This window comes from Echinicola sediminis (assembly GCF_054777495.1).
Genome location: NZ_BAAHAP010000045.1, coordinates 1 through 44,990, shown reverse-complemented (window position 1 = coordinate 44,990; position 44,990 = coordinate 1). Strand labels below are relative to the sequence as shown.

General features: G+C 40.4%; 20 protein-coding genes. All 20 read right to left on the bottom strand.

Translation table 11 applies throughout. The annotated features are described in order from the left end of the window. Nucleotides 1-1,383 (bottom strand): RagB/SusD family nutrient uptake outer membrane protein (locus ACYVAA_RS12945; protein ID WP_460542319.1); only part of this gene is annotated, 1,383 nt, incomplete at its 3' end. Nucleotides 1,384-1,409: 26 nt separating this feature from the next. Continuing rightward, entirely contained in the window at nucleotides 1,410-4,412 is a 3,003-nt protein-coding gene (locus ACYVAA_RS12940) for a SusC/RagA family TonB-linked outer membrane protein (protein ID WP_460542317.1), read from the bottom strand. Between the two features lie 723 nt (nucleotides 4,413-5,135). Then, the gene (locus tag ACYVAA_RS12935; protein WP_460542315.1) at nucleotides 5,136-5,825 is read right to left on the bottom strand and encodes a fasciclin domain-containing protein; all 690 of its coding nucleotides are present in this window, start codon (nucleotides 5,823-5,825) and stop codon (nucleotides 5,136-5,138) included. Between the two features lie 22 nt (nucleotides 5,826-5,847). Further along, a complete protein-coding gene (locus ACYVAA_RS12930) occupies nucleotides 5,848-7,338 on the bottom strand; it encodes a RagB/SusD family nutrient uptake outer membrane protein (RefSeq protein WP_460542313.1) in 1,491 nt (496 codons plus the stop codon). 38 nt (nucleotides 7,339-7,376) lie between these two features. Continuing rightward, on the bottom strand, nucleotides 7,377-10,460 hold the full coding sequence (locus ACYVAA_RS12925) for a SusC/RagA family TonB-linked outer membrane protein (RefSeq protein WP_460542311.1): 3,084 nt from the start codon (nucleotides 10,458-10,460) through the stop codon (nucleotides 7,377-7,379). A gap of 898 nt (nucleotides 10,461-11,358) precedes the next feature. Then, nucleotides 11,359-13,275: a hypothetical protein gene (locus ACYVAA_RS12920; protein WP_460542309.1), complete on the bottom strand. Its 1,917-nt coding sequence runs from the start codon at nucleotides 13,273-13,275 to the stop codon at nucleotides 11,359-11,361. Between the two features lie 35 nt (nucleotides 13,276-13,310). Then, complete coding sequence (locus tag ACYVAA_RS12915) at nucleotides 13,311-15,077, bottom strand: sulfatase family protein (protein WP_460542307.1); 1,767 nt, start codon at nucleotides 15,075-15,077, stop codon at nucleotides 13,311-13,313. Nucleotides 15,078-15,256: 179 nt separating this feature from the next. Continuing rightward, nucleotides 15,257-17,521 (bottom strand): glycoside hydrolase family 3 N-terminal domain-containing protein, encoded by a 2,265-nt coding sequence (locus ACYVAA_RS12910; RefSeq protein WP_460542305.1) that lies wholly within the window; start codon nucleotides 17,519-17,521, stop codon nucleotides 15,257-15,259. A 97-nt stretch (nucleotides 17,522-17,618) separates the two neighbouring features. Continuing rightward, nucleotides 17,619-19,109 (bottom strand): sulfatase, encoded by a 1,491-nt coding sequence (locus tag ACYVAA_RS12905; RefSeq protein ID WP_460542321.1) that lies wholly within the window; start codon nucleotides 19,107-19,109, stop codon nucleotides 17,619-17,621. A 41-nt stretch (nucleotides 19,110-19,150) separates the two neighbouring features. Then, nucleotides 19,151-20,194, bottom strand: coding sequence for a GntR family transcriptional regulator (locus ACYVAA_RS12900; RefSeq protein ID WP_460542303.1), 1,044 nt, complete (start codon nucleotides 20,192-20,194; stop codon nucleotides 19,151-19,153). Nucleotides 20,195-20,552: 358 nt separating this feature from the next. Further along, entirely contained in the window at nucleotides 20,553-24,746 is a 4,194-nt protein-coding gene (locus ACYVAA_RS12895; RefSeq protein ID WP_460542301.1) for a hybrid sensor histidine kinase/response regulator transcription factor, read from the bottom strand. A 533-nt stretch (nucleotides 24,747-25,279) separates the two neighbouring features. Next, the gene (locus tag ACYVAA_RS12890; protein WP_460542298.1) at nucleotides 25,280-27,439 is read right to left on the bottom strand and encodes a beta-xylosidase; all 2,160 of its coding nucleotides are present in this window, start codon (nucleotides 27,437-27,439) and stop codon (nucleotides 25,280-25,282) included. 159 nt (nucleotides 27,440-27,598) lie between these two features. Then, on the bottom strand, nucleotides 27,599-29,629 hold the full coding sequence (locus ACYVAA_RS12885; RefSeq protein WP_460542296.1) for a hypothetical protein: 2,031 nt from the start codon (nucleotides 29,627-29,629) through the stop codon (nucleotides 27,599-27,601). Between the two features lie 772 nt (nucleotides 29,630-30,401). Next, complete coding sequence (locus ACYVAA_RS12880) at nucleotides 30,402-31,091, bottom strand: SGNH/GDSL hydrolase family protein (protein WP_460542294.1); 690 nt, start codon at nucleotides 31,089-31,091, stop codon at nucleotides 30,402-30,404. A 405-nt stretch (nucleotides 31,092-31,496) separates the two neighbouring features. Further along, on the bottom strand, nucleotides 31,497-33,497 hold the full coding sequence (locus ACYVAA_RS12875; protein WP_460542292.1) for a RagB/SusD family nutrient uptake outer membrane protein: 2,001 nt from the start codon (nucleotides 33,495-33,497) through the stop codon (nucleotides 31,497-31,499). Nucleotides 33,498-33,521: 24 nt separating this feature from the next. Beyond that, nucleotides 33,522-36,761: a SusC/RagA family TonB-linked outer membrane protein gene (locus ACYVAA_RS12870; RefSeq protein WP_460542290.1), complete on the bottom strand. Its 3,240-nt coding sequence runs from the start codon at nucleotides 36,759-36,761 to the stop codon at nucleotides 33,522-33,524. 477 nt (nucleotides 36,762-37,238) lie between these two features. Further along, nucleotides 37,239-39,191, bottom strand: coding sequence for a sulfatase family protein (locus ACYVAA_RS12865; RefSeq protein WP_460542288.1), 1,953 nt, complete (start codon nucleotides 39,189-39,191; stop codon nucleotides 37,239-37,241). 17 nt (nucleotides 39,192-39,208) lie between these two features. Next, nucleotides 39,209-41,956 (bottom strand): glycoside hydrolase family 2 protein, encoded by a 2,748-nt coding sequence (locus ACYVAA_RS12860; protein ID WP_460542286.1) that lies wholly within the window; start codon nucleotides 41,954-41,956, stop codon nucleotides 39,209-39,211. 16 nt (nucleotides 41,957-41,972) lie between these two features. Continuing rightward, the gene (locus ACYVAA_RS12855; protein WP_460542284.1) at nucleotides 41,973-43,559 is read right to left on the bottom strand and encodes a sulfatase; all 1,587 of its coding nucleotides are present in this window, start codon (nucleotides 43,557-43,559) and stop codon (nucleotides 41,973-41,975) included. Next, a partial coding sequence (locus ACYVAA_RS12850; RefSeq protein ID WP_460542282.1) for a tetratricopeptide repeat protein occupies nucleotides 43,543-44,990 on the bottom strand: 1,448 nt, incomplete at its 5' end. The genes ACYVAA_RS12855 and ACYVAA_RS12850, both read right to left, overlap by 17 nt.

The following is a 44,990-nucleotide window of genomic DNA, read 5'->3' as shown; positions in this document are numbered from 1 at the left end:
GTGTAATTCTCCTGCCAGCTCCCATTTTCTTTCATCATAAATGGCCTCTCTAAATCCTTGTTGAGAAAGTCCGCTTAGGTCCCATTCAGCTTGTGTTTGATAGGCTCGTTGTCGTATCGGATGAATATATTGGTAGGCATTGGCTGGTCCATTCAGTTCATTTTCACATTCAGCAGCCATTAAATAAACATCCGCCAAACGAAAGACCAACCTGTTATCAGAGTGGTTAAAACGGGGTGAAGACTCCAGATCTAAGTTCATGAATTTAGGCATATAAGGGAATACCAGATCAAAGCCAAGGTAGTTATCCATCACATTCAAGGGTCTTCTCAAATCGTTCAATGGAAATTTCTCTGCAAAATCCTTGGAGGCGATTTGAAGTCCGGTGCCATTAAAGGCCTGTCCATTATCCGCCAACGCTTGTGCAAAAGCATCCCTTTCAGCAGTATTGGCCGGTTCGTCCCGTAATCTTGGATTGAACATACTGGGTCTCCAATTTCCATTCCCGGCCAACTGTGGCACCCCAACTTCAAACTGTCCCACGATATCTTTGGCAAAATCCAGTGACCAAATTATTTCGTCGTTGTATTCCTGCAAAGGGTCAAATACGTCCGCATAGGTCGGCATTAACTGATGGGAGGACTCATTGATGATCTCAAGACACTTATCCAAACCTGCCTGCCAATTTTCTTGCTTCATATAAATTTTTGCCATAACCATGGCAGCGGTCCATTTGGAGGCTCTTCCTCGCTGGGCTTCTGGGATTTCGTCCCTTCTTGGCATATTATCCTGGGCAAATTGCAGATCCTCCAAAATCCCATCAATGATGATTTGCTTATCAGTCCTACCCAATTTTTTTATTTCATCGATGTTAAGACTTTCAGTATAATAAGGAGCATCTCCCCAAAGATTGGTAATGTGCCAATAGGCCAGCGAACGAAGGAATAAGGATTCGGCAATAATATCTGTTTCTACTGCATCAGGAATGGCCTCATTTCCGTCCACCTTTTCAATTATTATATTGGTATTCAGTACTATTTTATACAAGTCCCGCCATGTATCGGCAACACTCATTTTTTGGATAGATCTATCGGCCAAAGCTTCATTCATGGAGTAATTACCGATAGGTTCTACGAAATCTGCGGCACGATTGGGCTCAATAATATCTGCCCCATTATCATAAAAATGATCTAATCCCACCTGCCCATAAAGAGAATTGTTTTTTAGGATAGCGTATACCCCTGTTACCGCTTGCCTTGCGTCTGCTTCTGAACTGAAAAAGTTTTCAGGAGCAATAATGTCTCTGGGCTTTTCCTCCAGGAATCCCTTACATCCAACAGCCAAAACGGCCAATAAGCTATATATTATATTTTTGATTTTCATAATTGTCATTTTTTTGTGAACGAAGATTAGAAAGTCACATTTACCCCTAATGTCAATACCCTCGGATTAGGATATTCTCCATTGGAAAATCCCTGGGCAATATTACCAACACCGGTGGTCCCATACCGACTACTTTCCGGATCTATTAATCTAAAGCCCGATGCGAGAAAGAGGTTTGATCCTGAGAAATAAACCGACATTCTATTCACACTTTTGATTCCCATTTTCTGAACAGGCATGTTATAAACAAGCCGCACAGTTTTTAGCCTTAAATGCGAACCATCTTCCACAAATTCAGAATTACTGGAAATATTAGTTACCGCATCAGATCCTGCCCTTGGAATATCTGATGTAGGATTTTCAGGTGTCCACCGGTTTACCATCTCTGCATATTTTGGAACTTCTCCTCGGCTAAAAAAGCTGTTCCTTGTCCTTAAGTTATAGACATCATTCCCTACTGTACCTTGGAAAAAGAAAGAAAATTCAAAATTTTTGTATGATAAGGAGTTTTCCAAACCAAATACCAAATCAGGCTGCGGGCTGCCGAGAACCACATTGTCCTCTGTAGAAATGATCCCATCTCCATTTAGGTCTTCAAAACGAGGCCCTCCCACCACTTGGGATCCCAACCCGGAAGCATCAATTTCTTCTTGGCTTTTCCAAGTACCAAGGTACCTAACTCCTGTAAATACGGGGGCTGGTTCGCCGACAATAATTCGGGTATTTCCCGCGCCTAATATTTCATCGACAACTACATCAATAAACTGACTTCCTCCAAGATCTAGTACCTTGTTTTTATTAGAGCTAAGAGTAAGCATTGAACCCCAGTCAAAATCTTTATTGCTGACATTGGTCGATTTTAACAATAGCTCCCAGCCCTTATTTTCGAGTGAGCCTATATTCTGCAGTTGACTGGTAAAACCAGTTTGCTTTGGAATCACGACTTCCAATAAGAGGTCATTGGTTTGTTTTTGGTAATAGTTAAATTCCGCAAATATCCTGTTCCTAAAGAACGATGCTTCCAATGCCAGATCAAATTGCCTGGTGGTTTCCCATCTGAGGCCTGGATTAGCAGGCCTGCCTAAGGTCACACCTGGAGTTTGCACACCATTATATGTAGTACTGGCTTCCGTCATCAGGGCTAAAGTTCTGTAAGAGTCAATCCCTTGGCTACCTGACCGGCCATAACTTGCCCTCAACTTAAGGTCATTGACAAAGTTTATCTCATCCATAAACGCTTCCTCGGAAACTTTCCAAGCACCTGCTACAGAAGGATAAAACTCATATTTGTTTCCTGGGGCAAAACGCGAAGAACCATCTGTTCTGCCTACTAAGGTCAATAAATATTTGTCCTTGTAGGAATAGTTTAATCTCCCAAAGAAGGATGCAATGGAAAATTCATCGTATCCACTTCCAATGATGTTTCTAATAGGGTCAGACCCTAAGCCTAAATTATTAAAACCTGTCGCATCGCTGGTGATTCCATAGGCCTCTGCAAAAAAGCTTTCTGAGGTAAACTTTTGGAATGAAGCTCCTCCTAAGGCCGTAATACTATGATTTTCTCCAAAATCAGATTGATATTGAATGGTATTTTCATTATTCCAACCCAAACTGGATAAGGCACTGACGCTTGCGTCACCATCCTGACCGACTTCTATATAATCAGGACTTCGGCTTGAATTAAATATATTGGTTTTGGTATTATTGATCTCAGGACTAAATGTGGAACGGATCATCCATTTTTCGTTGGGTTGATATTCCAAATAAACCGTCCCGAGTAAGTTATTGGTGTAGGTTTCATTGGTATTCAACACTGCATTGGCAACCGGGTTTGAAAAAGGAGCCCCAACCACCTCGTTAAAACCATTAAAGGATCCATCTTCATTGTAGATTGGCTGAGTAGGCAGTGTTGCCAAGAGTGAACTGTAGCCAACCGTTCCGTTGTCCTGGTGGATTCTGGAATAATTCACCCTAAATCCCGCACTTAATTTATCACTTAAATCAATATCCAAGTTGGAACGGAAAATATATTTCTCGATTCCTGAATTTTTGATCAATCCATCCTGGTTAAAATAATTCAAGGAATTGTAATAATTAACTTTTCCGTTTTCAGAAGAACCTGAAATGGACACATCCCCATTATAAATAGCAGCCGGGTCAATCAATAGATTAAACCAATCGTTGTCAGGGTAAGATGATGGATCATTTGGAAAAGGCTCAGCCGCTGATCTGAACCTTGCATCCTCGTTTGTAAAGTCAATTTGCTCTGATTGAGAAAGGTAGGCTGGTCTTTCTGGGACCAATTGGGCACTGGTATAAAAACCAACATTCACCTGAGGCTTTCCCCCAGTAGCCGCGCCGTTCTTGGTTGTTACCAAAATCACCCCATTTGCCCCTCTAGATCCATATATAGCAATTGAGGAGGCATCTTTCAATATTTCAATGGATTTTATATCATTTGAATTTAGGTTGTTGAGGTTATAATCCTGTCCAACGATAATACCATCGATTACCCAAAGGGGCTCATTACTGCCTTGGATGGAATTACCACCTCGCACTCTTATAGATGTACCTGCTCCAGGCGCACCACTAGTTTGGGTGATCTGCACTCCGGATGCCCTACCCTGAAGTACTTGGTCCACGCGGGAATTAGGGGTATTTTGTAAAGCCTCAGTGTCCACTGTAGATACCGACCCCGTAAGATCGGACTTTTTGGAGGTTCCGTAACCAATGACAACTACCTCATCCAATTGCTTTACATCCACCTCCAGCTCTACGTTGATGGTCGATTGGTTAGCCACTACTATTTCTTGGGATACATAACCTACAAAAGAAACCACAATAGTGGCCCCTTCTTCCACTCTTAAACTGTATTTCCCGTCAAGGTCGGTAATGGTTCCGTTAGTAGTACCTTTCTCTAAAACGGTCACACCGGGCAAAGTGGAGCCATCTTGGGAAGATGTTACTTGTCCGGATATTTCAACTTTATCTTCGGATAATTCCCCCACTTCTGCAAATGACGTACTCATAATGGGTGCTCCGGTTAACAACACCAAAAGCACAATTTTCGTTAGGTACAAGACCTTTGGTAAATGTTTACATTTCATGTTATGGTTATTTTAATTTAACTATTAATTGAACTCTTCTTACAGGAATTCCACCCTGCTATTTTTCTGCTTCCTTTTCTTAACTACTATTAAATTTTGATATTTATTAGATACTTTGATTTGTTTCATATTATTATTTCCTCAACCAAACCATTTGCTTGGCTTCGCCTTAATTGTGATAGTTAAAGTTGGCGACTTTGGATAAAAAAATAGTTTCAAAAAGGGGTAATAAAGTCCATTTTTCAGGGTATTTAGCCCATCAAACCCAAGATATCTTCCTTATTTCAAAAGCATAATTTGATTTTAAAACAAGGTTTTTTCTCCCCTCAGGTATAACAAGAAATTATATTATAGATTAATAATTGTGATTGATTAATAGTGTAAATTGCCACATTTACCTTATTTATAAAGATAAATTTCAACAATTACAAAAAGGTTATCAATTGACATTTTGACATTAAAATTGCATAAAATGATTTCAAAAATAACAATTATAGCTTATTTACTACCTTACTCGTAAATTACCACGATCACTTAAAACCCCTCCATTATTTTTTGGGGCGTTTTTTTTAAAGTATTCAAGTGCTGAATAAAAAAAGGTAAGCCCGTCTAGAGCTTACCTTCTTTTTTAATGAAATTTAAATTTTAGAATGGTTGGTACCTGACATATCCATTTAGCTGATGCCCTACACCGTTGGTGAAAATAAAGTTATGTAAGTCAACACTACGTCCCCTTGAGGTACTGGGCATATTGGAAGGTGTACTGGTTGATCCGATCCTGGCAATACTTGAATTGATACGAATGGACTGATCCCAGAGTCTTTTGTTAATTTCCACCACTCCAGTATCACCAGGAACCAAGGTCTGATAATAAAAGAAGAAATCATTTTTAGGAATATCTCCTTGCGCCAAAGGCTTATCTACGATATGATACCGGAGGGCATGTTCCAAACGGTCATTGCTAATGGAATCAAGTGGATAAGCACTGTTCCCTGTAGTATGCTCCATAAGTTGACCAGCCCCATTGAAGGCATTATTTCTTAAAAGAAAATAAGTCTGTTTTGCATTTGGATCATCATATAGTTCCTGCAAACCAGTTTTTTCAATGGCCTCAAGCAGGTATTCAAATTCAGGAAGGCCATTTTCATCATTATAAGTGGGATTTCCGTTTATCTCTTGAAGCCATTCGTATGCGGTCAGACCAGTCGGCTGATTCCCGAAGGGCTCACGCACATACTCCCACTCTTTTTGAAGAGCCAAATCACAACTTGCGGTCAGTAAGACTATCGCTCCTACCGCAAATATATTTTTCGCTATATTTATAAGACTTTTCATTTTCATGTAGTTTAGTTCTTAATTAATATCCTGGTGTTTGCGTTAAATTTGGATTATCAACTAAATGCTGGAACCAAATAGGGAATAATAGCCTTTCTTCCGTCTGGCCATTGATAGGCCCCATTACTTCCACGGCTTTATCATTTCTGATCAGATCCCACCATCTTTTACCTTCTGCCAGCAGTTCAAATTGGCGCTCATCCAATACTGTATTAAGTAAGTCTTCACTATTTTCAAAATCGGCCAGATCGATTCCTGGTAAATCACGGGCAGATCTCACCCGATTAACAAGGTCAACCGCTTCTTGTAGATTTCCCAACTTTACTTCCGCTTCAGCTTTGAGTAAAAGCATACCTGCGTAGCGATAAACCACGATATCGGTATCGTCCTCATTGCCGGGATAGTTGGTTAGGTTGTATTTACCATACCTTCTTTCACCGATATTTTTATTCTGTTCATACAGCTGCACATACCTATGGTAGTCTCCATAAATGGTAGCACCAGTTTCTTCATCTACGTTTGAAGGTTTATAATCGGGGTATTTGGCATGCCAGGAAAGTGAATCCGTAGGAAATACTTCCATCCATTTTTGCTCTAGTCGCTCTGAAATAAAATAGCTCGGAACTCCCGGCCAAAACAGGCTATAAATAGAACCGTCACCAGGTTCTTCATCTTGATTAAATACAATGGAGAAGATAAGTTCCGGGCCTGTCTCTTGCTCATTGGCTGCCAGCCCTGCTCTTTCCGGTTCATTTCTAAACAGGGCATGAAAAGCTTCGGGACTGGTTACCAAACTAAACTCGCCAAGTGCTTCCAGTTTATCCATAGCTTCCTTAGCCAAAGCATACTCCTTTAAGTGCATATACACCTCGGCTTGTAAGCAATAAATACTGGATAATGAAAATGCAAACCGGTCCTTGGGATTAAGTATCAGCTCCTCAGCCTTTAACATGTCTGGAATTACCACATTGTTTATGATTTCCTCTCCGGATGTTTTTGATCGGAAGATATCATCTTCCACACCAGTAATTAAGTCCAGGTATAAGGGTACATCCCCATATGCTCTCACCAGATCAAAATACACAAAAGCCCTTAAAGCATGTGCCTGCCCCAAAAAGCGATCAACATCCCCGGTAATATTTGGAATATTATTAATGGCCAGATTGGCCCTTAAAATCATTCTGTACATATCACCCCAGCCACCAATATTACGGTTTTGGTCAGAAAGATCATTCCCTGTTAATTGCTGTGATTCAGGATTTTCAGAGGCTGAATTGGCATCAAAATTATCTGATCTAAATTCACCCCATATAAAATACTTACGGCTATAGGCAGTCTGCATGGCATCATATATACCCGCAACACCAGCAATGGCATCTGTCTCTGCATTCCAAAACTGCGTTTCACCAATCTCGCTTTCCGGCTCAACATCAAGAATGCTATCACACCCCGAGTTGATCATCATGGCCATTGACATGGTCAATACCCATCCTGTTTTATTGAAAATTCTCATATTAGTGTCTTTATCTATTTTAAATCGAAACTAGATTATTAAAAATTGATATTAATACCCATAATATATTCCCGGTACAATGGGTACCTTAAATTATCCATACCCGGTTGCAAGGCATTTCCTCTGGTACCCAACTCAGGATTATAGCCCTCGTAATTTGTCCAAGTAAATAAGTTGTTGCCTGACGCATAGATGGATACATTGGATAAAAAGTTCACTTTGTCTGTGATAGACCCCGGCAATGAATAATCAAGTCTTAACGATCTTAGCTTGATAAAATCGGCATCACTCAACCAAAAGGTATTAGGTCCTAGATTATTTCTTGAAGTTGAATTGGAGGCTAATGTAGGATATTTTGCCACATCACCTGGTTGATACCAGGCTTCCTCAATTCTTTCTGGACCAGGAAGGATGGTTCTTACCAAACGCTGGTTTCGGGTTTCATCATATTCCCTGTACAGGTCATTTCCAAAATTATAATCAAACATAATAGAGAGCTTGATGCCCTTGTAGAGAAACTCATTATAAAAGCCCCCAAATAACTTGGGCAATCCATTACCAATCACTGAACGATCATTACCGGCATCTATATTAAAATCTCCATTCAGATCTTTCCAAAACACATCTCCTCCCTGTAATACACGATTTTGGACTTTTAACTGGTTGACATTTCCGGCATAGGCCTGACCGTTCAACTCATAACTAAGGAATCCGCCCTGTTCATCAAAAATTGGCGTAAGTTGATTCCCTGCATCATCAAATGCATTGGACTCATTATAAGCAAACACTCCTTGTGCAGTATAACCCCACATATCTCCAATGGAGCCACCTTCCCTTATAATATAATTTCCCTGTATGATCTGTCCATCCTCCTCGGCAAGGTCCAGAATTTCATTGGTATTGGTAGAAATATTAAAGCTAGAATACCATTTGAAATCTGGTCGATTCATTATATCGCCACTGATGGAAAGTTCAAAACCTCTGTTTTTGATTTCACCTATATTATTCCTAATGCTGCTAAAGCCTGTTTCCTCAGGCAGTGGGGTGCTATACAATAGGTCTGAGGTCAGCTTTTCGTAGTAATCTACACTGGCATTAATCCTGCCTTTTAAAAATCCAAAATCTATTCCCAAATAAGACTGTTGAGTAGTTTCCCACGCTAAGTTGGCATTGCCCAACTGTGTTAAAGCAATTCCATTTTGTCCATTATAAAGAAAACCGGGAGAATAAAGGGACCTGCTATCGAAGTTTCCAATGCGTTCATTACCGTTTTGAGAAATCCCTCCTCGAATTTTCATATCGGAAACCGCATTGGTAAGAGGTGCCCAAAAAGCTTCATCACTTATTCTCCAGCCTAAGGATATCCCTGGAAATACACCGTATTGGTTTTCGGTCCCAAAGCGTGAAGAACCGTCTCTTCTGACTGTGGCCCCAAACAAATATTTCCCTTTGTAATCGTAGGTTAACCTACCAAACTGAGAAGCAAGTGCATTACCTGAGGCAGTAGTCCTCGTATTGGCTGCATCTAGCTCCACCACATTATTAAAGGTCCGGACAATGTCATTGTTAAACTCTGTGGACCTGAACCGGGCAAATTCATTTCTCCATTTTTGAAACTGAACACCCAAAACCCCTGTTACATTATGGTCCCCAAACTTCTTTTTATAGGTAAAGTAGTTCTCTTGTTGTAAACTAAAATTAAGCCTTGTAATTTCAGATCCTGTTGCAGCGCGTCCTAGCGGCTGAACAATGGTAGGATCAAAATCATTGTCTCTTCTTAATTCTAACAGCACCCCTAATGTGGATTTAAACTTTAGGGAAGGCAACAGCTCCAGTTCAGCGTAATTAAATATCTGTCCGTCGTAATCCCTGCTTTGTCTTACCGTAAATAGTGTTTCGGCCAATACATTTTGCTGACTTGATGTTTGTGGCACATAGGTCCCATCTGAATCTTGCGTAGGAAGATAAGGAAAGTGCGTAGACAATTGATTAAATACAGAACCTTCATTAAGACCATTTCTTTCTGAATAAGAACCGATAATCCTGGTACCCGCCTTTATCTTGTCTGTCGCTTTAAAGTTCACATTTAAGGTAGTATTGATTCTTTGGTAATTGGAGTTTTTAACAATCCCATCTTGGTTCAAAAAACCGGTATTCCAATAAAAGTTTGCGTCCTCTTTACCTCCGCTTAAGGAAAGACCTACTTGATCCCTGACACCAACTCTGGTGATCATTTCCTGATAGTCAAAATCTTGGTTGAACAATGCCGAAAGTGAATCTGCTGGAGGTCCAGGGTTAATAGCATCATTGCCGGTCCTGGCAATCTCATAAATCCTTGCTTGACGCGTATTTGAAACCGGGATTTTTGTGGCCAGCGAGCTATAACTCCGCACATAGTTGGCATCTATTTTCGTTTCACCGGATTTCCCTTTTTTGGTTGTTATAATGATCACACCATTGGCAGATTTTGAACCATAAATAGCCGCAGAAGCACCGTCTTTCAGTACCTCAACTGAAGCGATATCATTAGGGTTGATGTTGTCAATATCATCCAACTGCTGTCCGTCTACTACATATAGGGGACCAGTTCCACTATTAAGAGTCGATGTCCCTCTAATTTGTATATCTGCCGCTTCTCCAGGACCGCCATTGGAAGTAATGGATACCCCGGACAACCTTCCCCTCATACCCTCAAGCGCACTAACGGGAGTGGATTGGTCGAGCTCATCTGATTTAATGGAAACGACAGATCCCGTCAAATCCCTTCTGTTCTGCTCACCATATCCCACTACTACCACTTCATTAAGCTGAGCAATATCCGGGCTCATGTTAACATCTATTATTGACCTGTTTCCAACTTCGATAGCCTCTTCTGTATACCCAATAAATGAAAACACCAATACATCTGATGGGGAAGCTTTGATTTGGTATTTCCCATCCAAATCTGTCGTCGTTCCTTTTGTACCTCCTTTAACTCGAATGGTAACACCAGGTAAACCAAGATCATCTTCACTAGAGGTGACCGTACCTGAAACGGTGACCTCCTGCGCCAAGGCCAGCGAACTGCAGAACAGCACCGACAGTGACAGCAAAATTATTTTTTGTAAAATCTTATGAACCATCTTATTTAAATTTAAAATTTAGTCTTATTAGTTTTTCTATACATTAAGGGGGAGTTCCGTATTGGAACCATTGTTTAGATTTAGGGTTATGTTAGGTTTATTCTCATTTCTTTTATTTTAAACTATTCACAGATTTACTTTTTAAATCAGGTTCACCCCTTTGCAAAAGATCCATTAATTCTTCAAAATTAATCCTGATCAAATCTTCTTCGGGTACCAACTGACTATAACCAATAGCAGCGCATGATATTTATTCCTCTTGTCACATTACTAAAACCTTCTCCTTTAGCTTCTTTTTCTTCCCATTATTTGAATTAGATATCAATCGAACATCGTCTTCATCCAACCCAAGTATTGAATTTTGAACCTCCTATTTAATCCATGTTTTTGGTGAACAGATGGATCAAACTTATTGTGATTTTGATTCAACTAATTTTATGATTATCTCCCAAAATAAAATCCATAAAAATGGTAATATCATCCAAATAGCCCTTATGGTGTCCATATACCACGATTTATAACCATTTATGAAAATCAATAGAGTACCTTGGTCGAGAGGAATTCCTAATTTCAAAACAAAATTTAAGCACCACTTCGGCCTGTAGTAGGAAATGTAGAAAGGATCCAATCTTTTAAATCAAGCTCCTGAAAATTGGAAGTGATTTAGAAAAATATTCTTACCGCAAAGAACAAACTCAGGTGTAAGTCCAAATGGCTAATTCATAGATGCCGCAGTTCCAGCCCTAACACACGCGCTACTATTCACCTGGAATATCCGCTAACTCTGTAAATGACAAAATCACCTAGAATCCAACATTGCCTGCTCTCACTTTACTTCTTTGCTTTTGAAAAAATGTCGGTACTATGCCGTAAGGAGGAATAAACCATGCTGGAATTATCAGATAACTTTAATATCCAGCTCCAATCGATTTTCATTGGAGTCAAAAAATGCCATTATTGGGATTGCTTCCACCCCTGGCACCATATTAAAGGTTCTTTCTTTAGGCATTTCTTTGATTATCAGGGGAACATTTGCGGTAATTCGAACCAGGCCCTCTGGTTTTTGTATGGTAATGATATTGGACTCAGAATGAGAGACCTCCTCTCCCGATGGTGAAATAATGGGAAGCACAAAAGCTGTTTGTCCAGTAATAGCCTTAGGAGTCTTTGCAGTAATCTTTATTAAATCTTTGGAGCATCTGTAGACTAGCTCAAAATCGGCTGCGGTGTTTTCTACAGTTTCCCTTGCTTCATTTTTTAGTTTGACATTACCTGAAACCTGAATCTCTCCCATCTTGTCTTCAGTGCTGAAACTTGCAGAAAGATCATATAGATTGGTATACCACACACCATTTTCATAAGTTTCCAATCGGGGAGTCAACGCAATGTCTCTTCCTGGTGCAGGCTGTTGGTTCAAGGGTTCCATCATTTTATAAACCGCCATACTTGCTGTACATAAAAGTCCTACTTTTTGATGGTATAAAACCCCCAAAGAATTACCTGTTGCCTGGCGCAAATCTTCTTTGTGATAGTATTCTGCGTCATAGGCCGATATGGTCCCTCTCCAGTTCCCTCTGGAAAAAAGCACCGTATCCAGCTCCTTAAAATGCCGTACACCATCTGCTTTTTCGCGAGGAAGTAAAGTTTTTTTATTGATTTGCGGCAAATGTTCCCATTGGTCCAGAATCGTTGCAAGAGATTTGGCATGTGTAAAGGTATGGTGTAAGCAAGGTTTGATGCCATGGGAAAGGTAATGTGGGCCTCCATGCAATAATCCTTCCGAAGTGCATCGCTTGAGCAGTTCCGTATTTTTTATAACTGCGGTGCCAAATGCTGGATTAAAACCCGCCATCATGCTGAAAGCCGGCTGACATCCATCACAAGTCCTACTGCCCCAATAGGTCCATTTAAACATTCTTGTCCCCCAACTATTGTCCCAGCCACCATCAGGGAGCATGAATTCCAAATGGCTTTCTAAGGATTTTTGCAATAGTACCAACAGTTCTCGGTCCCCAGTATGCAGGGCATACATTACGATACTGTTCAAGGATTCCTCCACATTGTACCCTAAATCCACTCCCGGCAAGCCCTTAGCACTTTTCTTGTGCGCTGATGGTTTAATTTCTCCATACAGCAAATAATTAGGTTGAGTAAAATAATGCTTTACTTCAGCTGCCAGTTGTTGGCTTCTAGCAGTATACTTCGGCTCTTCCAAAAGGTCACCAATCAAATACAGGGCGTAAATATTCGTAGCTCCATAATTGACATTGGTTGCATCGATGGTTTCGAACTTTTCATATATAAAGGCTGCTGCTTTGCCCAGTCGCTCCTTCCATGCCCCGTAGCGATTGGTATCGAGTAAATCACCATGGTATTTTAATGTCTCGGCCAACGCTATGGCACCAAAAACCGTTGTACCATTCCATGAATTTGGATTCAAATCATTGGTCCAGCTACCATCGGGCAAGGTCACATTTTTACTCCATTCCATGACGGCTATTCCTGCTTCCAAATACTTCTCCTTACCAGTGGCTTTGGCCATATAAAAGAAAGGATATACAGCATCGGAAAACCTGGCATGAACGACATCGCAGGCGGGACACTGCATCATACCATGGATTTCAGGGTCAGAAGGTTTAATGATCAACTGACGAATCATCCCGTCACACCAATCTTTTAATAAACCATAGGCTAATGCTTTATATTGTATGGACTGTTCTTTTGCTCCATTTTTATTAAACAGAACATTGTCGAATGGCATCATACAGCCCAATCCTGCCAGAGAAGAGCTATGTAAAAAATCACGTCGATTCATTTCTTTAGTATTTTTGGATATTCTTCAATTAAGTTTCATTGATCAAGGAGCACCTCTACCAATTCACTGGGCTTAAACCCGATTCGGTGAGCTTTTACCATTATTTTAGATCCATTGGGGACTTTGATTGGCCCTTGGTATAAGCTCCATACTTTGGATTTTCGACCTTTTTTGTCCATTACTTTATAAGCGATAGAAGCTCCTTCTGTGTTGTTACTCATCCTAATTTCTCCATTTTCCACTTTCACCAAAGGGGCCTCTGTTTTTGGTTGAGTATTTTGGCCCTCCCAAAGCTGATTGATCAATTGTTTTTCAGGTAAATTTGGCTGGTCACCGATTTCCTGTATCCACCTGTCCATTTCCTGGCTCAATTCCTGGAGTTTTTCCTGGTATTTTGGGTCTTCCGCCAGGTTATTGAGTTCATGAGGATCCGCAACACAGTCATATAATTCTTCTCTGGGTTTGCTTTCGCGGAACCATTGGGCTTGAACAGGATCTAATTCTCCTGCTTTCCTTAACCTCAACATTTCCTTCATTGTAGGGATTTCCTCCCGATAGGATATGGGAAGGTAATACTCTTGATGGGGACGAAAATTTCTAATGTATTTATACTGCTTATCCCTTACCGCGCGGATAGCATCCGTATAGGCATCGAAGCGGTCTGCTGCAGCATGGATAAATTGTCTTTCCTCATTGGCCTGATAATCTCCCAAAAAAGCCCTTCCGTGCATATAATCCTTTGGCGCTACGCCCACCAAGGACAATAGGGTGGGGGCAAAATCAACAAAGCTGATCAGTTGATCATCTTCTGAGCCTGCCCGGCGAGAATGGGGGAAACGGATGATCATTGGAGTATTCAGCCCTGAATCATAAATCAGTCGTTTCTGCCGGGGTAATGGACCTCCATGGTCACCATAAAAGAATATAATGGTATTTTCCAGCAATCCATCTTCCTCCAATTGTTTTAAAACGGCCCCCAATTGCCGATCCATCTCAGAGATATTATTATACATTTTCCACATATCCCGCTTAACGACAGGGGTGTTAGGCAAATATGGGGGAATAGGAAATTCAGTATCCTTGCTGAGGTGAACAGGTGTTTCTTCTTCGTCCATTCTACCATCAGCCCACTTGTAGCTAGTATCCCCAGCATAGTAATGCCTGGTCTCTATGTGCCGAAAACCATAAGGATCAAACAGTCCTGATTCATGGGTTTCCGTAAAGTTAACTACCGAAAAAAAAGACTGGCCTTCTGCCCTGTTTCGCCAATGGGCATATGGACCGCTTTCATCCCAAGCAGTTACCGGTGCCTTAAATTGGTAGTCCTCCTTATAATTATTGGTACAATAATAGCCTTCCTCACGCAGCCATTCGCTGATCATCCTCACTTCTGGACCTGGAACTGCTTCATATTTAGGAATTCCCACCTCTTCATTATATGAATTGGTCCGCATGTGATTGGCTCCAATACTTGAAGGGTACATGCCTGTGGCAATGGCTGCCCTACTGGGAGCACATACTCCCGATGTAGAATATAAGTTGGGATAAATAACCCCTTCATTGGCCAAGCGGTTTAAATTAGGGGTGTACGCGGTAGAATCGCCAAAGGGAGCTATATAGGGTCCCATGTCTTCCGTGACCAACCATAGGATATTGGGCCTTGACAAGACTGTTTTTCTTTTATTGTTATGCTGCTCATTAAGGGACCTTCCAGATTGGCCGCAACTAAAACCAATGAAAAGTAAGAATACTATACTTAGCCTTTCCAAAACGGGAATTCTGTTTTTGATGGAGAATGACATAATCTTTTTTGATAAGAATTAAAACAATGATCTTTTATCAACCGAGAAACCTCATTTCTATTCCCTTTTCGAAGAGATAAAACACTATTTTTCAATGCCTATTTATCTGATAATCAGGAGAGGTACTTCCATTCACTGTGAAGAGGTGAATAAGTTTCATTTTATTCAACAACTTTGGTTTATTCAAACATAAAATTCACTGCTTGAAAAGATTGGCAGGAACTACCTATTCGGAGTTCAAACTCCCCTTTCCCTTGTTCTTTCTTCATATTTAAACCGGTATACTCCAGCATTTCAGGTTTAATTTCAAAGGTAACCTCTTGACTCTCTCCTGGTTTCAGGTCTATTTTTTCAAATCCCTTTAGTTCTTGCATGGGACGTACCACTGTACCAATCAGATCTTTGATATAGAGTTGCACAGTTTCTTTACCTCTTCGTTTACCTGTATTGGTCACCTTAACGGTAGCCTTAATCGACGTATCATCATGTAATACAGTATTAGAAAGTCTGACCGGGGAATAACCGAAGGTTGTATAACTTAGACCATACCCAAAAGGGTACAAAGGATGGTTTTCAGTAAACAGGTATCCTTTTTTGTAATTGATTTCCTTTTGACTGTAATGAAAGGGAAATTGTCCAATAGAAAGGGGCACGGTGACAGGAAGCTTACCGGAAGGGTTTACCTTTCCGAAAAGCACTTCTGCTAGGGCATAATCCCCCTGTTCGCTGAGATCCCAACAGTCCAGAATAGCATCAGCTTTTTCATTAAATGCATTTATTGAAAGGGTCCTTCTGTGCTTTAGCACCACAATCAAAGGCTTTCCAAGTTTTTTAAGCTCCTCAATCAACTCATCCTGAAGTCCTACAGGATTAATATTGTCCCGATCGCCGAGCGCATTGTTAAAAAATCCCTCCTTAGCTGTAAATTCATCTCCACCTACAAAAGCGACCACCACATCGGCCTCCACACTGCTTTTTACGATTTCCTCAATTCCCTTTCTTTGTTCTTCACCGGACATCAATTGGGGAACATCCCGTACGCCATTGGTCAAGTCAAACCCTTTTTGTTCAATAAATTCAATTTCTTTCCCTGCAATGTCTTGAAACTGTTTTTTCACTTCTTTTCCTAACAAGGGCCCTACCAAGGCAATTTTCTGAGGTTCTTGGGCTGATAAGGGCAATACCCCCTCATTTTTTAATAAAATAATCGACTCCCGATCGGCTTCCTGGGCCAAGGTCAAATGATGTTTTGATCTTACAGCGGTACTTACCTTTTCTACCTCAATAAAGGGAGCATCAAATAGACCAAGGATAAATTTGGTTCTTAATACCCTGGCCGCAGACCGGTCAATATACCCCTCTATTTCTGGCATTTCCTTGATTATTTCAGGCAGCAATGCATAGGCATCCTCCGCATATAGATCCAGATCCACTCCTGCTGTTAAGCCCAAAATAGCAGCATCTTCTGGGGTTTCGGCCACTTTCATGAAATAATGTAATCTTCCAATGTCATTGGCATCAGAAACTACATAACCTTCAAAACCCCACTGTTCTCGAAGCACTTCTGTCAGTAGCCAAGGATTGGCATGGCTCGCCACCCCATTTATATCCCCATGTGATGCCATTATTCCAAGGGTATTGGCCTCCTGAACAGCGGCCTTGAATGGAGGAAAAATCTCATCAATTAGGGTCCTTGGGGAAATTTCGATGGAGGCAAAATTAGTCCCTCCAGATACTTGTGCATATCCTGCAAAATGCTTGGCCACTGCACCTATATGTGTAGCCTTCAATCCATCATAACCACCTTGTAAACCCGTAATTGCACTGATGATCATTTGCGTGGTTAGGTAAGTATCTTCACTAAATGCCTCACTCATTCTCCCAAAGCGTGGATCCCGTACAATATCCGCCTCTGGCGAATGAGTAAGGTGTAAACCTCGCCAACGTGCTTCCCTCCCTACTACATCATAGACGCTATTGACTAGCTCTCGGTTAAATGTGGCAGCCATATTGATGGGCCGTCCAAAACTTGTACACCCTTCAGCATCGACCCCGTTGTAGGACTCCGTCACAAAGAAAGCGGGTATACCCAATCGGTTATGTTCTATAATATATTTTTGAAGTTTGTTATTTAATAAGGCCGCTTTTTCGGGAGATAAATGCTCCCCTGGATTTTTTATTCCACCTACGCCTATACTTAATTTTTGAATCACTTTTTCAGAAAGATCCAGTTCCCCCTGCTCATTAAGTTCTACTCCTATTTGGGCATGAAACATTCGCATTTGGGCTACTTTTTCTTCAAGGGTCATGCGCCCAAGCAAATCAGCCACCCGTTCATCAACCTCCCTGTTGGATTGTTTATAAATAGGAACAGTAATTTGGGCATAAACTCCATCTCCCATTAGTAGCAAAATTAATACAGATACATACCTTGTTAACTTCATATTTTTGTCACGCTATATTTCGAGTTACTTGACTTTATTGATGTTTTTTAGCTTTTCGAATCCACTTCTCTTTCCCTTGGGATCAGAACAAATCATGTTAACGCTTACCGGTCCTGGCTTTTTGTTCCACAAAATAGGGCTGGAAATTATAGGAGGAATTTTCATCCCATTTTGCATTATTATTTGGTAAACTTGCCTTTAAATCATTGACTATTTCGGCATATTTGGGGTTGTTCGCTTGATTTATCCATTCATTGGGATCTGCTATAAGGTCGTAAAACTCCTCTGAGCCGTCTTCATATTGAATATATCGATGATTTTTTGTCCTTACCGCATGGTTATTCATTCCAAAAGTGGTAATGGCCATTTGGCCGGTACCATTATTTTCTCCTTTCATCAGGGGTACCAGACTCTTTCCTTCATTTTTTCCGTAAGCATCAAGACCACACAAATCCAACAAAGTAGGATAAATGTCCAGCATTTCCACTGGTGCATTAATTACTTTGCCTCTTGATAGGCTTGGTGCTTTGAACATTAAAGGCGCATTGGTAGCAGGATTCCATAAAGCATGTTTGGCAAAGGTTCCCTTTTCTCCAAGGCGATATCCATGATCGGACCATAAAACGACCACTGTATTATCTGCATAAGTGCTTTTTTCCAGTGCTTCAAGTACTCTTCCGATTTGGTGGTCTACAAAACTCACGCAGGCCAAATAGGCTTGAATTATTTTTTTCCACTCCCCGTTTTCCCTGGCCCATTTGGTAGAGGGCATCATGGGCAAATCATTTATTTTAAGCCCAACTTCTGGAATATCCTCTAGATCATCTGAGCGATATGGGGGTACTTCAATCCCTTCCAAAGGATGTAGATCAAACCACTTTTGAGGTACATAAAGGGGTACATGTGGTCTCAAAAAGCCCAATCCAATAAAAAAAGGTCGATCATACTTTTTGTTAAGCCGGTCTATCACCCAGCTGGCAGATTGATGGTCAGGCATCCTGTCATCCTGCTCTGGATATGCTCCCCAATCGGTACTTGTGCGACCATAATGTTCAGGGTCCGAATTACCAAAACCATCCCAAACAAACCTTTCTTTTGGCAAAGGACCAAACCCTTTTACCCTGCCTCCGGACTCATCAAAAACACCTTCTGGTGCATGATCATGAAACAATTTACCGATCCCCATGGTGTAATACCCCTTCTCTTTAAAGTATTCTGGGAGAAATACTATATCCTTTGTAGCGGGATTCTCTGACCTTATTTTTTCATCCAGTATCATCCCATATATCCCCGTAGTAGAAGGGCGGAGTCCGGTCATAATCGATGCTCTAGAGGGGCCACAAAGAGGCGCTTGGCAGTGTGCGTTTGAGAACAAAATACCTTGTGAAGCAAGCTTATCCAAATTTGGCGTTTTGGTATTGGAATAATCATTTAAACATGACAACCACGTGTTCAAATCATCTATTGCGATGAAAAGAACGTTAGGCTTTGCTCTTTCTATTACCTTGCTCTCCACTTTATGACTGGACTTACAGCCAGAAAAAAAGAAAAGAACCGTCAACAATATGAAGTAGGTTATTATATTCATCATGAAATATCGACAAAATGATCAGGGTTAAACGTCAATTTTTAAATGCTTCCTCTATCGATCAGGCTAAAATAATTAGGAACAGTTTCAAACTTTTTCTTTGAAATCATGTATGCAGCAGAATCGGCCATTACTTCAAAATCGGTTGTCATCACTGAAATGCCCAATACCTCCTTCAATGAAGTGTCGTTGTATGAAATCACCCCTATATCCTTTCCCAGCTTAAGGCGATTGTCTTTTACCTGTTGTAAAAAGCGAATCAAATCCTCTTCATCTATGATGATATAGGCATCATTGGACTGAAACTCCATATCCTCATATATCTTATTTATAATTTCATAGTTACATTCTATTTGATTACAAAATTGTATAAAGCCTTTCTTGATCTCTTGGGGATAGGGATAAATAGGGTTTTCCGGAAATACCAAGGTTATTTTTGAGTACCCACTCAACTTATCAATCCCTTCTAACAATGCGTGATAAATATCGCTTTCAAAATTTTGATATATACAGGGCACAGCATCTTGGATTTCGGGCAGGTGTTTGTCCATGAGTAATAGTTTCTCAGGAGACATATTTTGCAGATAATTGATTACCTCTTTTACCTTTTCTGATGAATCGCGAAAATGCGGCATTACTACAAAGTGATCATATGCTTGGTTATTTTCTTCAAGGATATTTAATAAGTATTCGGCATTGCAATGATGCACCCGTAAATCGACCTGGTAATTTCCTCCCAAAGCGTTAACAAATAAGTGGTAAAGTTTAAGTTTATAGCTGCTGAGTTTATTCAATACTATCAGCACCTTGCTTTTAGACAGATTGACATTTCTTGCCACATAAAAACCTTTGCTCATTACGGAAATGACTATTTTCTTTTCTCTCAGGTAATTCAATGTCTTTACCACCGTATCTCTTGCTAGGCCTGTATCCTCCTGCAATTCGGTTATTGAAGGTAATTTTTCTCCAATTTGGATTTCCCCATTCTCTATTGCCTTAATAATAATGGCCGCAAGTTGCCGATATTTAGGTATACGCGATGATGTATTAATACTTTTAGCGATTACTGCTTTTTCTATAATCATGGTTATTCGGGTATAATTTAAATAAGTATTTAGCTGGAAATAGCCAGTATCCTACTTCCTTATTGTGCCATTAAATAATCGAACAAACAGCTGTTTAATTTATTTTTCGAGCTGTAATCTCTCAGAAAAGACACTACCCAATGTTAAAAATTTAGTAAGGAAAAAAAGTCCAAAATTGAGGTGAAATGGTACAACCACCTGCCTAACTTTCACATAAACCCTAATTCATTAAGACAAGCCCCCTTGCTGAAGACAATACTTCCTATCGAGGCGAACAAGGATGTTCACCAAAATTGCGTAAAAATCAGTCCCCAAATAAATAGTAAAACTTCTTTTGGACTGAAACTACTTACGACTCTTAATCAATACCCAAACTTTCTTTAAATTTCTGGGCATAGGCTTTTGGACTCAAACCATGGTACTTTTTAAAAGCTTTGGAAAAGTAATTTGGATTCTTAAATCCAATTTGATACCCTACTTCAGACACATTGGTTTTTCCTTGTTCAATAAGGCTTGCGGCTTTTTTCATTTTCACTCCTAAAATAAAGTCATTGGGTGTTTGATTGGTCCATACCTTAAACTTGGTAAAAAGTAGGGACCTGCTTACCCCTAATTCTTCGCATAAAAATTGAATATCAAAAAATTCATTGTTAATGTTTTCTTTTATAATCTGGATGGCACTGTTCATCATCTCTTCATCTCTGGAATTCACCGTCGCTTCTGAGGAAGCAAATTCGCCAGATTCAGCAATTTTTTCCTTTAATTTCTTCTGAGTATTAATGATGTTTTTGCACTTGAGTAATAATTCCTTTAATTCAAAGGGTTTGCTTAAGTATTCATCCGCTCCAGATTCTAGCCCATTATATTTATATACCAAAGAAGTCCGTGCAGTCAATAAAATAAAAGGAATATGACTGGTCCGTAGATCCGATTTAATTTTAGCACAAAATTCAATCCCATCCATCACGGGCATCATCACGTCACTTATGATGAGGTCAGGTTGCTCGGACAATGCTTTTTGATACCCCAAAGCTCCATTTTCAGTCAAAGAGACTTTATAAAATTCCATCAAGGAACTTTGGATGAATTGACCAATTTCCGGATTATCTTCCACGATAAGGATGTGTCCTTCTTTCTCTGCGTTTTGGGTAGATGGAAGAAGAACGGGATCATGATCTTCCATGTTTTCCAATACATCTGATTTTTTATAATGCGTGATGTCTTCACTATTTTTAAAGGAGGAAATAATTTCATCATCCATCAAGTGCTCCCTTCCCAATCTTAATTCCATTACAAAATTACTTCCTTTCCCTTCTTCACTGTCTACCCTGAGTTCACCTTTGTGCAAATCCATTATATTCTTGGCAATGGCAAGACCTATCCCTGAGCCATACCTGACTTTAGCAGGATTTATTTGTTTTGGAATTTCATAAAACCGGTCAAATATTTTTTCCAAATGGTCAACTGAAATTCCAACCCCATTATCTTTCACACTAATCTTCACCTTGTCATCACTCTGAGTCACAGAAACCTCTATTTTTCCTTTTGAGGGAGTGTATTTAAAGGCATTAGAGATCAGATTATAAAGCACTTTTTCCAATTTGTCCCTATCAAAAAACACGCTGATCTCTTCCTGCGGAGCATTAAAAGTATATTTCAGTTTGTTTAATTTAGCCTGCTGAGAAAAGGATAGATATATTTCATTTGCAAATTTGATAATGTCACCTTCTGCAGCTTGAAGTTTCATCTGTTTACTTTCTAATTTCCGAAAATCCATTAATTCGTTGATTAACTTAAAGAGCTGATCGGTATTTTTCTTGATTACCTGTAGTTGCCTAAAAACAGCACTAGGCCCCTTGTAATCAGAAATCAATTTTTCCAAGGGTCCGGAAATTAAGGTTAATGGGGTCCTGAATTCATGCGATATGTTTGTGAAAAATTGAAGTTTACTTTGATTTAATTCCTGCTGATTAAGGAATTCCTGCGTTTCTAATTCAAGTTTATGTTGAAGTCTTAGCCTTGATTTGAAAAAATAGATAAATACAAAAAGTGCCGAGAGAAAAAGAATGCTGTAAATTAAATAGGCCCATCCAGTTAGCCATGGCGCACTCTTTACTTCGATGTCAAGTTGAGTAGAGGTTGTTGTTTCAACCCCATCACTGTTTATTCCCTTAACTTCAAAAATATAATCACCCCCTCGCTGAATCGTAAATGATACGAAGTTGTTGTTGGTCCTCACCCAGTTATCGTCCAAGCCTTTTAAACGGTAAAGAAAGGTATTCTTATCGGCATTACTGAAATTAGGCATGGCAAAATGAACTGTGAAAATATTTTGATCATAATCCAGTGTCACAGCATCCGTATACACTATGGATTGCGTTAAAATGCCCGTACTGTCATTAACCTGTAGTTCATAATCTAACAAACTCAATCCGGTAATGACCACATTGGGCGCATAGTTGTTTTCCGTTCTGAGATGCTTGGGATAAAAAGATATAACACCTGAAGCTCCCCCAAAAAACATTCTGCCATCCGAATCATAGAGTTTTGCCCCTCGGTTAAATTCATTGGCTTGTACGCCATCGTTTCTGTTATAAATCCTTTGTTCTTCGGTAATTGGATCATATGAAACCACTCCTTCTTCTGAACTAAGCCATAATTTACCTTCTTCATCTTCTGTTATTGCAAATACGCTACTGACTCCGGCTAAACCAGCTGGTACAATTTTATTTCCATTTACGTAGAACAATCCGAAATTTTGGGCCGCAAGCCAAATCTTACCGCTTGAATCTTCAATGATATCGTGAATGTACAAATTGTCCTGACTACCATCCTTCATTTCAAAAAACTCAAATTCATAGGTATCATTTTTATACATTGAGTTTTTCAATTTACACAATCCATCCCCGGTGCCTACAAATAAGTCCCCTGTCGAACTCAGTAACAAAGCCCTGACGTTGTTACCGGCAATAATTGGTTCGTCTACATTCGCATCAAAATTTCTGCATTGTTTGTTTTCCGGGTCAAAAAGATCCAAGCCTTTATTCAATGTCCCGATCCATAGTTTTCCATCTGGGGCTTTTGCAAGACATAATAACTGGTCGGAGGAAAGTATGCCATTACCCTGTTCATCAGAAAGTGCCCTATATTCTTTATGTTCAAGGCTCTTTGTATCTATTTGCATCAACCCTCTGTTGAATGTACCCACCCAAAGTTTATCCTTCTTTTCATAAAGAATATCCTTTACGGAACCTATAAAATCACCATTGGCCAATCTATTGATTTTTTTAAACCGCCCGCTTCCTGGATACATTACACTTAAGCCCGCTCCTTCTGTACCAATATATATTTCTTTCTGATTACCTTCTGCAATTGCACTAACTACATTATACCCCAGCTGTGTCCCATTCCGCTCATCAATTAGTTCAAAGTTCAATTGTTTATCATCCCAATAATTCACCCCCCCATAATAAGTGGCGATCCAGATCCCCCCTTGCCTATCGGTAAACAGGGCCCGAATATCATTCCCTGTCAATCCATTATTCTTTTTGGGATCATGCTTCATTTTCCGGATAAGCGTATGCGTACTGTCAATTACATTGAGTCCGTCATAGGTCCCTACCCAGAGCCTTTGGTGCTTATCCAACGTAATATCCTGAATCAAATCATTTGTTAACTCTTGGCCGCTATATTTCCCGAAAAGTTCAAACTCCCCCGATTCCACATCAAAGTAAAAAAGGCCGCTATGGGTGCCGATCCACAAATTCCCCTTTTGATCTTCTTTAATACAAGAAACATGTTTAGGGAATAAGTCTCCATTCTTTGAATTATTTATTTTAAAAGATTTAAACCTTAGTTTTCCTTCTTTTCTTTCTTCTAGTTTATTTAGACCAGCTGATGTTCCTACCCATATTTCCCCTTCTTTTGATTTATAAAGACAGGTGACAAAACTTGAATTGATCGTGAAGGGGCGGGCTTCGTCATGCAAAAAATAATTGATCTGTTGGGTCCTTTCATCATAAACGTTAAGTCCATTTCTTGTGGCAATCCAAACTTCTTGGTCGTTTACCCTCAAGACATCATGTACAAAACGAGAAGACACCGCTAATCTAGAAAGTGTTTCTTCTTCAAAGTCTTTGGAAGAATCATTTCTCGGATTAAAAAGGCTCAAACCACTTTTGGTCCCCATCCATATGCCACTTAAGCTATCAACATGTATCTCATAAATATCATTTATCCGTAATTGTTCCGCATCTCCTTTTTCGCGACGCATGACCCTTAACTCTTTTCCATCATACCTCATTAAGCCATTTCGGGTTCCAAACCAGATCATACCTTTTTGATCTTGATCAATTGAATTTACAGCATTCAAAGAGAATCCATCGGAAGTAGAAATGTGCCGAAAATTATTGATTTGATCCTGACCATAAACAGGGATTAGGCATGTTCCCACAAAAAAGAAAATCCATAAAATAATCTGCAGGCACTTTTCAATCCCTCCCCGATTAATATAAAAACTTATATCCAATCCAATTGATTTAAACTTCTTCATTATTTATAGGCAATCTTTTCCGATTGTTTTCCTTCATTGCTTTCAGCTTCATTCTCCCTCCCACGTGGACTCGACTAAAGGAACATCGCTCTTCTTTATTAATATATTCAAAAATTAGCTTATTGAAATAACTTTTATAAATGATTAGGAATCAACAGCACAAGTCAATATCACCTTATTCAGTTTTCAATAGATATCCATTTACAATTAAACAGCGAACGAACCGTACATTATAGGGCAATTAATCCAATGGATCAATTACCAAATATAACAAAAATCCCATATCCCAACAATCAATAAGCCTTTCTAAGACTGACTTATTATTTCTTTTAAAAAAAGGATAATTCCCATAATTTAATCAAGACACCAACTAAGAGTATTCCTGTCTGTTTTCAAAAGTTTAAGTGTTTTGTAACACTAATAATATAAAAAAGCAGTCCCCCAATAGAACTGCTCCTTATCCTCAATTAATATCAAAATAATATACAGATTGTTTGGCTTTGAACAAGGCGGTACATTCTGTTTTATTATTTTTACAGCACCGTTAACTGTATAGTTTCTAGCTCTTTATCCAAGCTTGATGCTCCTATTGAAATGGTAAAGTTTCCCGGTTCCACCACTTTTTGCATTGCCTGATTATAAATTGAAAGATTTTCAGGGTTTAATTCAAATTCTACTTTTTTTGTTTCACCCGGTGCTAAGGGTATCCTTTGAAATCCTTTTAGCATTTTATTATACCTTCCAACCGAAGCAAAATCATCTTTAACGTACATTTGAACCACCTCATCTCCTGCTCTGCTTCCAGTATTGGTCACATCAACTGAAACTATGGTGCTTTCACCTGCTTTAATCTTATTTTTTTCAAGCTTTAGGTTACTATAACTGAAAGAAGTATAACTAAGTCCATAACCAAAAGGGAACAATGGCGATTTATCCTCAAACTTATATTGTCCTTTACCAGACCCTACAAAATCTGGCCTTTCTAAATAAGTAACGGGAAGCTGTCCTACCGATCTGGGAAATGAAACCGTTAGCTTTCCACCCGGGTTATAGTCTCCAAAAATCACCTCCGCTAAAGCGTCTCCACTACGCATGCCCAGGTACCAGCTTTCAATAATGGATGGAATATTTTCAGCGATATAGTTGATGGTCAGTGGACGTCCATTGATCAATACAGCTATAACGGGTTTTCCTGTTTGGTGGATAGCTTCTACAAGTTCATTTTGTACACCATAGAGATCTAAATCGGCCCTGTCTCCCCCTTCACCACAGGTAGCAGTGGATCCACCCACTGCCAATATCACGACATCTGATTTTTTTGCTGCTGAAATGGCTTCGGCAAAGCCTGCCTTTGAATCACTGGTGAGTTTGCATCCCTCTGCATAATTGATTTTTATTTTATCGCCCACTTTTTGTTGAATGCCTTCCAGAACAGAGGTATAATAAGGCGGTATGCCAGCATAGCCTCCGAGAAGTGTATACTTCGCCCCTTCCTCCACTTCTTCATGGGCATTAGGACCGATCACCGCTATTGATTGGATTTTATCCCTGTCCAATGGCAATAAATCACCGTCGTTTTTGAGAAGCACCACTGCCTTCTTGGCAATATCCAGTGCCAATTCCTGGCTTTCAGGAGTACTAATCACCTCTTTTACCTCATCGGTTTTTTCCTTCTCAAAAAGCCCCAGCTTATATTTCATTTTCAGAATCCGTGATACACTTGCATCCACATATTTTACCAAATCAGGATTGCTCTTCAGGGTATCTTCTAAGACCTTCATATTATAAGCAGCATTTGCAGGGTCTTTACCAATTACCAAATCCATGTCAACACCTGTCTGTAATCCCATTACCGCTGCCTCTTCTCTCGATTTAGCGATATAATGCATATGGTGCAATCGTGACACATCATTATTATCCGAAACAATAAAGCCGTCGAATCCCCACTCATCCCTTAACAAATCCTGAATCAACCAAGTATTCATGTGACAAGGAATTCCATTAAGATCCTGATGACCGGGCATAATACTTCCTACCCCTGCTTCTTTCACAGCAGCTTCAAAAGGGGGAAGATGCACCTCATATAGCCTACGCATTGACAGATCACTGAAACCTCCATTGATCCCTCGTCGGTTTTCTGGATAGGCCACGAAGTGCTTTGCGGTAGCCAAAATATGGTTTTCATCAAACTTTTCATTACCTGTTCCTTGTAGCCCTTCTATAAAGGCTACGCCCATGCGGGACACCAAATAAGGGTCTTCACCGTAGGATTCTTCTACTCTCCCATATCGGGGATCTCCAGTAATAACATCTAAATTTGGAGAATAGCAGTGGGTAAGATTGGCCGAACGGGCTTCTTTTGCAATGGATGTGGTCATTTCCCGGATCGCTTCAGGATCCCAGGTGGAACCTAGGGCAATGGCCTGAGGGTATACGGTTGCTCCGGGCAGCCACAAGCCATGAAGACACTCACTATATTGCATCATGGGAATTCCAAGCCTTTCATTTGGAGGAGCGTCCTGTGTAAGTTCAGCAACTTTCTCTTCCAGCGTCATTTTATTGAGGAGCTCGGCCACTTTATCATTAACAGCCTTCTCTTGATCGCTGTCCATACCATTAGTTTTACATCCAAAAAGTAGAACTACGATCGCCAATAAGCTGAGATAGGCCTTGTCACGTTGTTTTATTTTCATACTTGAATTCGTTTGATAATATTTCACACACTGAACAAATGAAGGAAACAATTACAAAAATATCGTCCCGAAAAAAGGTAAATTAGTCCAATCGATCGGCACAAGCTCATAGATAATCAATCTATTGGGAGATGAATCCATGCTTATTGGAAACCCATTTTAATTAGCTTTGATATACTCCAAAAGTAGCCCCTTTACATCCTCTACGCTACCAAGTTCCAGACCATCCTTAGTTGCGCCTGTTATCCAATACAGAATCATTCCTGCATCTGAACAGTCCCATTTTCCTTTTTGGAATTTTACCACATCGTCCACCTCGGCTATTTTCCCCATTAACCAAACCCACTGAACTCTGGGGTCGGGATGGTTTTTGGCCCAATCCCAGTGTTCTAGATCTACCTTGAGAAAAACATTCTGATCAGGAATACGCACTTCTTCTACTCCAAAGTCCAGAATCTGTTGCCAAGTATAATAATCCCCCGCATCGTCATTGGCTGAATGGTGAGTGATGACCTTAACGAATTGGCGTTTTTTTTTTTGTGAAGCCTCCAAAGCAAAGCCAATAATATCAGGTTCACCCGCTTCCACTATCCACAGGGGATTATTTTTGGAAGATTCATTGATGGCCTTAACCAGGTCATTGACCGTTTCCTTTTGCTCCCACAGAGCATCAAAGAACCTCAGGGAATCAAAACCTCCCCAACGCCGCGCTGTAACGTCACAGGCAGTTTGCATAAGGGCATGCCGCTCATTTTCGGCCTGCTCAGATATTCTATTACTTCTCACTAAGTCACAACTATGGGAATAATGCACCAGTCGATCGTTAAGTCCAGTAGCCCGCAATAATGCCAGAGAAACGGCTGTGCCTCCTAAATCGTCAGGATCAGGAGAGTTCCCATCCGCCACGATCGCCAATCGGCCTGCTGGGGGAGCAACCTTTACTGGTTCACTGACTGTATCTTTCTCAGGCAATGATTTTTGCAAAGACATCCCTTTTCCAGCCGGTACAAAGACAATCCCAGACCACCTTCCTCTGGCCCACTCTTGACCATCTGCACTTCCCAGGCTAGCTTTAAGGGTAATTACATCTCCTTTTGAAAGGGAGATATTTTCAAACAATTGATTATAGTCAGGTCCCTGTTCAAACATATCCTTGGATAATGGAGGAGTAAAACCTCCAAGTATCCGGTCATTTACAGTTAGGACATAGTTGGACTGACCATCATTCTCCCCCACTCCTACAAAGAGGATATCATACTTGCCACTGGAAAAGTAAAAAGGCATAGATACCTGAGCCTCTTTTCCTTGTTCAGGGTTTATGGCTAACCAATCTCCCAATTTATCCTTATAAAAACCCTGTGCCTGTACGGGCAATTCTTTGGCGAAAAAAGTCTTAGTTTCTGCAGAACTGGTTGCCAATTGGGATATATAAGAACGCGTGGACACGTTTTCTTCATCCATTAAAGCCGGTTTGCTCCAATAATATACAGGGACTGGTCCATTGCCTTCTGGCCGATAGTGCATGTCCCTTGTAAGAATAAATTTATCGAATTCAAAACCGTCTTCCCGCATACTGAATTGTATATCATGGATTCCCGGTTGCTCTATATCCAAATAGATTTGATGAGCTAGCCCACAATGTACTTCTTTGGTCCGCTGCCTGCTTTCCCATGTCCAGTCATTTTTTCCCTCACACCATTGCATTCGCTGACCATGTTCGGGCCAATTATCATTAATTCCTACATGTATCCCATTATCTTCACTCCCAGTAGAATACGCTCTACCCCATACATAAAACCGGCCTGTAGTATTGAACTTTACTTTATAATGAACGATGCCCGAAGCTCCTGGAAGATCCGAAAAGTTTTCCCCTTTCATCAACATATCCTCATGGGTGGACCGTGTATCGGGTAGTATTTCTATGTAGGCATGGTTGCTGGCTCCTTCAGAATGATTATGGTCCTTATCCGGAGTAACGGCTGGGGACTTATCCTTTGAAGTAATATACCATTTCCTTTTTTCAGATGAGGTTTGTTTATAAAAATCCTCTGCCTCGATGGCTACTAAACCATCTTTTTCTTCAAAAATTAGGTGTGAAGAATTTTGGTCGTGCACTTGCTCAGAATCTTGGGCCTTTACCAAGAAACCTAAACAACAGGCTAATGTAGTTGATAAAACGATAATACGCATAATAGAAAAGCTATATCAAATTTTAATTTTCAGCTATTAAATGATCCTAAAGATCTTCATCTCCCCATAATGGTTTTTAGGTTAACCTTTTTTAGGTTCCACTATTTTTTAGAATGTAAATGCAGGCGGGGAGAGATTGAAAATACTTGAATATTTTCAATCTCTCCCCTAAATGGTGAAGGATTGGACTATATTACCTGTAATTTAGATTAGGGAACCGGATTTAAACAACTCTCCCACGGCATCATTGGTATTGACCACAAAACCTCGGGGGATAATATGACGGCCACTTTTCTCTCTTGTAACGTGCTTGCTTTGCCCTAGTGATGGCAAAACAAATTAGTAAAGCCGTTATGATCACCCCTCTAATCTGGCTGTTCAACATTTTATATTATTTTTAGATTCAAAAAGCATTGGGATGTTAATTATTCTTGCGGTATAAAAATATCCTAAGAATCTTATTTGAAAGTCCAGAAGAGTCGCCAAATCGTCCAAAAAAACGCTTTACGACAAAAAGTTGCGCAGTCTATAGCGGTAAACCTGCTGATGTTAAAAGTTGTATGGTTAATTTAGAATAGAATCAATTTTAAAAAACCAGCGCTATAAAATATTGGTAGGACTTAGATTTTCTTCTCCAATTAGAATACCCCTGTGAACAATATATCTCCCTCTCCTAATTTGTTCCAAGAGCCAATGCAGGTTGTCCGTGCTAAACAATAATTGGATTCAGCTCGGGGTCAAGCCTATCAATAGCTAAACTCAATTCATAAGATCACTGGTGAAAAAATTCATAAATTTTATCAGCAACGAGTTGATGTCCCATTGTATTGATATGATTGTTTTGTGCCATATACATCCTAAGATCATTATCCCTAGCAAAGTCCCTAAACAGTTTATAGCTGTCCACCAATCCTACATTATATTCCTTGGCAAGATTTCTAATTTGTTCACTATGCTTTGCCAGTTCCGAATCGTCGGAGAATATGTCCTCGTTTAGATCTGGTGTCGGCGTAAGTAAGATCACTTTGGTACCGTATTCCTGTGCTTCTTCAATCATCTTTATCCAAGCGATTTTAGCCCTTTCCAATCCTATACTTCTGTCATTAAGCGCGTAATCAATAAATAAAACGTCTGGCCTATGACAAAGCACTTCAGTTGTAAACCTTTCGGCCCCTTGTTCGGATTGCTCCCCACCAATAGATGTTGTAATTGAGTTGACCACTGCATAGGGATAATGGTTTTTAATCTTCAATAAGGTTAAATAGGGGTAGGCCCCCTGAGTATTAACCCACCCCCTGGTCATATAACCTGTAGGGACTGAATGTCCGTGAAACACCAAATTCACCGTACGATTATGCGGCCATTTTTTCTTCAATTCCAATTTAACAACATCTATGAAATCACTTTGGCCTTGAGCGCCAAAGCTCACCACTAGAAATATTATTATAAGGATTCTTTTCATTGAAGGTAATATTAGGTATTCACTCTTTTTAATATATTTTATCTTTCATTGATAATGAAATCCTTTCAATAGCTTTACAGAGCAATTATATTGGAAAAATGAGCATTGACTGCCCTGCAAGCCGAGTAATTATTTATGGAAAACCACACTTCCAATCCTTTTTCAAAGAAACTAAAACAAATATAATTTATTCCATAAGTGTTAATATAGACGATAAAACCAAATACATGGACAATTCTATACGATAGAATTAAATTATAAAAATCAATAAATATTCTATAGAAATGGAAGGCCGAATCAACCCAAAATGGATAATGGGAGTTAAAACATAAAAAAGGCTATCACAAAACAGGATAGCCTTTTACTTTCTTTTTATAAGTTCATCTAGAATGAATTCTCATTTATTTAATATCCATTTGGCCCCACATTTGGTTGCGTAGGCCATCCTGGGTTTTGGTATATTGGAGATGTACCTACATCGTTATTATCCGAGGTAATCAAGAAATGTTGAATCGCAATAGGAGATAAATAATGTGCCATGGCCCATCGGTACCCATTATACACCAGTTCTCCTCCTGTGATTTCATAAGGACGCAAATACTCACTTAATTCGGGAGAGGAAACTGTAGAATTTGAAGTTCCCCAAGAAATGGTAAAGTTACCATTTCCATCTATATACCAATCTTGCATGGGGCCCCAGAGTTTGAACCCTTCCACATGATAAGGCGTTGAGATCATTTGGTCCATTGATCTCCAACGCTTCAGGTCCATTTCTCTAAACCCTTCAGCTATCAACTCACATCTTCTTTCTCTCCTGATATTATAAAGGGTGGGATCAATAAGATTTCCTGCCGAATATGCACCCCAATCGCCTTTAGCCTCCTCATTTAAATCAGTGGATGCTATTGCTTTATTGTAGTCTGGATCCACCCCCGCTCGGTTTCGTAAAGATTTCCAATAACTATCTGCCTTGGAATCCAAGCTGTTATTTTTTTCATAGCACGCTTCAATATAGTTCAAGTAGGCTTCTGACGCCCTGAAAACTATACTTCCTGTAAATCCTTGACCATTATCATAATGTTCTCCATCATAATTGATCCCTTTTCTTAAAGTATATCCTGTATTATACTTTTGAGGGGTAGTCTGCAATTCAGGAACCCCTTCTACCGGAAAAGAGTGCGTCCCCACACTCATGTTATAGATCTTGTTAATCTGCCCCGGTTCCTTTAAAAATAGCTTAAGCCTGTCATCCCTTTCCATTCTGACATCATGGATAAAATCATCTCCATGATAACCTGAGCCACTGGCATAAATGGGCAAACCATTTTTCATCAAGAAAGCATTGACCATGCCTTTGGTGGTCCCATTGGTATAATTGTGAATTGCTGCTGCATGAGGCACATTATGGGTAATTCCCAAACCTTTGTCATAATCTCTCCATAACAGTACTTCACTAAAGCCGGACATATCTTCAGCCCCAAACATATCAAAATAGGGATTTGAGGCATCGGATGCTGTTTGTTGTAGTATACCATTATTTGGTACCAAAGAGACGTTATCCGCCACTAGACTCGCCGCCTCCATCGCCTGGTCCAATAGCCAGTCTATTTCATCATCGATACTACCCGCTGCGAAATTATAACCTTGGTTGTACGTTTTCTCTGTTCCTGGCCATTCAGGGCCATTTGGAACAAAAGCTGTGCCTTTAAAGTATTTTAACCAAGTAGCTTCATACAAAGCTACTCGAGATTTAAATAGTAGGGCGGCATTTTTTGCAATTCTATTGGTGCCTCCAGTTGGGGGAGTAATGGACAATAGATTAATTGCTGAATCTAGATCAGAAATAATAAACCGAACCACTTCAGTTCTGGGAGATCGCTTACTCGCCTCTGTCAATGCTTCCATTTGATCAGGCAGAACCTTTTTTATGATGGGGTAATCACCATAGGTCTTCACTTTTTCAAAATATTCAAATGCACGCAGAAAATACCCCTCACCAATGTAGTGCTCCAAATTTGAGGAATTTCCCTGCAACTCACCGGATTTCCACCTTGGTACTACCGTATTGATAAAGTAGTTCATCCTATAAATAGCAGCAAACTCCCACTGCCCTCCATTCTGAGGGACCCTCCACTGTCCAGGAACATAGATATTTGAATAATCTGAACCGGCCATATTATCAGTATCTGCATCTCTACCAAATGTCCCGTAACTCCAATTCGTATGGGTCGGGAAAATACCATATTGATTGATGGTATAAGAGGCTAATTGAGATTCCTCCCACAGGTATTGCTCTGGAGTGATTTGAGATTCGGGAGCACGGTCTAAAAACTCCTCATTACAGGAAACCAGCACCGGCAGTCCCCCTAATAGGAAGGGCAATATATTTTTAATTAACTTTTTCATAACTAAATTCTTTTCAATAAGTGTTTAGAAACTAACTGACAATCCACCTGAAAACACTCTGGATAGTGGGTAAACATTACCTCCCCATCCGCCGCCGACAGTTTCTGGATCAAAGATTGAACTCATCTTGGTCATGGTCCACAGGTTTTCGCCCGAGATAAACACTCTGAACCTGTTGACATGTAATTTCTCTGTCACATTTCTATTAAAAGAGTATCCCACCTGCAGGTTTTTCAATCTCACATAGGAGCCGTCCTGTACATATTTTGATTGTGGACGGATATTTTTCCATGCAGTCCCTCCAAAAAGAGGCCTGGGATAATAGGAGTCCAGATTTTCACCAAATGGATGCTCAGGGTCATTTCTAAAATAATCCTTATGTTCTACCAATGCTGTGGACCACCATTTATTTGCTCTTATACCCCAGAAATAATCACTATTCTGGAAAAAGTCTCTTTTCAATACACCTTGAAAGAATGCCCTAAAATCAAAACCTTTATAATTAGCTCCTAAATCAAACCCAAAATTGTATCTAGGCGAACTATTACCAATAACTTTTAGATCACCGTGATCCGTAATCGTATTGGCTCCCTCATCTATTTTCCCATCCCCATTCAAGTCGGCATACATGATATCTCCCGCCTCAAAATTAGTTCCTATAGCTGTCTGCCCACCATTATTCAGGGATGCCAAATGGCTATCCATTTCTTCCTGGTTTCGGGCTATTCCTTTCGTCTCCAATCCCCAAATTTCGCCTAGCATCATCCCCTCCCTGTAAGTGCTCAGTGCACCAGTAGGGTTAGGGTATCTTGTAATTTCCGTTTTGGAATCCGAAAGCAATACACGAGCCGAGTACCCTAATCCACTTGCCAGCAAATCATTCCATTTGATATCCAATTCGAAGCCATAGGTTTTCAAATCGGTATTGTTAAGCTTTGGAACAGCCGTGCCCAATGTTACCGGTAGTTCTGGGGCTGGTCCCACCATGTCTTTTGTAAACCGGTTAAAATAATCAAAAGAGGCCGTCAACCGGTTTTCAAACATCCCAAAATCCAAGCCCATATTCCAACTGCTGATTCTTTCCCACGTCAATGATTGACTTACCAACCCGGGAGCATTACTTGTATTTGGTCTCAATCCATTGATCAACCAATTTCCATTTGCCGTTCCTACAGGCATAGTAACATAGGTTGGATACCAGTCTTGTGTATTCTGGTTACCTAATTCACCATAAGATCCCCTAAGTTTGAAATCGTTCACTACTTCTTTTATCCCCTTCCAAAAATTTTCATCAGCGATGTTCCAACCTGCAGAAAATGAAGGAAAAAGCCCCCATCTTTTATCATTCCGGAATCTTGAGGTACCATCATATCTAAGATTTACTTCAAAAAGATATTTTCCACTATAGTCATAATTGATACGGCCAAAATATCCAGTTGTCGACCAATTATTGTAAGCACCAGTCACTGATGGAGGAACAATATTACCATTAAAATCTGTACCTGAAGTTACATCTAACACGGGAAGTCCGGGTACAATAATCCCTTGTCTCAGTGCGGAAAAATTCCTCACCTTATTAAGTTCTGTTTGAAACCCCAACAGACCCTTAAAATTATGCACCTCATTGATGCTTTTTAAATATTCAGTGTAAATATTGCTACTGTAATAATTCTCTCTTTTGGCATACTCATATACTTCTGAATTTTTATCCGAAGCATAGGGGTTTCCATTGATATCATGGTTATAAGTAACCTGCTTTTCCCAATGCCTGAATTGATTCAGCGTTCTATAATTGAATTCACCAAAAATCTTCCAACCTTTTACAGGCTCATATGTCAACTGGGCCTGCTGATAGAACCAGTCAGACTGATTAATATCATTTCCTCCATCACGTAGCCCCAGAGCCGGGGAAGGAGAGTCAAACAAATAACCATTGGGATCATAAAGAGGCAACGTGGGCCATCCCTGTCTGGCAAGGTTACGGAACAGTTCATCGTTTGTCAGCTGAGATGGTCTTTTAAAATCTTCCCTGATAAAGCGATTAGAAAGAGCCAAGGATAATTTCTCTGAAATTTGTCCGTTGATTTTGACTGTACCGGTATACCTTTTGAATTTATCTTGGTTAAATTCCATAAAGCCATTTTGGTCCAAAAAGTTTCCTGAACCATAATATTGGAATTTTTCGGATCCTCCGCTTAAACTAAGATTATGTTCCATTGAAAAGGCCTTATCCCGAAAAAGGGCTTCGTACCAGTCTACATTGTCATTTCCACCGGTATACCCATCATACCAGTATTGTCCATTTCTTGGATCAACTGTAGTAGTTTCGCTAATCTTGCCCTCCATGAAATCCTTAATGCGCTGAATTCTCTCAGGAGAAAAATGAGGACTCTGCCCAGCGTTGATCCCTGCATCATTAAAATAAGTAGCAAAATCGAATGAATTCATCATATCTGGCATATTAAGCGGTGAATTCATCCTAAAACTATTATTGTAATTTATGTTCGTTTTGCCTTTGGTGCCACTTTTTGTTTTGATAAGTATTACACCAAAAGGAGCTCTTGAACCATATATGGAGGATGCAGCAGCATCTTTCAATACCGAAACACTCTCTATATCCTGAGGATTCAGGGCATTAATATTACCAGGCATTCCATCAATCAAAATTAGAGGCTGCCCAGTTGAGCCTTGACCGATCGTTGCCACACCTCGTACATTTATGCTTGGATTATCATTCAGTCCTCCCCCGCTTCCCTGAGATATATTCAGTCCAGGAACTACACCTTGAAGCATTTGGGTAGCGGAGTTTACTGGACGGGACTCCATGAGCTCCATGTCCACTGTTCCCACTGATCCGGTCAGGTTTTCCTTTTTCTGCGTACCAAATCCAACCACTACCACTTCTTCAAGACTTTTGGTATCCTCTTGTAGAGTAATATTCAAGACGGCTTTTCCATCAACACTAACCTCTTGGGTGATATAACCAATAAATGAAAAAGTCAGTGTAGCATTTTCTTCAACAGAAATCGCATAGTTTCCATCTAAGTCAGTTACCGTGCCTTTTCCAGTATCCTTATCCAATATCGTCACACCCGGTATAGGTTCATTCCTTTCATCCAACACCCTTCCTGTCACTGTTGTCTGTTTGTAGATACTCAAAGAGTAATTTTCTGAATAAGTTAAGGTGGGATTCAGTAAAGGCACAGCTATTAGAAACATGCAGTACTTTCCCACCCTACTTAATTGTAGTATAGTTTTTTTCATAATGGTTTATTGGTAATTGAAATGATTTTAATCTAGAAGATGTCTTTTCTGGTAACCTTAATTAGCTTGTAAAATATGAATGTACCTAGGATTATTTAAGCTATTCATCACCGAACCAAAGACCAATCCTCATATATTCAAACATACTTCATTCAACAAATGGAAGCATTCACAAAAAAACAAATAACATGGACTATTCTATATTTTTATCAAAAGAAAGAGACGCACCTGCACTGATACACCTAATCATATACCACTATCCTTATCATATAATTTCAAAACAATGATTTGTTCATTTACAGAAACAACTAAAAAAGATGGGATAGCTCCACAAAAGTATCCCATCTTTGATTCATGGATTGTTCTAAATTCGTACTCATTACCCGGTTTCAGTTTTATAATGACAATAATTTAATCATCAAAGTAAAACCTTCGTATTTATTAAGCCTCTTTAACAAACATTTTCAAGACTCAATATCACCAAAACTTATCCATTTTTAATGCACGGCCATCGATTCTGTAAAGCAACACTTCAGCACATTGCCGGGGTAATCCCATGGTTTCATCCTGTTGAAATTTTTCATAGGCTCGGCTGACCACTTCCAGAAAATCCTCCTTTCTATCCATATGATGAATATTATGCAAAGCCAAAAGTGCCAAATCATGATCTTGCCCCAACAGCTGGTTTGTCAAAATTTCAAAAGCTTCCTTGTTGCTGGTTTGATCGTACACTACAGAAGCTAAGTAGATAGCTGATGGAGTATAGCTATCTTTTAATTTACTGACCAACAAATCTTTTTCTTTGGCTGTAAAGGATAACTGGGATTTTAGCCCAACAGCAGCCCAATACCTTTCCAATGAATCTGAACTGGACAGGGCTTCCAATTGCTTGCTCTTGTATTCTTCCCCACTAAAACCTGCAAGCCTGACAGTACGCCAAATGTTTTTAAGTTCATAATCTCCACTTGTTCTCAACGCATAGGGCGTTTGTTCTTCATTGAGTTTCTTAAGGGAATATTCCGGCAGGAAAAGTACATCATTCACTTCCAGCAAATGCTTATTCAACGCTTTTCTCATTTTTCGTAGTTCCTTTTGATAAGCAGGGTCATTGATCAGATTATTCGTCTCCCAGGGATCAGCTTCTAAATCGTATAAGGTCTCCGGTTCCCTCGGCTCAAGCAGGGCTCTTTGAGTATCTAAAAGCATTCCTTTATTATAATCCTGCACAATTTGCTGGCTGATTTCACCATAGATAACGTAATGAATCCAGCGCATGGGATTGGAATATGGTGTAAAAGTTCGTGTATATACCATATTACCTTTTATCACAGACCGCTCCAAGTTCGGTGAATCTTCACCTCGATCATTGGATGTAAAGATGTAAGGTACTGGTTGGTCTTTTTCTTTTCCCAGCAAGTTCCTTCCATCCATATATTGGGGTATATCAGATCCCGCAAGTTGCAATATTGTGGGTGCCAAATCTACAAAACTAATGGTTTCATCGGTGACTACTCCTCCAGTCCCCCACGGGGATAAATGCTTGTACATTTCTGGGAACCACACTACAAATGGTACTTTGTAGCCCTGCCCGTTCCCATTGGTCTTTACCGCTGGCATGCCCTGTCCGTGGTCGGCATAAAAGAATACGATGGTGCTGTCCTTCAACCCCTCTCTCTCCAGTCTATCTAAAACCTTTCCCAGCTTATGGTCTGCCAAAGAAACTCTATTATACACCCGAGCCATCTCCTTTCGCATCGGCTTATTATTCCGGTAATAGGGAGGCATTTCTATCTTATCCTCATCCACTTCAAGGCTGTCTGGTAATTCCTCCAAAACCTGTTTCACATACAAATCATACGGATTGGTCATAGTCCTGGATTGGTGCGAATCGCCAAAGTTAAAGACTGCAAAAAAGGGTTGGCCCGGAGATCGCTTCCACCAGCCGGCCTTTCCGGAACTTTCATTCCAAGATTCTTGAATCAATCGTCTTGCCGAGGCCGTGTTATAATCCGTTTTGCTGTTATTGGAAGTATAGTATCCTTCCTCTCTCAAATATGCCGGAAAACCTTTAATAAAATCAGGAATCCTAAAATTACTTCGATGATGTCCGGTTCCCATCTTATAAGTTTTCACTCCCGTGATAATCGCGCTTCTACTGGGCGAACAGATGGTTCCTGTACTATAGGCATTGGTAAACCGTACTCCTTCTTTGGCCAGCCTGTCAATATTGGGCGTATTTACCTGTTCATTCCCATAACAGCCGATATACTGTGGTGAAGTATCTTCAATGACCAACCACAAAATATTGGGCCTGCCTTGTGCCTGCACATCGAGCATCTGAATAAAAAAGCAACTGATGACCCCTAGGAATGTCCTTAGGGCCAATAGTTGCTTTCGGTTTAAATATGGAAATATTAAATTGGTATTCATCGTTTTTACTCTTTGTTTTATTGAACACACAATTTATCCAAATCACTTGCTATGATGTTTGACTGCGGATCAAATTGCACTGAATTCATATAGCTTGCCAAACTCTTTCTGAGTTGTCGGGCCTCAGGCCGCTTTTCTAAATCCTTTGCCAAATCGATAGAGGAAAACAACAGTTTTCCATTCCCTACTTTGGCTTCAAAAATGCTGGCCAACTTTCTGTTGGTGACAAAATTATCAATCACCCTAACTACCGGTTCAACTTCCATTCCATCTAGCACCAGGGATTTAGATTGGATGCAAAGGTCCCACCATTGCCAATTCGTATGACCTTCTGTTGGAAAATCTGCCAGCGCAGGATGAGCCGGATCACATAGTATTCCCATGGTTGATGGCTGATCGGGAAAATGGACTGGGCTCCAGAAAACAGGCACAAACCTACCGGTCACCCCTTCCAGTTTTTCTACTTCAGGGTTTAGCAACACGGATTTCCCGTCCTCCAGCCAATTTTTGGCCTGCTCCAAAGATCGTGTATACAGAATCTCTTGATCCCTTGCGGGTTGATCAGGGTACACCCAAATTGGCCATTCATTTTTATAAGAAGTGCCTTCTAGTGCTACTTTAACCATTAGCTTGGAAGCTTTTTCTACGTTTAATCTCTGCTGGATCATTCCAAACCTTGTTTCATTCCCGAGGGGAATGTTTTGATTTTCAAAAGATCCTGATGCGACCACACCTCCATTCCCCTCAATGCTCCATGTAATTTTTTGTCCGTCCAGGGGCTTATAAAAATTAGCGATCTCAACAGCCGCCTCAAAAGTCTCTCCAGATTCATATACGGCCTTTTCATATCGGATCAGGGGTACAAGTTCATTGCAGAATTCAGAAAACTCCTCGCTATTGATAAAACCTTTCGATTCCCAAAACACATTAAGCAAGCCAACAAGAGCCGTTCCCTGTCCGGGAAAATCCTGTAACTGTAACAATTGAAAGCCATCAAAGCCAGGCGTTTTCAGCGCCCTTTCGATTTCTTCTTTATACAGTAAAGCCGCTAATTTGCCAGAAGCATAGGTGAATTCATCTGAAAACTCCAACAAGCCTTTCTTTTCCAGGTCATTCTTAACGGCCATAAAGTTCAAAGGCTTGAGCACACCTTGGTATTTTTCTATTTCTGAAAGATCTGGATATACGGAATATTGTCCGATTTCATGGGAAATCACCGGTACATTAATGTGATCGATCTCCTTCTGATAATCTTTGTCAAAATGGGGTGGTTTAGCATTGAAAATCCCCTGTCCTCTTATCCAGCCCTTATCAGTCCACTGCGTCACGAAATATTCATCTTCAGGTTGTGGAACTTGACCAACCCCTTTCTGAAAAGAAAAGGTAGTGGTGGTATATAACCTTCTGGTATCTTGCGTTTTCAGTCTAGCAGTTTCCTTGTTTAACCACTGCATATCTCCTTCAAGCTCATTTCCCAAAGACATCAATACAAAAGAAGGGTGGTTGCCATATTCCTCCAGTATTCTTTGTGCCTCCTCCTCTAGAAAACGAGTGGTACCTTGGTCCTCCCCCACTTCCAAACTCCAATGTGGCAGTTCAGCCTGGATATAAAACCCTAGCTCATCAGCTGCTTCAAAAGCTGCTTTCGGTGGACACCAGGAATGAAAGCGAAAATGGTTCAGCCCATACGATTTGGCTACTTTCATGATATCCCCCCAAGCTTCCTTATCAGTATAGGGGAAACCAGTTTGGGGGAAAACAGCGCACTCCAAAGTACCGCGTAAGAAAATGCGCTTTCCATTAAGTTGTAACTCTCCTCCCTTTCGGCCGATATTCCGGACACCAAAAGTCCTCACCATCTTGGAATCACCACTTGATAGCTCCAGCTCGTACACATTGGGATGAAATTCATTCCAATCCTGAAGCCTCTCTTCCAGTTCGATCATCCCATTAAATTCCTTGGAACCTTGCTCTATAGCCAGGCTACCTTCGGCAATCGTCCGACCTTTCTGGGAAATTTTATAGCTTACCTTTTCAGTCGCAGAACTATTGCTCCACTTTGCAGTGATAGCCAATTTATTATTACCCTCACTAGGATATACCTGAATATCATTCAAGACCGGCTGGGGTTTTAGGCTCATCTCACCGATTACTCCGTTCCATTTGATTTGGGTATGATTGGTAAAGCCGTGAGCCATATCCTTGGAAGTGGGCTCCGGGTATTTATTCCCGGCCACATTGATATAAGGATACTGGTTACCATTGTCCACGCATAAAACGATACTGTTTTTTCCTGCTTTTAATTCGTCCTTCACTTCATATTGATGGGGACCTACCAAGCTTTCTTGGGTTCCCAAAAGTTCACCATTTATCCAGACTTTTGAAGCCCACATTACTCTTTCCAAATTCAGAATAAGAGGCCTGCCAATCCATTCCTTAGGTAGGTCGACCTCCCTGTGGTACCAGGCTTTGCCGATATATTGATTTTTTCTGGCAAGGTGTGACAATACATAATTGTTCATGCCCGGCTCCAGGGAGTTTTCTTGTCCAAGACCGGCCATATCCAAGGTCCCCGGCAATTTTATGGAAGTTCCTTCCGGAAGTTCTTTGAACCATTTTTCACTTTCACCTTGATCCAGGGAATCCAATACCACCACCCAGTTGCCTTCCAAAGAGAGTTTTTCTGGTGCTGACTGACATGACATCATTGTACTGGCCAACAAGGCCAAAACTAAGGTTAACGGGTTTTTTAGAGTGTTAAACATAAGTCTATTTTTATAATTAATCCTTGGTGACCTTACTGCTCCACCAATTCTCATTAGGTTTATAATTTTTGGAAAGCATTTCCTCCCTTTCTTTTTCCAGCTGGGGCTTTCTTAGCTCTTTCATCCTTTTATATGCTTTTTCTTGATTGACAGGATCAAAATCAGCAGCTACTTCTGGAAACACCACATTTCTTTGTTTCAGCCAACTGATTAATTCCTGATCCAATTCACGGGCTTTCTCAGGCATTTCATTTGACCTGTCATTTTGTTCACCTGGATCTTCTTCAAGGTTATATAGCTCAATATTCCCTGTTTCCCAATAATGAATTAATTTCCAGTCTCCTTGTCGGATACTCGAAGCAGGATCCCCTCCTTGGTTCCCATAATGTGGGTAATGCCAGTAAATGGGCCTTTCTGCTATCTTTTTTCCTTCCATCAACGGTTTTAAGCTTATTCCGTCCACTTTTTGATCTTCTGGTAAAGGGATATTGGCCAAATCCAGCAAAGTAGGATAAAAATCATGGCCAGCTACAGGATACTCGATCTCCCTGAGGTCTTTTATCCAAGGAACTTTAATCACATATGGCTCGCGGATACCACCTTCCCACTGATATCCCTTGCCTCCTCTAAGTGGAAGATTAGAGGTGGAAAATGCATCTCCGGAAGCCACTCCTCCATTGTCGGAAGTAAAGACCACAATAGTATTATCGGCAAGTCCAAGACTGTCCAGTGTTTCCATTACCAATCCAACAGCATCATCCATCTGTTCGACCAACCCGGCATAAACTGGGTTATCCTGTTTTACCCTTATTGGCAATCTCCTTTCCAATTCAAAGCCCTGTTCAGCGATACCCTGTGCTTCAGCTTTATCCCGGTATTTGGACCATTTCTCTTCTGTGGTTTGAATGGGGCCATGCACGGCATAAAAAGACAACATGGCAAAGAAGGTAGAATCCTTATGGCTTCTGATAAACGCGGAAGTCTCCCTGGCCAGGACCATACTTAGGTTTTCTCCCTGTGGATACTCTTTCAACTTAGGATTATTAAATGGTGCAAAATAGCCTCCTTTGGGGCTACCACTGTCCCAGCCGCCGATATTGATATCAAAACCATGGTCTTCCGGATAGGATCCTTCCCCGCCAAGATGCCATTTCCCTGCAAAGAACGTTTTATAGCCTGCAGCTTTCATGGCCTCAGCAAGGGTGATATCCTCATGCGGAAGGTTCATCTTGTAATCGGGCGGAAGAAGACTTGTTTGAGGATAGGTTTTATGCCATTGCTCTCCCACTTGAGCCCCAATCCAATCTGTCACCCCATGGGTAGCGGTCAATTTTCCCGTCATAATACTTGCCCTAGAGGGGCTGCATACCTGGCTAGCAGCGTAACCTTGGGTAAATTGTATTCCTGAATGAGCCAATTCATCTACATTGGGAGTTTCGTAATAATCACTCCCTGTAAAGCCAAGATCATGATAGCCCAAATCATCCACCAAAATGAAAAGCACATTGGGTCTCCTGCTTACTTGCTCTTTTTGTGTTTTTTCTCCACACGACAGCAGGCCCGTTAAGGAAAGTGCAAATAATACTTTATTTAACTGTTTCATTGATCGAGATCTTTTCAGTCGTTTCTAATAAGTTCTTGTGAATATGAACTCCCACATGATAATTATCCATTTCAGCAGCTTTAAGCAGTGCCTCACCGGCCCTTTTCACTTCTCCGGAACCTAATTTCCCTAGACCTATCAGGTAGTTACAATGGATTTGGTTACGAATATTCAAGTCTTCATCCCAAATCAACAAATCGGGCAATGACACTGCGAAATAGTCTATTTTGATATCATCAAAAATATGTGTTTCTCCATAATCAACCAGTTTATTGAAACGCTTCATGGCCGCGGGTCTGTCTCCCAATTTTAACAGCGCCAGTCCTTGATAGAAAATTTTATCCGGCTGCTGGTCATTGTAATACATTGCCGGACTAGGATCACTCAAACCCTCTGAAGCTTTTCTCCAAGCCTGCTTGGCCTTATCCTGCTCTTCCAAACCTTCATAAGCACAGCCTAACCAATAGAACACATCATTTTCCTGGGCACCGAACAGCTTTCCTTCTCCCAGATTATGTGGATATTCCTGAGCTGCCTCCAGGTACTTTATCGCTACCCTGTATTCCTTTTGTTCGATAGCTATTTTGGCAAGCTCTACATTGCTGAGAATATACTGGCCGGGAACTTTTCCTTCACCACCTTCCCATGGGTGAAACTGCCTGCTCATCAGCATATCCAGTGCTTGTTCATGCTCTCCAAGCATATTCAACAAAGTAACATATTCCAGATAAACATCATCCCGGTAATTTACCAGTTCCATATGCCTGCCTAAAAATGTCTTACGCGCTGTTGGAGCCATGTTTATTTTCTTGTACAATTGGTCCAGTTCCATTAGCAATCGGGGGCTTTTGTCCAGCGCAAAAGCTCTTTCCAACAGTTCCTGTGCTTGGGCCTTCTTATCAAACTTATTATAATAGATCAAAGAAAGATTTCGAAGCACCAACGGTGACTCGCTGTTGAGTTGTAAGGACTTTTCCCAACATGTTCGGGCATCTTCATAGTGCCTTTTGGCCAACCAGAAATTACCCAAATAATATAATGCCCTATCATCCTGTTGATTCCCATCAATGGCCCCTTGTAATATAATCACTTCCTCAAGTCTGTTTGGGAAGCAGTAATCTGTAGGCATCTGCGCTCCCAGCTTATAGTAATAAAGGGCCTGTTCTCGATCTCCCATCTGAGCATTGAAGTATCCTAGGGCGTAATACACCATCGGATATACTGACTGCTTTCCTTCTGCATGGACCTTTAGCAAGGCTTTTGCCTCACTATACATACCCGCCTGCGCATAATCCAACGCATATTCGAGATAAGTATGGGCATTATCCCGGATCAGCTCTTTCAAGTAATCCTTATCGAATTGTTCATTACTGATAAGGTATTTTTCGAAGAGCACACCAAAGTTGAATTTATCAATATCCAATGACTCAC

What these genes read in the sequence shown, in the direction of transcription:
- ACYVAA_RS12935 (WP_460542315.1), bottom strand. Translation starts at nt 5,825, where the DNA reads ATGAAAAGTCTTATAAATATAGCGAAAAATATATTTGCGGTAGGAGCG.
- ACYVAA_RS12925 (WP_460542311.1), bottom strand. Translation starts at nt 10,460, where the DNA reads ATGGTTCATAAGATTTTACAAAAAATAATTTTGCTGTCACTGTCGGTG.
- ACYVAA_RS12865 (WP_460542288.1), bottom strand. Translation starts at nt 39,191, where the DNA reads ATGAATACCAATTTAATATTTCCATATTTAAACCGAAAGCAACTATTG.
- ACYVAA_RS12895 (WP_460542301.1), bottom strand. Translation starts at nt 24,746, where the DNA reads ATGAAGAAGTTTAAATCAATTGGATTGGATATAAGTTTTTATATTAAT.
- ACYVAA_RS12885 (WP_460542296.1), bottom strand. Translation starts at nt 29,629, where the DNA reads ATGCGTATTATCGTTTTATCAACTACATTAGCCTGTTGTTTAGGTTTC.
- ACYVAA_RS12870 (WP_460542290.1), bottom strand. Translation starts at nt 36,761, where the DNA reads ATGAAAAAAACTATACTACAATTAAGTAGGGTGGGAAAGTACTGCATG.
- ACYVAA_RS12855 (WP_460542284.1), bottom strand. Translation starts at nt 43,559, where the DNA reads ATGAAACAGTTAAATAAAGTATTATTTGCACTTTCCTTAACGGGCCTG.
- ACYVAA_RS12860 (WP_460542286.1), bottom strand. Translation starts at nt 41,956, where the DNA reads ATGTTTAACACTCTAAAAAACCCGTTAACCTTAGTTTTGGCCTTGTTG.
- ACYVAA_RS12905 (WP_460542321.1), bottom strand. Translation starts at nt 19,109, where the DNA reads ATGAATATAATAACCTACTTCATATTGTTGACGGTTCTTTTCTTTTTT.
- ACYVAA_RS12930 (WP_460542313.1), bottom strand. Translation starts at nt 7,338, where the DNA reads ATGAGAATTTTCAATAAAACAGGATGGGTATTGACCATGTCAATGGCC.
- ACYVAA_RS12920 (WP_460542309.1), bottom strand. Translation starts at nt 13,275, where the DNA reads ATGAATCGACGTGATTTTTTACATAGCTCTTCTCTGGCAGGATTGGGC.
- ACYVAA_RS12890 (WP_460542298.1), bottom strand. Translation starts at nt 27,439, where the DNA reads ATGAAAATAAAACAACGTGACAAGGCCTATCTCAGCTTATTGGCGATC.
- ACYVAA_RS12900 (WP_460542303.1), bottom strand. Translation starts at nt 20,194, where the DNA reads ATGATTATAGAAAAAGCAGTAATCGCTAAAAGTATTAATACATCATCG.
- ACYVAA_RS12940 (WP_460542317.1), bottom strand. Translation starts at nt 4,412, where the DNA reads ATGAGTACGTCATTTGCAGAAGTGGGGGAATTATCCGAAGATAAAGTT.
- ACYVAA_RS12880 (WP_460542294.1), bottom strand. Translation starts at nt 31,091, where the DNA reads ATGAAAAGAATCCTTATAATAATATTTCTAGTGGTGAGCTTTGGCGCT.
- ACYVAA_RS12915 (WP_460542307.1), bottom strand. Translation starts at nt 15,077, where the DNA reads ATGTCATTCTCCATCAAAAACAGAATTCCCGTTTTGGAAAGGCTAAGT.
- ACYVAA_RS12875 (WP_460542292.1), bottom strand. Translation starts at nt 33,497, where the DNA reads ATGAAAAAGTTAATTAAAAATATATTGCCCTTCCTATTAGGGGGACTG.
- ACYVAA_RS12910 (WP_460542305.1), bottom strand. Translation starts at nt 17,521, where the DNA reads ATGAAGTTAACAAGGTATGTATCTGTATTAATTTTGCTACTAATGGGA.